Genomic DNA, 57671 nt, shown 5'->3' on the forward strand with positions numbered 1-57671 from the left:
GTTGGGAAATGTCGCGAACTCATCCCCCTTTTTTGCCTGCCGCCGCGTTTGTGGCCTTTGCCCCTCACCCCCCCCTCTCCCCGCAGGCGGGGAGAGGGGGGCGCAAGCGGTGGCCGTCTCGGCCTTCTCCCCGCCTGCGGGGAGAAGGTGCCCCGAAGGGGCGGATGAGGGGCGAAGGCGGCAAACGCGACGTCACCTGTTGGCGGGCTTGTGTTTGGATCCTCGGGTCAAGCCCGAGGATGACGGAGTGTGGAGAAAGCGCCTGGTATCCTCCGCTACTGTCTTCACCGCACAAGGTCTGAGGAGGATACCCTTGTGTCCCCTAAAGGTCGTCATCCTCGGGCTTGACCCGAGGATCCAGACACAAGCCAGGGCCGCGGGCTCATCTCCCCCTTGCGGGGGAGACTTCGGAGCGTTGGCCGAAGGCCAGAAATCGATCCAGCGAATCGATTTCAGCGAACGGAGGCCTGAGCGCGACGCCGCGCGAAGGCTGTGAGAGGAATTGGCCCGCTCAGAGCCAAACCTTGAGATTTCGCAAGAGGGGGGCTCGGTGATTTCGGTGCCAACGGAACCGTGCCCCTCTCCGGGAAAATCTGAAGTTTAGGCGGCTTGCGCGGACCTCAAGCCTTCGATTTTCCGTCCTCCCCCGCAAGGGGGGAGGGGTAGCGCGCCATCCGCGTTGAATTTGTGGTGCCACCGAGCACACCCGCAAAACCATTTGCGCTTTTCCCCCCGCGCGGTACATCCAAGACACGCAACGCGCAGAAGCCGCCGGAGACCCCATGACCGCCTCGAACCCACCCGGTGCTGCCGCATCCGATCATTCCTATCCGAAGCGCTGGACGGCGCTTGCCGTGATGATGCTGGCGAATTTCATGAATCTGCTCGATGTCACCATCGTCAATGTGGCGCTGCCCAGCCTGCAGTCGGGGCTCGGGGCGACGTCGAGCGAGATCGAATGGGTGGTGGCCGGTTATGTGCTGGTCTTTGCGCTCGGGCTTTTGCCCTTCGGCCGACTGGGGGATGTGCGCGGCAAGAAGCGGGTGTTTCTGGTGGGCGTCGGCGCCTTTACCTTTGCCTCGCTGCTCTGTGGGCTTGCACCCGGCATCGACAGCCTGATCGCCGCGCGGCTGCTGCAGGGGGCGGGGGCCGCCGTGATGACGCCGCAGGTGCTGGCAATCGCCCAGATGATGTTTCCGCCGAAGGAGCGGGCCTCCGCCTTTTCGCTGTTTGGCCTGAGCGCCGGTCTCGCTTCTGTGTCCGGGCCGCTGCTCGGCGGCTGGCTGATCAGCATGGATCTCTTCGGCCTCGGCTGGCGGCCGATCTTTCTGATCAACATTCCGGTCGGGCTGATCACCATCCTCCTCGGCGCCCGCCTCATTCCGTCGCTGCCGGTACGCCCGGGCCTGAAGAACGATTTCGGCGGCATCCTGCTCGCAGGTCTTGCGATCTTCTGCATAATCTTCCCGCTGATCGAGGGACGCGGCTTTGGCTGGCCGACCTGGTGTTTCGCCATGCTGGCGCTCGCGGTGCCGCTGGCGATCGCCTTTGCGCTCTGGGAGCGTCGCCAGCACCGGACGAAGGGACCGGAACTCTTGCCGCTTAATCTGATGCGCAACCGCAACTACGTCATCGGCACGCTGATGACGGCGACCTTCTTCTCGACCATGCCGGGCTTCTTCCTGACCTTTGCGATGTTCCTGCAGCAGGGTTTTGGCTTCACGCCGCTGCAATCGGGCCTGACCACGGTGCCGTTTTCATCCGGCATCTTCGTTGCCTCGCTGATCTCGGGGCGGCTCGGCAACATCACGCCGCGTCTGCGCGTGATCGGCGGCGTGATGATGGTGATCGTCGGCATGGCGGCGCTGCGCTATCAGATCGTGGCTTTCGGCGAGGTGGCCGACCGGGTGGCATTGCTGCCCTGGCTTCTCTTGAGCGGGCTCGGCATGGGGATCGCGATCGCGCCGATGTTCCAGCTGGTGCTGGCCGGCGTGCCGCCGCATGATGCGGGTTCAGGCTCCGGCGCGCTGCAGGCGATCCAGCAGGTAGGCAGTGCGCTGGGCATCGCCATCGTCAGCCAGATCTTCTTTGCCGATCTGGCGGGGAGCGTGGCGGCAGGCGTCGCCAATCATGCTGCCTATATCCACGCGCTGGCGACGGGGCTGTTCTACAATTTTGCCGGCTATGCGCTGGTGCTGATCGCCGTCTTCATGATGCGCGGGCAGGCGGGCCCGGCGGTCCAGGAAAGGCCCCTGCCGATCGAGTGACCGGCAAGGGAATTCTGGACCTCAGGGGATCAGCAGCGTGCCGGCACCGGTCTCGGTGAAGAGTTCGAGCAGGACCGAATGGGCGGTCTTGCCGTTGAGGATGACGACGCCCTGCACGCCGGCCTGGATCGCCTCGATGCAGGTCTCGACCTTCGGGATCATGCCGCCGGATATCGTGCCGTCCTTGATCAGCGCATGGGCTTCGGCGACCGACAGCTCCTTGATCAGGTTGCCGTTTTTGTCGAGCACGCCCGGCACATCGGTGAGGAAGAGCAGACGCGAGGCGTTGAGCGCGCCGGCAATCGCGCCGGCAAAGGTGTCGGCATTGATATTGTAGGTGGCGCCGTCGCGGCCGGGTGCGACCGGGGCGATGACCGGGATCATTTCCGAGCGGGCGAGCAGGTCGAGCAGCGTGCGGTCGACTTCGACCACTTCGCCGACAAAGCCGAGATCGAGCACGCGCTCGATATTGCTGTCGGGATCGCGGACCTTCTTCTGCGCCTTTTCGGCAAAGACCATGTTGCCGTCTTTGCCGCAGAGCCCGATCGCCCATTCGCCGGTCTGGTTGATCAGCGCGACGATTTCCTTGTTGATCGAGCCGGCGAGCACCATTTCGACGATCTCGACCGTCTTCTGGTCGGTGACGCGCAGGCCGTTTTCGAAGCGCGATTCGATGCCCATCTTGGCAAGCATGGCGCCGATCTGCGGGCCGCCGCCATGCACGACGATCGGGTTGACGCCCGACTGCTTCAAAAGCGCGATATCGGCGGCAAAGGCCTTGCCGAGTTCGGGATTACCCATGGCGTGGCCGCCATATTTGACCACGATGGTCTTGTTCTCATAGCGCTGCATGAAGGGCAGGGCCTGGACGAGAAGGCGGGCCTGGATTTCGCTTTCGGGAGCCGACATGGGGAAAACCTCGTTTGGAATGGCGGCCTTTTAACGCATGTGTCGCCGCTATGGAATAATCGTCGCGGAATATAAGCGGCCTGTGACATGCATCTTCATCCTGTCGCATTGCAGAAACAGATTGCCGCCCTAAATCAGCTGCGACTGGAGGATGGGGGTATCATGGTACGCGACGACATCGGCGAGCTGCTGGCCCGTGTGGCCCTTCGCGACCGCTCGGCGTTTTCGCTCCTCTATCAGAAGCTCTCGCCGAAACTTTTTGCCATCTGCCTTCGTATGTTGAAGGACAGGGGTGATGCCGAAGAGGCCCTGCAGGACGTGTTCGTCCGGATCTGGGACAAGGCCGGCAGCTATTCGGGCGATGGCATGAACGCCTATGGTTGGCTGTGCGCCATCACGCGCTATCGCTGTATCGACCGCTTGCGGGCGAAGCGGCCCGAGAGCGAGGATCTGGAGGCGGCGGAAGAGCTTGCCGATCTTGGTCCGGACCCCGAACAGACGGCGATGTTGCGCTCCGAAGGCGCACGCATTGACACATGCATGGAGGCATTGGATCCTGACCGGGCGCGCGCCGTTCGACAGGCCTATGTCGAGGGACTGTCCTATCAGGAACTGGCCGAGACATTCGCGGTTCCGTTGAACACGATGCGCACATGGCTGCGACGCAGCCTTTTGAAACTGAGAGAATGCATGGATGAGCACGCCCGACCAGAGCAAGGGTGACAGATCGCGGGACGAGGTCCTCGCCGGGGAATATGTCCTCGGCGTTCTCGGCATGCCCGAGCGCGCCGAGGTCGAAGCGCGCCTGCGCCATGACCGGCAGTTTGCAGAGGTCGTGCGCCGCTGGGAGGCCAACCTCGTCCAGTTCAACGATGACTACGCCGAGGTGTCGCCGCCGGATCAGCTGTTCGGCAAAATCGAGCAGCGGCTGTTTCCGGTGGCCGCGGAGGGCGCTGCGCCCCGCGGGCTGTGGAACGCGCTCTGGCTCTGGCGGGGGCTGACCTTCGCCTCGCTTGGCGGTCTGGCGCTTGTGGCCGGCCTGCAATGGGCACCCGCCTTGCGGCCGCAGCCGCCAGCGACGCGCCTCACCGCCGAGCTGTCTGGCGAGCAGAGCCAGATCGCGCTGCTTGCGAGCTACGACCAGCGCTCGGGCCAGCTGGCGGTGACGCCGGTCGCGGCCGGCGGTGCCGAGCAGAAATCGCTGGAGCTGTGGCTGGTCGAGGGTGAGCAGCCGCCGGTCTCCCTCGGTGTCTTGCCGCAGACGGGGCAGGGTGAAATCGCGGTGCCGGAAGAGCTGCGCGGCCGCCTGGCAGAAGGCGTGGTGCTCGCCGTCAGCCTTGAGCCGTTTGGCGGCTCGCCGACCGGCAAGGCGACCGGACCGGTGCTGGCCGTCGGCCCTGTTCATCCCTGATCGGCTGAAAGTTTCTTTTCAGATCAAAGAGATAAAAGAGCGGCGAGAATTTTCTCGCCGTTTCTGAAACTTGTTTTCGAATCCTTCCGTCCTTGGTGGTGTCCCCGATAGAGGGATCCCACTCAGGCGTCCGGCGGCCCGAACCGTCAGGACGCGTTCAAGAACACCAAGGACAGAGGAAACCGAAAATGTTCAAGATCGCCCTTCGCCCGCTCGCAATCACCGCCGCCCTGCTCGCCGGCACCGTTGCCGCTTACGCCGCCAATCCGTTGGTTGGTGGTGCAGAGATGCCCGAGACCAAGAACATCGTTGAAAACGCCGTCAACTCCAAGGATCACACGACCCTGGTCGCTGCCGTGAAGGCCGCAGGCCTGGTCGAGACCCTCTCGGGTGCCGGCCCGTTTACCGTCTTTGCCCCGACGAACGAAGCCTTTGCGAAGCTGCCGGCCGGCACCGTCGACAACCTGCTGAAGCCTGAGAACAAGGACCAGCTCACCAAGGTCCTGACCTGCCACGTGGTCGGCAAGGCCGTGATGTCGGATGCGCTCGTCAAGATGATCGCCGATGACGGCGGCGAGCATGATGTGCCGACGGTCGGCGGTTGCGTGCTGAAGGCCAAGGCAGCCGACGGCAAGGTGACGCTGACTGACGAGAATGGCGGCGTCTCGACCGTGACGATTGCCGACGTCAAGCAGTCGAACGGCGTCATCCACGTCGTCGACGCGGTGATCCTGCCGAAGATGTAAGAAGGATGGGCCTCAGAGCCCATCTGACTAAGGCAGGTGCCTGAGCGTCAAAGGCCCTGTTTGACGGCCTCGGTGATTGCGCCCCGCAATTGCTCGAGGCCGTCTGCTTTTTCAGACGAGGTTGCGAGCACTTCCGGGAAAGCGGCCGGGTGTTTCTTGATCTTGTCGAGCGTCTCGGCGATCAGCCTGGGCACGCCGGCGGCCTTGATCTTGTCGGTCTTGGTCAGCACGATCTGGTAGGAGACGGCGGCCTTGTCGAGCAGTGACAAGACCTCGTCGTCGTTCTTCTTGATGCCGTGGCGGCTGTCGATCAGAACATAGACGCGCTTCAGTGTCGCGCGGCCCCTCAAGTAATCGAAGACCAGCTTGGTCCAGGCATCGACCTGTTCCTTCGGCGCCTTGGCATAGCCGTAACCGGGCATGTCGACCAGCGCCATCGGTGGCAGGTCGCCCTCCTGGCCGGAGAAGCCGTCGGGCACGAAATAGTTGAGTTCCTGGGTGCGGCCCGGTGTGTTGGAGGTGCGGGCAAGCCCGGCCTGGCCGACCAGCGCATTGATGAGCGACGACTTGCCGACATTCGAACGACCGGCAAAGGCAACTTCCAGCGGGCCTTCCGGCGGCAGGAACTCCATCGACGGCACGCCGCGGATGAAGATCCACGGACGGACGAACAGGGGATAGTCACTTCTCTGATTGGGATCGCGCATGGCTCTGGCCTCTCGTGAACCGGTCAATTCAGGGTTTTGCGCGGCAAAGTCAAGCCGCAGCCCCGCCTGTGCGGTTGCTGGCCGGGCGCGCGTGGCTGACGAGATAGGTGAAGAGGGCGGCCATGACGATGGCGCCACCTAATATCGTGCGACCCGAAGGGATCTCGTTGTGCAGAATGACCATCCAGACAGGGGCGAGGATCATTTCGGCCGTGCCGAGCAGGGCGGCGAGGGCCGACGGGATCAGGCGTGCGCCCGTGACATAGAGCGCCATGCCGAGGCCGAGATTGAGGGCGCCGAAGCAGAACAGCAGCGCGAGATCCTGTCCGCCGACGGCAAAGGCGCCGGCCTGCGTGGCGGCAATGGCCGAGGCGATGAAGGAGCCGCCACAGGCCGCCGGCGTCATGCGGATGCCGGGATAGCGGCGCGTGATGACGGTCATGCAGGCGAAGATTGCCGGGATGCTGGCCGCGAGCGTCAGCCCGAGCACCGAGCCGCCTTCGCCGATCGAGGCCGAGACCATGATGCCGACACCGAGGATGACGGCGAAGATGGCGCCCCAGGTGACCGGCGTGATCGGCTCGCCGAGCACGATGCGGGCGAGAAGGGCGGCAAAAAGCGGGATCGACGCCATGAACAGCACGACGTTTGCAACCGCCGTCATCGACACCGCCAGCACGAAGAAGGTCGAGACGAGGGCAAAGCCGACGGCGATGGAAAGGCCCGGCCAGCCGAGCGCTTTGAAGAGACGCAGCGTGCCACGCGGCCCGTCGCGCAGCAGCATGAAGACTGCGAGGAAGAGGCCCGCGAAGAGACATCGCCAGAAGACGATGGTCCAGCCGTCGGCGACGCCGATGAAACGCTGGATCGCGCCGCCATAGCTCCAGGCGATTGCGGAGCCCAAGACCAGCGCGATGCCGGCCCAGGAACGGGGTGAAGGGAGGGAGGCGGCCTGGGTCATGGTGTTTCGATGCACTGCAGCAAGGGGCGACAAAGAGAAAGCCCCGGCGAGGCCGGGGCTTTGCAGGATCATTTCGTTCCGGCGGGTTTTCGCCGGAAGGCCTTGCCGATGTTCTTGAACAGTTCGATGTCGACGCCGTGGCGCTTCATGATGATCGACTGCTGCAAGACCGAGAGCGTGTTGTTCCAGGCCCAGTAGATCACCAGACCAGCCGGGAAGGTGCCGAGCATGAAGGTGAAGATGACCGGCATCCAGTTGAACAGCATCGCCTGGGTCGGGTCCGGCGGCGTCGGGTTCATGCGCATCTGCACCCACATGGTGATGCCCATGATGATCGGCCAGACGCCGAGATGCAGGAAGGTCGGGGCGGCGAAGGGCAGCAGGCCGAACAGGTTGACGAAGCTCGTCGGATCCGGCGCCGAAAGGTCCTGGATCCAGCCGAAGAACGGCGCATGGCGCATTTCGATGGTGACGTAGATCACCTTGTAGAGGGCGAAGAAGACCGGGATCTGCAGGAGCACCGGCCAACAACCGGCGACCGGGTTGATCTTCTCTTCCTTGTAGAGCGCCATCATCGCCTGCTGCAGGCCCATGCGGTCGTCGGCGAACTTCGTCTTCAGCTCTTCGAGCTTCGGCTGCACGCGCTTCATGTTGGCCATGGAGGCATACTGCTTGCTGGCGAGCGGGAAGAACAGGACCTTGACGACGATCGTGGTGAGCAGGATGGCCACACCGAAATTGCCGACCAGATGATAGAAATAGTCCATCAGCTTGAACATCGGCTTGGTGAAGAAATAGAACCAGCCCCAGTCGATCATCAGGTCGAACTTCGGGATGTTGAGGTTGGCCTCATAGGCATCGATGACCGGAACCTGCTTGGCGCCGGCAAAGACCAGCGTCTTCAGCGAGGTGTTCTGGCCGGCCGGGATGCTGACCGCATCAGCCTTGAAATCGGCCTGGAAGCGCGGCTGGCCATCGGTGAAATGCGAGAAGCGCGACTCGAACGGCAGGGTCTGGGCCGGAATGATCGAGGACGCCCAGTACTTGTCGGTGATGCCGAGCCAGCCACCGGTCGCCTTCGGGTTGGTCAGCGATTCCTTTTCGATGGCGGCGTATTTTTCCTGAACCAGGCTGCCTTCGGTCCCGAGCACCCCGAGGAAACCTTCATGCAGCACGAAGATCGCGGGCGTCGCCGGCTTGTTGTAGCGGGTGATGCGGCCATAGGGGGCGATGCTGGCGGATGCCGTGCCGGCGTTGGCGATCGTATCCTCGACGGTGAACATGTAATGCTCGTCGACGGAGATCTTGCGGGTGAAGGTGAGGCCCGCATCATTGGTATAGGTGAGCGTCACCGGGGTCGCTTCGGTCAGCTTGGCACCTTCCGGCGCGGTCCAGACGGTGTTGGGACCGGGAACCTGGCCGGCATTCTCACCGGCGATGAAGCCCAGTTCGGTGAAATAGGCGTCCTTGGTCTCGGCCGGGTTGAACAGCGTGACGATCGGGCTCGTCTTGTCGACGGTCTCGCGGTACTGCTTGAGCTTCAGGTCGTCGAAGCGAGCGCCAGTCAAGTTGATCGAGCCCTGAAGATCCTGCGTATCGATGGCAACGCGGGCGGTTTTGGCAACAGCAGCTTCACGGCTCACCGCGGCATTGGCAGCCGCCGCACCGGCCGGGAGCGCGCCGTTGACGGCCGTGCCGGCAGCGGGGTTCGTCGTCGCGGCGGCGGGATCAGCTGCCTTGGCGGCTTCCTGCTGCGCGATCTGGGCCTCCTGAGCTTTGCGCTGGGCCTCGATGCGCGGGTTCATGTAGAAGAACTGCCAGGCAAGTACGATCAGCACCGATAAGGCAATCGCGACGAAATAATTGCGGTTGTTCTTCATCATTCTTTCCTGGGACCGGTCTTGTGCGACCGCGTGTTGTTCGTCTGGCGGTTTTCAATACGATGGATCAGCTGTTGCGACAGCTGACTGAAGGGTGCACCGAGCACCTCGCGCCGGCCGACAATGACATAGTCGTGTCCCGGCTTCATTGCAAACGCCGCATTCAGTCGCACGGCTTCTTTCAGCCTGCGCCGCATGCGATTGCGTTCCACTGCATTGCCATGTTTCTTGGTGACCGTGTAGCCCACCCGGGCCGGCGCGTCGTCTTGACGGTCGAGGACCTCGAGGAGGAACAGCCGACCCTTGCGCGCTTCGCCGCGTCTGACGGCGAGGAACTGGGGCCGGCTTTTCAGCCGGCCGACAGATGTCTTTGTGTCCGTGGACGTCATAAGCCCGTCAATCTCGTCGGGCACTTCAGGCCTTAAGCCGAAAGCTTCGCACGACCGCGCGAGCGGCGAGCGTTGAGGACCTGACGGCCGCCCTTGGTGGCCATGCGTGCACGGAAACCGTGGCGGCGCTTGCGAACAAGCTTGGAAGGCTGGAAAGTACGCTTTGACATTTATTTAATACCGCGGTGTGCGGCCCTTCTTGGGATTTGCATTGCTGCAAAAGCGTTGGTTTTATCGCACGGGAAAACGCCGCCGGGGCGCCTTTTCCGAACGTGCGCGGCTTATACGGGCGCAGGTCCGAAGAGTCAATCGCGCGACGGCGGATTTGAACGACCCTTATCTCCGGGGGTAAAGCGCGGAACTGCACGCATCAAAGGTCATGCGCACTCCCTAAAAAAGGGGAGGAACGAGCTGTTAAACTGTCCTGTCTAACCTATCCGAATATTCGGGAGTATGCGCGTTGGGCGCATTCGCAGTGGAGTGCAGGTCGTGAAAGTCAGCGGCAAAGTCTATTCGTTGGTGGGAATTCTGGGAGCGGCGGCGATCGTCATCGGCGCCATGGGCGTCTTCGTGACGGTGCAATATGGCGCCAAATCGGCGGCCCTTCTAGAAATCTCGCAACGCGCCTATCTCGGTGAGCGTCTGAACCGCATGGTGACGGCCGTAGTCATGGAAGCGCGCGGCATTTACGCGGCGCCCAACACGGAAAAGGCCAAGCCCTTCGCGGAGGGTATCCTGAAGAACCTCGACAAGATGGATGCGGCACTCGCCGAATGGAAGCCGCTCGTGCCCGAGGCGCAGAAGGCGACCTTCGACGGAATGACGGCCAAGGCTGCCGACTTCCGTAAGTTCCGCGCTGAAACGGCGCGTCTCGGCATCGAAGCCGACCCCAAGGAGGCAAACGCACAGGGCAATACCGACGCCAACCGCGCCAACCGCAAGGCCTTCCAGGCCGATATCGATGCCGTAGTCGAGGCGGATCTGGCCGAACTGACGGCGATGACGGACAGCCTCGCCTCCTTCCGCAGCACCATGCTGACCTTGATTTCCGGGGTCACCCTGCTGGCGGTCGCCATTGGTGCCGGCCTCGGCATCCATATCGGCGTCAACCATTTGAGCCGTCCGATCCGTCGGGTGACGGGCGCGATGAACGCCATTGCCGGCGGCAATTACACCACTGAAATTCCCTATAGCGGCCGTCCGGACGAAATCGGCGAGATGGCTGCGGCAGTCGAAGTGTTCAAGGAGAACGGTTTGTCTGTGCAGCGTCTGAACGCTCAGGAAAGCGCCATGCGCGCCAAGAGCGACGATCTGCAAACCAGCATGGCGGCCGTCGTCGCCTCGGCGGCTGCAGGCGATTTCTCCCGCCGTATCGAGAAGGATTACGAGGACGCCAACCTCAACCGCTTCGCCTCGAACATCAACGAGCTTCTCGGTTCGGTCGAGACCGGTGTTTCGGAAACCAACCGCGTCATCGGCAGCCTGGCCTCCAACGACCTGTCGCAGGAAATGAATGGCACCTTCCGCGGCGTCTTTGCGGAGCTGCAGGAAAACGTCAACAAGTCGTTCCAGCGCTTGCGCCAGACCATGTCGGACATTCGCGGCCGCACCGACTCGATCAATGACAACACGGTGCAGCTCACCTCTGCGACCAACGATCTCTCGAAGCGCACCGAGCAGCAGGCAGCAGCACTTGAGGAAACCTCCGCAGCCCTCGACGAGATCACGGTCGTGGTCCGTCAGTCGAGCGAGCGCGCCCAGGAGGCGAGCCACATGGTGACCGAAGCCAAGCACAGTGCCGCCCAGTCGGCGACCGTGGTTGGTGAAGCGGTCAATGCCATGGGCCGCATCGAACAGGCTTCACGCGAAATTTCGCAGATCATCAATGTCATCGACGAAATCGCCTTCCAGACGAACCTCCTGGCGCTGAATGCCGGCGTGGAAGCGGCGCGTGCGGGTGAAGCCGGCAAGGGTTTTGCGGTCGTGGCCCAGGAGGTGCGCGAGCTTGCGCAGCGCTCGGCCAATGCGGCGAAGGACATCAAGACGCTGATCACCAAGTCGGGCGAGGAAGTGGCTGGCGGCGTGAAGCTGGTGCAGCGCACCGGCGAGGCTCTGTCGGAAATCGAAAGCCGCGTGTTGAAGATCAACGACCACATCCACTCGATCGCGGCTGCTGCCAAGGAGCAGTCGACGGGTCTGGCCGAGGTCAATACCGCAATCAACCAGATGGACCAGGTCACCCAGCAGAATGCGGCCATGGTCGAGGAAACCTCGGCCTCGACACACAAGTTGTCGGCCGAAGCCGGCGGCCTGGCCCAGATCATTGGGCAGTTCAAGCTCGGCGACGATATGCGCGGCATGCGCGCGGCGCCCGCGCCGGCTGCAGCCCAGCATCGTCCGGTGGCATCACCGGCACGGCAGTTGGCCGGCAACGTCGCTCGCGCGTTTGGTGGCTCCGGCCGGGCAACTGCGGCCGCCGCAGCCCCCAAGGGCGACAGCTGGGAAGAGTTCTGATCCTCCAAAAGAATCTGAGAAAAATCGACGGCCGCGGCATCCAATGCCGCGGCCGTTTCGTTTTCATGACCAAAGATTAACGTCTGCGGCGATCTTCCGCGTGGTCTTGTCTATCGCGCTCAACTAAGATGTTCGCACGCCCCGATCCGAAATCGACCTTTGGGACAACAGGAACGTGACTTGATGTTTGACCGGCAGGACAGCGATCTGCAGTCCGACCTCTCCGGTGGCTATCGCATGCCGAGCCGGATCAGGGGGCTGTCCGGCAAGCTGTTGTGGCTGACCATCGCCTTCGTGATGCTGGCCGAAATCCTGATCTTCGCGCCGTCTGTCGCCACCATGCGCCAGCGCTGGCTGCAGGACCGCCTGAACACGGCAGCCGCTGCGGGCGTCGTCATAGACGGGCTGCAGCCGCTGGAATTGCCGCGCGGCGTCCAGGAGGACACGCTGGCAACGACGGGCACGAAGGCGATCGTGCTGCGCAAGGACGGCACGTCGCGCCTGCTCGCCGTGACCGAGATGCCGACGGAAGTCGACGCGGCGTATGATCTTGCGGATTATTCCGAGCTCGAATCGATCCGAGACGCTTTTTACACGCTGTTCTTCGGCGGCGACCGGCTGCTGCGGGTCTATGGCCCGATTGCCGACGCGAGCGACACCACCATCGAGATCGTCATGGAGGAGAGACCGCTGCGCCGCGCCATGCTCGGTTATGCGCACAACATCCTCATCGTCTCGCTTATGATTTCGGTGATCACCGCTGTCCTGATGTTCCTTGCCATCAACCGGATCATGATCATGCCGGTGCGGCGGCTTGCCCGCAGTATGCAGGCCTTCGCGGAAAATCCGGAGGATCCGGCGCGAATTCTCAATCCATCGGAGGGTCACGATGAGATTGCCGTTGCCGGTCGCCACCTGACCCGCATGCAGGATCAGTTGCAAAAGACCCTGCGCCAGCAAAAGACGCTGGTCGATCTCGGCCTCGCGGTCTCCAAGATCAACCACGACATGCGCAACATCCTGGCCTCCGCCCAGCTGATGTCGGACCGGCTGGTCGATGTCGAGGATCCGCTGGTGAAAAGCTTCGCCCCGAAGCTACTGCGTGCGATCGACCGGGCCGTCGGCTATACGAGCGAAGTCCTGTCCTATGGCCAGACGTCCGAAGCCGAGCCGCAGCGGCGGCGTTTCCGTCTCGTGGAACTCTGCCAGGAGGTGCGGGAACTTCTGCAGCTGAACCAGGAACTGGCCATCGAATTCGTCGAGATGATCGCGCCGGATATCGAGATCGATGGCGACAGCGAACAGCTTTTCCGGGTCATTCACAACATCTGCCGCAATGCCGTGCAGGCCCTGGCGAGCCACGCACCGGACGATCCGGACTATCCGCGCCGCATCACCGTTTCGGCGCAGCGCACCGGCTCGGTTGTGGCGATCACCATCGACGATACCGGGCCCGGAATGCCGCCCAAGGCCCGCGAAAATCTCTTTGCCGCCTTCCGTGGCTCCGCCCGCTCGGGCGGCACGGGGCTGGGGCTTGCGATCGCCCGCGAACTGGTGCTCGCCCATGGCGGCACGATCGCGCTTGTGGAAAAGCCAGGGCCGGGCACCCTGTTCCGCATCGAAATTCCCGACAGGCCAGTGGATCTCAACGACTGGCGTGTCCGCGCCTGAACGCCGTTTGAAAGGCTGCCTGAGGCGACGTGACGGCAAAATGACTCTTTTTTGAAAAACGACGCTTGCATTCCAAAGCGTCACGCTTTAGAGGATCGCCAACGCCGACGAACAGTCGGCTGGCAAGCACCCGTAGCTCAGCTGGATAGAGCACCAGACTACGAATCTGGGGGTCAGGAGTTCGAATCTCTTCGGGTGCGCCATTCTTTTCCGAGACAATAGAAGTTTATTGACGCGGTCCGTAAACCGCGCAGCGTGCGGTTATGTCGTTGTTATCCAGTCTTCCGGCAGCGTCTCCGTGAGCGCCTGCCGGATGATGATGGCGAGATGAGCGCTGATGGCGTGGTCCCCGGTTTTCGACTGCAGCAGGCTGAGGCCGAGTGACGGGAGTAGGGGCAGGCCGTGGGCGGTCGGCTCCAGAACACGCACGGCAGGGGGCAAGGCGAAGGGCGTGCGCAGCGCGATGCCGAGCCCGGCGGCCGTCGCGGCCCACAATCCGCCGAGGCTCGGGCTGACGAAGGCGATCCGCCAGGCGATGCCCTGCCGATCGAGCTGGGCGCAGGCGAGCGACCGCAGCAGGCAGGGCGCCTCCATGGCCGCGAGCGGCAGCGCTTCGCCCGCGCCGGCCTTCCAGGCCTGTTCCTCGCTCGCGGCACCGAGCCAGCAGAGCGGCAAAGACGCGATCCGCTCTGCCGGAGCCGCACTGTCATCGTCCCAGAGCAGCGCCAGGTCGAGATGGCCGGACGCGATCTTGTCCCGGAGTTCGCTGTTGCGCGCGATCCGGCCTTCGATGCGCACGCGCGGATGGGCGCGGGCGAAACGGCCGAGCACCTGCGGCAACACCGTCTCCCCGAAATCCTCCTGGATGCCGAGACGGATCCAGCCTTCGAGGTCTGGACTGCGCACGGCGCTGATGGCTTCGTCGTTGAGGTTCAGCAGCCGGCGGGCATAGGACAGCATCAGATCGCCGCTGTCGGTCAACGCCAGCCCGCGCCCGGACCGGCGTACCAGCTCTGCGCCCACCTGGTCCTCGAGCTTCTTCAGCTGCGCACTGACCGCCGACGTGGAGCGGCCGAGCCGATCGGCCGCCTTGGCAAAAGACCCCGCATCGATGCCGGTCACGAAGCTGCGCAAGGCGTCCATGTCGAGATTGGTGAGGCGCATGTTTGGGTCCTGAATTTCAGGACGGTTAATCCTGAAAAATCTGATTATCAGGATGATGATGCCGCTGCATACTGTTCCTGTCAATCAGACTTGGTGGAGCAGCACGATGCCCTTTAGCCGAATATCCCTGCCGTCAGGTGAGCCAGTCGACCATCGCGCAGCCGTGGCCGACCCGCTGGACGGCGCGCTCGTTGCGTGTTTCGAGGTTGCGGCGGATGATCGGTTCCGTGCGATCCACCAGCACAAGTCGGGTGAACTGATCGTCGACAGGACCTACCGCGGCGGCCCGTGCTCGGATGACACAATCGTCCTCCCCGTCACGACCGGCGAGCCGCGATCGGCCGAGACCAAGGCCCGCATTGATCGCAGGCTTGTTGAAAATTGTGCGGAATCGACATGTGTCGTGCCGCAGGATGTGCTGAGCGCTGTCGTCGGTTCGACCTTCGAGGACCGGTCATTCGGCTCCGGCATCCATACGGCCGCACCGGCCGGGGAGGTCCGCTGATGGGCAATCCCTTCGAGATGCAGCAAGGCTGCCCGCCAACGATGGTGGTTCACCGCGCCGGGGACGGCATCACCGCCGCGACGGCTGGCGTCTCCAGCGGGCCTTTTCTGGTGCAGATGCTGTTGTCGAGCCGCACGGACGGCGAGATGACGGCCATGCGGGGCTTTATGCCGCCGGGCGTCGTCACCCATTGGCACAGCCATCCGCGCGGTCAGCTTCTCTTCGTGCTCGACGGTGTCGGCCTCGTCCAGAAAGAGGGCGATCCGCCCCTAGAGGTTCGCGCCGGCGATGCCGTCTGGTTCGCGCCGGACGAGCGCCATTGGCACGGTGCCGCCGCAATGAGCCCCTTCAGCTATCTCAGCGTCCAGCCGGTGAAGGATGGTTCGGCCGTCCAATGGTTCGGACCCGTCGAACACGAGGATGATCCGTGATGATTGCCATGCAGTACAGCTTCACCTTGCCCGCCGACTACGACATGTCGATCATCGATCGACGCATTCGCGACAAGGGCCCCCTGCTCGACGGCTTTCCCCGTCTGCGCTTCAAGGCCTATCTCTTGGCGCGGAAAGAGGATGCCGGTTTCACGAGTGCCGAAAACCTCTATGCGCCCTTTTACCTCTGGGATGAGCCCGAGGGCATCGACAGCTTTCTCTCCGGCCCCGGTTTTGCCACCCTGACCCGCGACTTCGGTTGGCCATCGGTGCAGACGTGGCTGATCTGGCAGGCCGATCTGGGCGAGGGGCTCGGAAATGCCCGCTATGCCACGCGCGTGGTGCGCCCGATCGCACCCTTCTCCGATCTCGCCGAACAGCGCGCCGAAGCTGTCGCCGCGATGGGCGCAGCGCGACGGCAGGGGGCGCTGGCCGCGATCGCCGCATTCGATCCGACAAAATGGCTGCTGGTCGAGTTTTCGCTTTGGCCGGAACTTCCGGTCACGACGGATGCCATGCAGGTCTACACCGTGGGTCACGTCTCGCTTGCCGGTGGCATCGCCGAACGGGACCCGGCCTCGCCGCGATCGGTGAATCGATAAAATGCGACAAAACCCGCTCAGGCTCTGTTCACCGCGCTCGCTTACCTGTCTCTAATTCATGCCTGTTACAACATTCTCCACAAACAGCGGTACGCCGCAGGATTTTGGGGAAGCACATGGCATTGGCAACCTGGACGGACCAGCAGGTCATCAATCAGCTGAATTCTGGCTCCAAGTGGTCCGGCTCGGTCATCACCTACTCCTTCCCCACGGTTGTCTCCGCCATGGCCACCTATTCGGGCGAGGGATCCGGCTTCTCTGCCTTCAACGCCACACAGCAGGCGCGCGCCGAACTGGCCCTGACGCTCTGGGACGATGTCATCGCTTCGTCGATCCAGAAGGTCACAGCCGGGACGTCGACGTCGTCGTCCAATATCGAATTCGGCAACTCGACCACCGGCGTCAGTTATGCCCATGCCTATTTCCCCTCGGTCGGTAGTGTCTGGATGAACAGCAGCTACAATTCGGGTCAGGGGACAAACGACCTGATGACGCCGAAGATCGGCGCGCATGGCTTCCTGACCTTCGTGCACGAGATCGGCCACGCGCTGGGTCTCGAGCACATGGGCGAGTATAACGGCAGCGCCGACACGCCGTCCTCCTACCAGGATTCGACCGTCTACTCGGTCATGTCCTATTTCGGCCCGTCCTGGGGTTCAGGCTCGTCGAATGGCGAGGGCCTTGTCGCCTGGGCCGATTGGGTCGGCGCAGATGGTAAGCTTTATTCGCCGCAGACGCCGATGATGAACGACATCATGGCGATGCAGGCCATGTACGGCGCCGACACGACGACCCGCGCCGGCGACACCGTCTATGGCTTCCAGTCCAACATCACCGGCACGACGGCGGCGATCTACGACTTCACCCAGAACCTCAACCCGATCATCTGCATCTGGGATGCCGGCGGCACCGATACGCTGAACCTTTCGGGCTGGAACACCGCGAGCACCGTCGATCTCGCTCCAGGCTCCTTCTCGTCGGCCAACAGCATGACGATGAACATCTCGATCGCGCGTGGCGCCTGGATCGAAAACGCCGTGACCGGCAATGGCAACGACACGGTCGCCGGCAACGAGCGTGCCAATGTCATTACGACCAATGGCGGCAACGACACGATATCGGCGCTCGGCGGTAACGACACGGTCGCGGCGGGGACCGGCAATGACCGCATCGACGGCGGCGACGGTTATGATACTGTCGTCTTCGGCGACAGCTGGGCGAACATCACCTGGACCTACAATGTTGCGCTCGCCACCTTCACCTTCATGGGAACCCTGATCGGCACCGACACCATCACGGCGGTCGAAAGCTTCATCGATTCCTTGAATGTCGAGCGCACGCTCGCCTCGCTGCTGGATCCGAGCTACCTTCCGGCCGTCGCCTCCGTGGCTGCAGACAGTCCGCAGGTGACCGAGGGGACCGACACCACGACTGCGGTCACCTTCACGATCACGCTGAGCAAGGCTGCGACCGCGCAGGAGACGCTGACCTGGACGGCGGCCGGCATCGGCAGCAATGCCGCCAGTGCCGCCGATTTCAACGGTGATCGCACCGGCACAGTGACCTTCGCGGCAGGGGAAACTTCGGCGACGGTCACCGTCTATCTCAATGGCGACAGCGATTTTGAATTGGGCGAGACCTTCGCCCTGACGCTCTCCGGCGCGTCCTCGGGCCTGACCCTCGGCACAGCGTCGGCCACTGTCACCATTGCCAATGATGATGTCCAGACGTCACCATTGCTCCTGAGCGGGACCGCGCGCTCCGAGGTTCTGACAGGCACGGACTTCATCGATCAGATTTCCGGCGGTGGTGGTAACGACACCCTGCGGGGCGGCGCATCGGACGACTTCCTGATCGGCGCCAGCGGGAACGACATCCTCGACGGCGGCACCGGTGCCGACAACATGAACGGTGGCGCTGGCAACGATATCTACTACGTCGACGATCTTGGCGATCTTATCATCGAGGCGGCAAGGGGTGGCACCGACACGGTGCGCACGACGCTCGACGCCTATGTGTTGTCGAGCTGGCTGGAGAATCTCGAATATCTCGGCACTGGCGACTTCGTCGGCACGGGCAATGAACTTGCTAACCGCATCACCGGTGCTTCCGGCAACGACACCTTGTCTGGCGGTCTCGGCAACGACACGTTGATTGGTGGCCTGGGAGACGACATCCTGGACGGCGGCACCGGCAATGATGCGATGAGCGGCGGCGCAGGCAACGACACCTATTACGTCGACAGCGCCCGCGACGTGGTGACGGAGCTGGCGAACCAGGGCATCGACACCGTGATGACCAGCCTGACGAGCTATCGCCTGGGCAATTACATCGAGAACCTCACCTATACAGGCAGCGCCGCGTTCAAGGGCTACGGCAACAGCCTCGACAATGTGATTATCGGGGGAAGTGGTGCCAATACGCTTGACGGTGGCGCCGGCAACGACACCCTGTACGGCCAAGGCGGCAACGATACCCTGCTGGGCAATACGGGCAACGACACCTTGTATGGCGGTGAAGGCAACGATCGCCTCGATGGCGGCATTGGCGACGACTGGCTTTATGGCGGTCTCGGCAATGACACGCTGACCGGCGGCGCCGGTGCCGACATGTTCGTCTTTGCCGAGATGGGCGCTGGAAATGCCGACCGCATCACCGACTTCACCTCCGGGACAGACAAGATCCTGCTCGACAGCATGGTCTTTACCGACCTCGGCTCGGTCGGCCCTCTGCTCGAGGCGGCCTTCGGCTCGGGTTCCACGGCGACCACCGCCGACCAGCGTATCCTGCATGACCAGTCGACCGGGGCTCTCTACTATGACGCCGATGGCAGCGGCAGCGGCGAGGCAACCATCTTCGCTTATGTGAAGGTCGGCCAGATCCTGACACATGACGATTTCGCGCTCGTCGCCTGATCTTCCTCAATCGAAATTCTAGCGGGCGATGCTGATAAGCGCCGCCCGTCATGCTTTTTCGACTTCCCCGACAAAAGGACTTGGTGAACACGAAAGCGTGTTCTAACTGTCGACTTTATCGTTACAGGCCCGGATTCGGCCCTGCCATGCGCGTCTTGCGGTCAGTCCGCGAGCGTCACCGGCGGACGGTTGTGCGGAGCCGATGTCGTGAATGTGAGACAGTGACATGAGATGGAAGCGTACGATCCAGCTTCTCGACGTGCATGCCGAAGGTGAAATCGGCAAGGTCGCGATCGGAGGTGTCCCGAAGATCCCCGGTGATACGGTGGCCGACCAGCTGGCCTGGCTGAACAGCGACCCCAAGGGGGAAGAACTCCGGCGTATGCTGGTGTTGGAGCCGCGCGGCGCGCCCATCGGCTCGGTCAACCTGCTGCTGCCGCCCAAACACCCGGACGCTGATGCCGCCTTCGTCATCCTGCAGCCGGATCAGGCGCATGCCAGTTCCGGGTCCAACTCCATCTGCGTAACGACAGCGCTGCTCGAAAGCGGCATGGTCGAGATGCGTGAACCTGAAACCATCGTCATGCTGGAAACGGCGGCCGGCCTGGTCAAGGCCACGGCGACGTGCAGGGACGGTCGCTGCGAACGCGTCAAGCTGACCATGGTGCCGTCCTTCGTGCATGAGCTGGATGTTCGTCTCCACACCGATAACTGGGGTCCGATCACCTTCGACCTCGCCTATGGCGGCATCTTCTATGCGCTGGTCGATGTGGCCCAGGTGGGGCTGACCATTGACAAGGCCAATGCGCGGGCGCTGGTGGAGGCGGGCATGATCCTGAAGCAGGAGATCAACCGCAGCATCCCCGTAGTGCATCCCGAAATTCCCGCCATCTCCGGTGTCGCCTATGTCATGTTCCGCGATGTTGATCCCGATGGCGCGATCCGGACCTGCACCACCATGTGGCCGGGACGCGTTGATCGATCCCCCTGCGGCACCGGCAATTCCGCCAATCTCGCGACGCTCCATGCGCGCGGGAAGGTGAAGGTCGGCGATCAGATGCTGTCGCGCTCGATCATCGGTTCGGAATTCGAGGTGGGTTTGTCAGCCTTGTCCGAGGTGGCCGGCCGCCCGGCCGTCATTCCCACGATCAGCGGCCGCGGATTCACCTTCGGCCTGCATCAGGTGGCGCTCGATCCCTTCGATCCCTTCGAACGCGGCTTCGCCCTGACCGACGTCTGGGGTCCATCCTCGGGCTCGATCGGGTAACGGCGGCGCAACCGGAGAGGCACCGTGTTGCATCTCCAGCATTTGAATTAAATTCGCGGGATCGTGCTAGGCGAATTGTAAGGGTCTTGATCGCAGCCATCTTGCTATCGTGTGGGGCGATGGAGATAAGTACACTCTTGAAATCGTGATTCAGAAGATCGACAAGTACAATTACAGATGAAATCGAATTTAGCGGCAGGCTCCATGGTTCAAAATGTTGCAGGCATGCCAACAACACTCCGGGGTTGTAGGGTATTCTCCGGCCTGAGCCTTGAAGAGGATCGGGAGTGGCTGCTGCGTTGCCATTCACGCACGCTTTCGGCCGGCGAAAGTCTGGTTGATTTCGAAGACATGTCCAAAGACGTCTTCATTGTGCAGACGGGTGAGATCCGCGCTGTCTTGCGCTTCTCCGTCGGCAAGGAAGCGATCCTGGGCAGCTTCAAGCGCGGAGACATCCTCGGAGAGCAGGCAGCGGTCGACGACCTCGCGCGCTCGGCGAGCCTGATGGCGGTGAGCGACGCCTCGGTGACGGTTATTCCCTATGCCGTGTTTCACGACATTCTGCAGCAGCGCCCCGATGTCGCTCTGGGATTGCTGCAACATCTGTCGCGCCGCATCCGCGGCATGAACGACCGACTGTCGGAAATGTCCTTCCTCGACACCAAGCATCGGCTGTACAACACGCTGTTGCGGCTTTCGCGCGTCCGCAATGACGGCAGCCGCGAGCGCATCATCTCGCCGCCGCTGGTTCATGCGGAGCTGGCCGAGCATATCGGTGCGAGCCGCGAGACGGTCTCGCGCGAAATGTCGAGACTGGCGCGGGAGGATCTCGTCGAGCGCACGAGCCGGGCCATCGTGTTGAAGAACCCGCTGGAACTGTCACGGCGGCTGTCGCGCGCGCTCGAGGGCTAATCCGGGCGCTGTCGGCACCGGTCAGGGGTATATGACGCCCTTGCGCAGGACGACGTTTGCATAGAGCCGCGGCTCGCCCGTCTGCACGACGGTATGCGCGGCTTTCACCCGATTGTAGAAATCGGCGCCGATCAGCTTGGTCACCGGCACTTTCGGCTCGTGTTTTGCGCAGCAGTCGATGATTTCCTGATGCACGGGATCGACCTGGTCCGGCTTGCCGCCGACGACGGAGCGGAAGATCGCCTCCGGCACGAAATCGTCGATCGGCATGACGCTGAGGACCGCATTCAGCACCGGCACGAGATGATGGCCGTCGAGCCGCACGAGGCGGCGGGCATGTTCGAGCGCCGGATAGTTGCCGTCGACGATGGCGATTTCGTCGCCATGGCCCATGGCACGCAGGGTGGCGAGAAGCTCGGGGCTCAGGAGGGGGTCAATTCCCTTCAGCATGGTGGGTGTCCTTGAACAATACGGTTTGGTCGATGAGGTAGCGGTCGAAGATCGGCAGGCTGGCGCCGCCGATGGCGCGGGCCTGGGCCCCGACTTCGCCTTCGATGATCTCGGGCACGACGACGCCCTGCAGGTCCAGCCGGTTCATGGCGTCGATCGTCGCCTGGACGACACGTTTGCGCACCCAGTCCGGAAAGCCACCATCGATGATAGCGGCGGCAAAGTCGATGATCGAGGCGGCGGCGATGACGGCCTGGGCAAGCGCTGCGGCGGTATCCTGGATCCAGATCTCCAGCGGCTCGCCGAAATCGATCCATTGATCGGCGGCATACCACAGCGGCTGCGGATCGATGCCGCGTTCGCGCAACAGGTTTTCGAGCACGAAGATCGAGGCGATGTCGAGCAGCTGCCGGGTTTCGCCGTGTTTGTCGCGCACGGGAAGCGGACCGATGGCGCCGGCAGTGCCGGTTCGCCCGACGAAGAGCGCGGCATTGACGACGATGCCGCCGCCGATGAACGAGCCGATGTAGAAATAGACGAAGTCCGGATAGCGCTGTCCGGCGCCGAAGACGAGCTCGGCCCCGCAGGCGCTGGTCGCATCGTTGCGCAGATAGACCGGATGGCCCATGCGCGCCTGAACGGCGGCCTGGAGGTCGACCTTGCGCCAGATTTCCATGGCGCCGGGCGGCGCGCCCACCTCTTCAGCCCAGTTCCACAATTCGAACGGCGCGGCGATGCCGATGCCGGCGATGCGGCTGCGCTGCGCTTCCTCCATGCCGGCCTCGAGTTCCTCGATGCCGTCGCAGATGAAGGGCAGGAGGTTTTCCGGATGCGGATAAGGGTAGGTCTGGTGCTTCTGCTGGCGGATCTGGCCGGCGAAATCCATCAGCACCAGATCGGCACTGCGTCGGCCGATCTTCACGCCGAAGGAAAAGACGGCCTCCGGATTGATGTACATCGGCACGGAGGGCTGGCCGACGCGGCCGCGGATCGGCTCGCCCCGGATCAAAAGTTCGTCGCTTTCGAGGGCTCGCATGATGACCGACACCGTCTGCGGCGAAAGCCCGGTCAGCCGGGCGATGTCGGCTTTCGAGCAGCCGGGATGCTGGCGCACCAGCGACAGCACGAGGCGTTCGTTGTAGGCGCGCACGCGCACCTGGTTCGAGCCGCCGCCGGCACTCGATTTCAGGCCCTGATCGAGCGCTTGTATGTAAGAATCCTGTGACACGAAGGTCGCTCCTCCCGACCGCTCCCTTTTACGGCAGCTCTGCGAGAATGTCACAGCGATTTAATAATTCAACTGGATTTATTTATTGACAGCCCAAAACTTCTGTAGTTTTTAATGGGTCGTGGAGGAGTGGGGCCGAGAGGCTCCCGAGCGGATTGCGAAGGCGCGATCCGTGCCGACACGTTGCGGCCGGAGGAGCTGGCCCACCAACTTTCGGGAGGATACCTAATGAAAAAATCTCTGCTTACCGCTGCCTTGTCGACGCTTGCGCTGGGCGTCGTCTTCGCGGCTCCGGCTTCGGCTGCCGACGTTTCGGCCTGCCTCATCACCAAGACCGACACCAACCCCTTCTTCGTCAAGATGAAGGAAGGCGCGACCGCCAAGGCCGCCGAACTCGGCGTCAACCTGAAGGCCTATGCCGGCAAGGTCGATGGCGACCATGACAGCCAGGTTGCAGCGATCGAGTCCTGCATTGCCGACGGCGCCAAGGGCATTCTGATTGCAGCGTCTGACACCAAGGCCATCGTCGACCAGGTCAAGAAGGCCCAGGAAGCCGGCCTGCTCGTGATCGCGCTCGACACGCCGCTCGATCCGGCGACGGCTGCCGACGCCACCTTCGCCACCGACAACCTGCTCGCCGGCAAGCTGATCGGTCAGTGGGCTGCAGCCACCCTCGGCGACAAGGCCAAGGACGCCAAGATCGGCTTCCTCGACCTCGTTCCGTCGCAGCCGACCGTCGACGTTCTGCGCGACCAGGGCTTCATGATCGGCTTCGGCATCGACCCGAAGGACCCGAACAAGATTGGCGACGAAGATGATGCCCGCATCGTCGGCCACGATGTCACCAACGGCAACGAAGAAGGCGGCCGCAAGGCCATGGAAAACCTTCTCCAGAAGGATCCTGACATCAACGTCATCCACACGATCAACGAGCCCGCCGCTGTCGGCGCCTACCAGGCTCTGAAGGCTGTCGGCAAGGAGAACGACGTCCTGATCGTTTCGGTCGACGGCGGTTGCCCGGGCGTCAAGGCCGTCGCCGACGGTCAGATCGGCGCCACCTCGCAGCAGTATCCGCTGCTGATGGCGTCGCTCGGCGTGGAAGCGATCAAGAAGTTTGCCGACACCGGCGAAAAGCCGAAGCCGACCGAAGGCAAGGACTTCTTCGACACGGGCGTTGCGCTCGTCACCGACAAGCCGGCAGCCGGCGTCGAGTCGATTAGCGTCAAGGAAGGCACGGACAAGTGCTGGGGTTGATCCCCAAACTTTGAAGGCGGACCAACCAATGAACGGGGCGGCCCCAGGCCGAACCCCGTGAGTATCGGGGCGGCTCATGGCCGCCCCGTGTTAAATACCGGGCCCGAAGTCCGGCACAAGAACCACATCGGGAGGGAAGTTCTATGGCGGAAGCCCAGGAATTCGAGAAGGTGCTGACCCAGAGTGAGACGAGCGTGGCGTCCTTCGAGGACCGCTCCACTCTGCGCAAGATCCAGCACTTCCTACACTCAACGCCGGCGGCTGTGCCTTTGATCGTTCTGGTGATGTCGATCATCATCTTCGGTCTGACGATCGGCGGCAAATTCTTCTCCAGCTACACGCTGACCCTCATCCTCCAGCAGATCGCCGTCGTCGGCATCCTGGGGGCGGCCCAGACGCTGGTCATCCTGACCGCCGGCATTGATCTGTCGATTGGCGTGGTCATGGTCATCTCCGCCGTGGTGATGGGCAATTGCGCCATCCACTACGGTATCCCCTCCGGAATTTCGGTCATCATCGGCCTGGCCGTCGGCGGATTGTGCGGCCTGCTGAACGGCGTGCTCGTTGCCAAGGTCAAGCTGCCGCCCTTCATCGTCACGCTGGGCACATGGTACATCGTGATGGCCACCAACTTCATCTATTCGGCCAACGAGACGCTGCGCGACGCGGATGTCGAGGCAATCGCGCCGTTTCTTCAGGTCTTCGGCGAGAGCTTCAAGGTCGGCAAGGCGGTGTTCACGCTCGGCGTCGTCTTCATGCTGATCCTGGTCATCGGCCTTTGGTACGCTCTCAACCACACCGCCTGGGGCAGGCACCTCTATGCGGTCGGCGACGATCCCGAGGCAGCCGAACTCGCCGGTATTCGCACCGACCGCGTGCTGCTCGGCACCTACGCGCTCGCCGGTGTCATCGCAGGGCTTGCCGCATGGGTCTCCATCGGCCGTAACGGTTCGATTTCGCCTTCTGCCGCAGTGACCGACTATAATCTCCAGGCCATCACGGCGGCCGTGGTCGGCGGCATTTCGCTCTTCGGCGGACGCGGCTCGATCTTGGGCACCCTCTTCGGGGCCTTGATCGTCGGCGTGGTCTCCATGGGCCTCAACATGCTCGGCGCCGATCCGCAATGGAAGGTGCTGCTCACGGGCGTGCTGATCATCGCCGCCGTCGCAATTGACCAGTGGATCAGAAAGGTAGCAGGCTGATGACCCAGGAACCCATTCTCACCGCCCGCGGTCTGGTCAAGCGTTACGGCCGCGTCACCGCCCTCGACAATGCCGATTTCGACCTCTATCCGGGCGAAATCCTCGCCGTCATCGGCGACAACGGCGCCGGCAAGTCCTCGCTGATCAAGGCGATCTCGGGCGCGGTCACGCCGGATGAAGGCGAGATCAAGCTCGAAGGCAAGACGATCAATTTCCGCTCGCCTATCGAGGCGCGCCGGGCCGGCATCGAGACCGTGTACCAGAACCTCGCTCTGTCGCCGGCCCTCTCGATCGCCGACAATATGTTCCTCGGCCGCGAAATCCGCAAACCCGGTATCATGGGTTCGGTCTTCCGTACGCTCGACCGGCCGGCCATGGAGAAGTTCGCCCGCGACAAGCTCTCCGAGCTCGGCCTGATGACCATCCAGAACATCAATCAGGCGGTGGAGACGCTGTCCGGTGGCCAGCGTCAGGGTGTGGCGGTCGCCCGTGCGGCAGCCTTCGGCTCCAAGGTGATCATTCTCGACGAGCCGACGGCGGCGCTCGGGGTGAAGGAGAGCCGCAAGGTTCTCGAACTGATCCTCGACGTCCGCTCGCGCGGCATGCCGATCGTGCTGATCAGCCACAACATGCCGCATGTCTTCGAAGTGGCCGATCGCATCCACGTCCATCGCCTCGGCAAGCGGCTCTGCGTCATCAATCCGAAGGACTACACCATGTCGGATGCCGTCGCTTTCATGACGGGCGCCCGGCCGGCACCGGATGCCGGTCTCGCGGCATGAGCATGACGGTCGAGCAGCTGGCAGATGAGATCATCAAGCGGGCTGAAGGCAGCGCCCGCTTCCTCGTTGGCATTGCCGGGCCTCCGGGCGGCGGCAAGTCGACGTTGGCCGAAGCGCTCTTCGCGCACCTGAAAGCGATAGGTGAGGCGCCCGCCGTGTTGCCGATGGACGGGTTTCATCTCGACAACCGGCTGCTCATCGAGCGGGGGCTCCTGTCGCGCAAGGGCGCACCTGAAACCTTTGATGTGCGCGGGCTGCGTGACATCCTGATGGCGGTGCGCTCCGGCGGCGAAGTGCTGGTGCCGGTCTTCGACCGCGACCGCGAACTCGCCATCTGTGCCGCCCGCTGCATCGCAGCCGAAGACCGCATCATTCTCGTCGAGGGCAATTACGTCCTGCTCGACCGCGAGCCCTGGCGGCCGATTGCCTCGTCCTTCGACCTGACGGTGATGGTGGCGCCGGAGGAGGACGAACTGGAGCGCCGGCTCGTGGCGCGATGGGTCCATTACGGACTGTCCCAGGACGAGATCCGCGCAAAGGTCGAGGACAATGATTTACCCAACGGACGTCTCGTTCTGAGCGCCAGCCATCCGGCAGACATTACGCTGCGATTTGGCTAAGTTGCTGGTCCCATTCGGGACTTCGTTTCACCGTTAATTCTTAAGTTCTAATTAAATGCGCAATCGGTAAAATTGTACCGGTTTGCTTCAGCCAATCTCAGCCTCCCCCTGATACAACTCCTCCATGAAAGATTAACGCGTGCAACGTCTTCCCGACCGACAGGGAGACGGGCAGTCCCAAGGACCGGCGCCGGAGAGGAGTGGTGGCATGACCATACTGATCGTTGAAGACAACCCGACCAATGCGATGATTATCAAGCATCTCGCAAAGAAGGTGACGCACGAGGATATGGTCGTCGCCCCCGATGGGACAGCAGCGCTCGCCCTCTGTCACGCGGAAGCCTTCTCTATGCTGATCGTCGACCATCTACTGCCGGGCATGTCGGGTCTGCAGTTCATCAAGGCGGTGCGCCTGATGGATCGCTACCGCGAAGTGCCGGCGGTCATGGTGACGGCTGAGACCGATCCTCGCCTGCGCGAGGAGGCTCGTGCCGCGGGTGTGACCGACTTCCTGCACAAGCCGGTCGAAGCCATGGCCTTCCGTAAGCTGATCGCCGATCACCTCGGCGCCGCTGCGATCGTCCCAGACCTGCCGAAGTCGGCCTGAACCCTCAACTCGACCTGGAGAAATCCCATGAAAGGTATGCTGCTTGCGCTCCTGATGGGCGCCGTCTCATCGACATCCGCACTCGCGCTCGATGCACCCAAGGGACCCGTAGTCCTGACGGTGAAAGGCGCCATCACCAATACCAATGCGGGAGATACCGCCGAGTTCGACCTTGCCATGCTCGAAGCGCTGGCCGGCCGCAAGGCGACGATGGAGACGCCCTGGACGGATGGCAAGGTGACGTTTGAAGGACCGCTCCTCAGCGCACTGCTCGAGGCCGTCGGTTCGACGGGCACGCTCCTGTCCGTCAAGGCGCTGAACGATTACGCAGCCGAGGTCCCGGCCGAAGACGCCAAGATCGCGACAATGCTGGCGACCCGCATGGACGGCAGGCCGATGTCCGTGCGTGACAAGGGGCCGCTGATGGTCGTCTATCCCTTTGACCAGGATCCAGGTCTCTACAACGAGAAATACTTCTCGCGCTCCGTTTGGCAGATCAAGGAAATCGAGGTCAGCAAGTGAACAACCGCGAAGCGACACTCCGAAAGGCAGCGGGAGGAGGCAGCGTTGCCTTCATCCTGCAGCTGATTTCGGCTGTCCTTCTCCTGGTGCTTCTCATCCTCTTCGTGGACATCGCCCGCCAATACCGGATCATGGAAGACGGTGTGCGTGAAAATTCCATGTGGTCTGTCTATCAGCTGGACCGGGAGGCTCGGCAGCTTGATTACAGCCTGTCGATCCTGCGTCGCGGCGAGCCATCCCCCCAGGGCTTCCAGGAACTCGGCCTGCGCTACGATATTCTCTATTCGCGCATCGCCATTCTTGATCAGGCAAAATTCGGCAGTTACTTTGCACAGGACTTGAAGGTCCGTGGCTATATCGGCGAGATTGAGACGACAATAACGAATATCCAGCCGATTTTCGACGGGATCATGGCTGGCGCCTATCCGTCTGCGGAACAACTGGACAAGTTGGAGGTCATCGTCTCCAGCCTTGGCCGCATAACCGAGCAGTTCCTGCTCTTTACCAATTCTCGTGTCAGCTCCGAACGTGCGGAAAGCCGACAGATCATCCTGGGCCTCGAACGCACTTCGGGCATCATGCTCGTCCTGCTGATGGTTTCCGTGGTCTTCCTGGTCGTGACCCTGAACCGGCAGCTGAAATCGGTACGCGAAACCAGTCGCGAACTTCAGGCCATGGCATCCGAACTGACGGAAGCCTATGAAGCTGCCGATGCCGGCAACCGGGCAAAATCGCAGTTCATGGCGACCATGGGCCATGAAATCCGTACCCCGCTCAATGCCATCCTCGGCATGTCGGAACTGCTCGAACTCTCTGAACTGCCGGATGATGCGCTGTCGAGCGTGAAGACGATCCGCTCCTCTGGCGAGGCGCTGCTTGAGATCATCAACGAAATTCTCGACTTCTCAAAGATCGAACACGGCAAGCTGGAACTTGAGGAGCGCGCTTTCGATATCTGCGGTCTTGCCGAGAGCACGGTCAGCATTATCCGCGGTCGCGCCGACGATCAGGACAATACGATCATCCTCGATCTGCCGGAATCCCTGCAGGCACTGTTCGTCAAGACCGACCCGACGCGCCTGCGTCAGGTTCTGCTCAATCTTCTGTCGAATGCGGTGAAGTTCACCAGCCAGGGGACGGTTACCCTGCGCCTGCGCGAGTTCTACCGCGAAGGCAAGCTGATGATCCGCTTCGAGGTAGAAGACACCGGCATCGGCATCGACGAGGCTGGCCTCGACAAGCTGTTCAAGCCCTTCTCGCAGGTCGATGCCTCGATCAGCCGTCGTTACGGCGGAACGGGTCTTGGCCTTACCATCTGCAAGCAGATCGTCGAAAAGCTCGGCGGCGAACTCGGCATGAGCAGCACGGTCGGCGTCGGCTCGATCTTCTGGTTCGAACTGTCCGTGGTGCCCGTCGGCCGAGAAGAAGCGGAAAAGGTTGCTGCCAAGACTGCGGCCGAAGAGACGCTGCCGCGCTACCGGATCCTTCTCGTCGAGGATAACAAGGTCAACCAGATCGTCGCGACGCGTTTCCTCGCCCGGTTGGGGCAGCATGTCGAGATCGCCAATGATGGCGCCGAGGCTGTCGCGATCACCCGCGGACAGGTCTTCGACCTGATCCTGATGGATATGCAGATGCCGGTCATGGACGGGATCGAGGCCACGCGCCGGATTATCGCCGAAGGTGGCCCCTGCGCCTCGACGCCAATCATCGCCATGACCGCGAACGCTTCCGACGATGACCGCCGGCGCTGCATGGATGCCGGTATGCAGGGCTTTGAATCAAAGCCCGTCACTCTGGAAAGATTGAAACAGATGATCGCCTATGCCACCACGCCTGATCGGGGCGCGTCGCAAGCACAGCATTCCGCCCCCAAACCGGCGCTCGAGCGCTTTGAGCTGCCGGAGCCGGACATGAGCGCCATGCCGCTGCAGACGCTGCCCGGCCTCGGCATCGAGGGACTGGACGAGGCGCGTCACGCCGAACTGGTGGATGCGCTCGGTGAAGACGTTTTCCAGGAACTGGTCGAATCCTTCTTCAACGATGCGGAAGAACTGCTGGCAGAACTGGATGAGGCGCTGCGCAAGCAGGACCCGGAAAAGCGCGATCGGGTGCTCCACACGATCAAGGGCGCAGCCTCGAATGTCGGACTGAACGATCTGGCGGTGAAGGCCAATGCCCTGCGGCATCAGGCGCCGGAACCGACCGATACCGACATGCTGGGCGAAGAAATTCAGGCCCTCAAATTCAAACTCGTTGCATAGAAGCACGGAGGCGTTCATGCGTATCTTGTTGGTTGACGACAACAGCACCAATCTGAAGCTTTTGACGAAGCTGGTCGGCAAGCTCGACAATTGTGAAGCTGTGCCCTTTGCCAGTCCCGATGCCGTGCTCTCGGCCCTGCCGGAACTCGATTTCGACATCGCGATCATCGATTACCAGATGCCGGTCTACAACGGTGTCGAGCTCTTCACCGAGATCGTCCGCTTCGACAAATATGCCGAAGTACCGGTGATTTTCGTGACCGCCGACAAGGACATGACCACGCGTATGGCGGCGCTCAATGCCGGTGCCATCGACTTTTTGACCAAGCCGGTCAATCCCGTCGAGTTTCAGGCCCGCGTACAGAACATCGTCAGCCTTGCCCGCGCCCGGCGCCAACTGGCCGACCAGGCGGAATGGCTGCGCCGTGAGGTGGAGCGTGCGGTCGGCGAACTGCGCGAGCGCGAGCAGGAGATCATCCATCGCCTGACGCTGGCCGCCGGTTACAAGGATCCGGAAACAGCGCGTCACACGCTGCGCGTCGCCTCCTATTCCGAAGCGATCGCCATCGAGCTCGGCCTGTCGCCGCAGCTTTGCCACGACATCCGGCTGGCTGCCCCGATGCACGACATCGGCAAGGTGGCGATGCCAGATACGGTGCTCCTGAAGCAGGGACGCCTGACCGAAGCCGAGTATCGACAGATGCAGTCCCATGCCGAAATCGGCAGCGACATTCTCGGGCGCTCGCATTCCTCGCTGTTGCAGCTGGCCTCCGAGATTGCCGCCAGCCATCACGAGCGCTGGGACGGGCAGGGCTACCCCAACCGTCTGGCCGGCACCGCCATCCCGATCTCCGGCCGCATCGTCTGCATCGCCGACAACTTCGACGCACTGACGACGGAACGGCCCTACAAGCCGGCCTGGAGTTTCGCCCGCACGGTCGAACATATCCTCGGCCGCGCCGGCACCCAGTTCGATCCCGACTGTGTCGCCGCTTTCGAGCGGGCGCTGCCGCGCATCCAGGCGATCATGGAGCAGGATCGTCGCGAGCAGGCGGAGGAAGCGGAGCGTGCCATGGCGCAATCCGCCGACCGCTTTCCCGGTGAACGGGTCGCCTGAGAAGCTTTGATCCGGCCGGATGGACATGCTAAGGGCGGCGAGTTTTCGTCAAGCCGGAGGCATGGCCCATGCAATCCCTCACCATCCGTCGCCCCGATGACTGGCACCTGCATCTGCGCGACGGCGCCATGCTCGAAGGCGTGATCGGCGACACCAGCCGACATTTCGCCCGCGCCATCATCATGCCGAACCTCGTGCCGCCGGTCGTCACCACGGCGGATGCCCGGGCCTATCGCGAGCGCATCGTCAGGGCGACTCCGGCCAGCGATCGTTTCGAGCCGCTGATGACGCTCTACCTCACCGAACACACCAGCCCCGACGATGTCGAGGAAGGCAAGCGCTCCGGCCTGATCACCGCGGTGAAGCTCTATCCGGCGGGTGCGACGACCAATTCCCATGGCGGCGTGCGCGACATGGACAAGGCCATGCCGGTTCTCGAGCGCATGGCGAAGATCGGCCTGCCGCTTTGCGTACATGGCGAGGTGACGACGCCGGAAGTCGACATCTTCGACCGTGAGAAGGTGTTCATCGACACGGTGCTCGATCCTCTGCGCAAGCGTTTGCCGGAGTTGAAGGTGGCGATGGAGCACGTGACGACCTCCGACGGAATTGATTATATCCGCTCTGCCGAGAAGAACCTCGCCGGCTCGATCACGACGCATCACCTGATTATCAACCGCAATGCCATCCTCGTCGGCGGCATCCGACCGCATTACTACTGCCTGCCGGTCGCCAAGCGAGAAAGCCACCGGCTGGCGCTGCGCCAGGCCGCAACCTCCGGCGATGTCAGGTTCTTTCTTGGTACGGACAGCGCACCCCATGTGGACCCGCTGAAAGAATGCAGCTGTGGCTGTGCAGGCATCTATACATCGATCAATACGATGAGTTGTCTTGCCCATGTCTTCGAACAGGAGGATGCGCTGGACAAGCTCGAGGCTTTCGCCTCGCTGAATGGGCCCGCCTGGTACGGCCTTCCTGCCAACGAAGAAACCATCACGCTGGTGAAGCGGGAAGAACCGCTGAACTTCCCGCTGAAGATTGAAACCGGAGCCGGTCCCGTGACCGTGTTCGACCCGATGTTCCCACTGCATTGGGATGTTGCCTGACATACGGCCCCACCGGGCAGTCCCATCCAGGCCTCCTTTTTCAACTGGACCCCGCGAACCCAACCTCGGCCGGCCTCTCTCAAACGAGCGGCCGGCCGCTCGCGTTCGAGCACGATTGCGCCCGCCCTGCGGTGGCAAAGGGCCGGCGACACACATGGGGCGCCGAAAGACTGCGGCAACGAGCTTTGCGCTGACGGTCAAAGTGTCCGCAATTAAGACATTGTTTACATGAGCGGATCTGGCGTGCGAGAGCGGCCCGCCTCTCCATGGGAGTGGCTTTGCGGCCTCAAGGCAGTGGAAGATTCTGGCTGTCTGAAAGTATTAATTCCTAAAAATTTATTAAAACAAAGATTTTAACGGAGATCGTTAAAATTTACCATGGTTTAAATTCCGTTAAATTCAAGATGACACAGAATATAACGATGAGTATGTATCTCACCACAGACGAATTGGTCGTCTTGAACATTTCGTGGGGAGTTAGTAATGCGTTCTTCCAAGTCATTCCGGGATGTGTACGTCAGCACCTCCAAGTCGATAGTTAACAAGGGGGCAGCCGTTCTTTTGACTGCTCTCTTCGCGTCCACCGCCGTTGGCCTGCAGCCGGTGCTCTTCAATGCGACCGCCTTTGCAGCGGCCTCCAAGCCGGGCGGCAGCAACAGGGGCGGTCAGGGCGGCGAAAGCGGCCAGGGCGGCCAGGGCGGCCAGGGCGATCAGGGCGGCCGTGGTAGCCAGGGTGGTTCGTCGGGCGGCAATCCGTCGGATAGTGGCGGACGTGGCAGCCAGTCGGACAACGACAGCCGCGGCGGCCGTGGCGACAATGACAGCCGCGGTGACAACGACAGCCGTGGCAACCAGTCCGGCAACAACGATCAGTCTGGTCGTGGGAACCAGGACAATGGTCCGAAGCAGGACGACAAGTCCGACAACGGTGATCGTGGTGCCCCTGCGGACCGTGGCAACTCGTCCAACAACGACGACCGCGGCTCGTCTGACAACAATGATCGCGGCCCGTCCGATCATGGCGATCAGGACAATGGCCCGAAGGGCCAGGATGGTCCCAAGCAGGACGATAGCTCATCCAACAACGGCGACCGTGGTGCCCCAGAGGACCGCGGCAACAAGCCGGAAGATCGCGGACAAACCCCGGATCGCGGCGGCCCCTCGGACGAAGTCAAGGACCAGGATGAGACCCCGCGTCACAGCGACGAGTATCATCCGCGCGGTGACCGCGGTGAGCCCCAGGGCAACCACGGCTCTGAAAACGGTCCGAAGAAGGACGATAACAAGGGGCCTGGCAAGGACCGTCCCGGCGAGGGCGACGGCAAGGGCCATGGTAAGGGCCATGGTAAGGGTGACGGCAAGGGTCACGGCAAGGGCGAGGGTAAAGGCCACGGCAAGGGCCACGGCAAGGGTCACGGCAAAGGTCATCATGGCCACGGCCATGGTCACCACGGCGGCAAGCCCTGCCCGGATGACGGCGGCCCGATTGACGGCGGCCCGACCGACCCGACACCAAGCGCTCCGACCAAGTCGACCCTGAAGTCCTCGAGCCGCGATTGCGACGGTCCGACCTGGTACCTCAAGGCCTTCCAGCCGACCTGCGAGCTGAAGATCGTCAAAGGCTGATAATACTAAACAGAAGAAGGGGCTCGCAGCGATGCGAGCCCCTTTTGTTGTCGGGTCGTAGAAATGGCGGGCGTTTCAGCTCGCTGCGCTTCGGTTCCCCGCGTTACGACGTCATCGTTGCCAGTTGCGGCCAGAGGCCGAGAACCCCGACGATAATCAGGTAAATGGCGACGACATAGTTCAAGAGGCGCGGCATGATCAGGATCAGGATGCCGGCAATGAGGGCGACGAGCGGCTGGATGACCAGATAGTTTTCCATAAGTCGATACCTTGGTGTGAGGGACGCGCTCGGATAAAATCGCGAAAGGCGCGATTGTTCCATCCGGCGGCGCCGGGCGGGGGCAGGGGAAGAGTCGGTGGTCCTACTCCGGCGTCTGGTCAGCCGCTCCTCTTGCTGCTATGGCGCTTCTGACCGCATTTGACAGGAGAGCGCCATGATCCAGACCCCCTTCACCGACCCCGCCGTCATGGCCGACCTTGTGGCGAAGATGCTCTGGGAGATCAAGGCGGTGCATTTCAATGCGGCCGAGCCTTACAAGCTTTCCTCGGGCATGAAGAGCCCCGTCTATATCGACTGCCGCAAGCTCCTCTCTTATCCGCGCGTGCGCTCCGCCGTCATGGATTTTGCCGCAGCGACCCTGATGCGTTATGCGGGCTTCGAGCAGTTCGACTGCATTGCTGGCGGCGAGACGGCGGGAATTCCCTTCGCGGCGCTGCTCGCCGATCGCCTCGGTCTGCCGATGATCTATGTGCGCAAGGCCCCCAAGGGCCATGGCCGTAACGCCCAGATCGAAGGCCATATGCCCGAAGGTGCGCGGGTGCTCGTCATCGAGGATCTGACGACCGCCGGCGGCAGCATGTTCAAGTTCATCGATGCGGTGAGAGCCGCCGGGGGCGTGGTCGACCATGGCATCGCGCTGTTCTTCTACGGTATCTTCCCGGAGGCTCTGCAGCGCTTCGAAGACGGCAAGGTCAAGCTGCATTACATCGCCACCTGGCGCAACGTGCTGGCCGTCGCCCGCGAGCAGAAGCTGTTCGACGAGAAGACGCTGTCGGAAGTCGAGGCCTTCCTCGATGCGCCGCTCGCGTGGTCGGGCCGCAATGGCGGGGTTTCGACGCTCGCTTGAGCAAATGGTCACCATGCCCTCTGGCATCTTGGGCAGACTTGGTTTAAATCGATTGAAACGAATGCCTGGGAGGTCGAGATGATCCTGTGTTGCGGCGAAGCGCTGATCGACATGTTGCCACGCGAAACCACGCTCGGCGAGCGGGCATTCTCGCCCTACGCCGGCGGCGCGATCTTCAACACGGCGATTGCGCTCGGGCGTCTCGGCATCGACACCGGCTTTTTCACCGGCCTCTCCGACGACATGCTGGGCGACATCCTGCGCGATACGCTGAAATCCTCGGGCGTCGATTACAGCTATTGCGCCACGCTCTCGCGCCCCTGCACGATCGCGTTGGTCAAGCTGACCAACGGTCAGGCATCCTATGCCTTCTATGACGAAAACACCGCCGGCCGGATGATCACGGAAGCCGATCTGCCCACGCTCGACGACCGCTGCGAGGCTCTGCATTTCGGCGCGATCAGCCTGATCCCGGAACCCTGCGGCTCGACTTACGAGGCGCTGATGACGCGCGAGCACAAGACGCGCGTGATCTCGCTCGACCCCAACATCCGCCCCGGCTTCATCAAGGACAAGGCGGCCCACCAGGCCCGCATCGCCCGCATGGCCGATATGTCCGACATCCTGAAATTCTCCGACGAAGACCTCGACTGGTTCGACCTGCCCGGCACCCAGGACGAACGCGCCGCCTACTGGCTGACGCGCGGCGCCAAGCTCGTGGTGCTGACCAAGGGCGCGGAAGGGGCAACGGCCTATACCGCGAATTTCAAGGTCTCGGTGCCCTCCAACAAGGTCGAGGTGGTGGACACCGTTGGCGCTGGCGACACATTTGATGCGGGCATTCTGGCCTCGCTGAAGCGTCAGGGATTGCTGACCAAGGACAAGGTCGCGACGTTATCGGAAGAGGCAGTGCGCGAGGCGCTGACGGTGGGTGCGAAGGCTGCAGCCGTCACCGTATCGCGGGCAGGGGCCAACCCGCCGACGGCGGCTGAGATCGGGTTCTGAGGGTGGGAACTGGCGGCAGCCACGTTCGTGTCGACGAACCTACCTGCCATTTGCCTCATCCCGGTCGAACTTGAATTCGGCCGGTAGCCGTCCCCGGAAGCCTCGCAGGCGCTGAAGAAGATCTTCGGGCGTGGGCTTGCGCGCGACGTCGAGTTCGCGCCAGGTCGCAGCGCGAATTTCGATGTCATCGCTTCCTTCAAGTTCATAGCTTCGACCACGCTGGCGGCAAGACGAACCGCAAGGCTAATGCCCCATTTTGCGATCTGCATGGAACACTTCGAGGATATACTTAGAGTGAAACGTATATCGACGGAGGTTGGATCAAGCAATCTGCCTGATTCCAGGCGCGCCTCACCCTATCCTCCGCTCCGCAAGCGCCGAGACCAGCCCTGCCGTCGAGCTGTCATGTCCTGTCGCCGCGACCTTGCCCTGCACCACCGGCAAAAGCCCCGTCGCCAGTTCCTTGCCGAGCTCCACGCCCCACTGGTCGAAGGAATTGATGCGGAAGATCACGCCTTCGACGAAGACACGGTGTTCGTAAAGCGCGATCAGGCGGCCGAGCGTGTAAGGCGTGAGCTGGTCGTAGACGAAGGTGATCGACGGGCGGTTGCCGGAGAAGACGCGGTGGGGCGCGAGGAAATCGGCCTCCTCGTCGGAAACACCCTTGGCGGTCAGCTGGCTCTTGGCTTCGGCGAGCGTGCGGCCCTTCATCAGGGCTTCCGACTGGGCGAGGCAATTGGCGATCAGGAGTTCGTGCTGGTGGCGCAGTTCCGGCTCGAAGCCGTTGGCGGCGATCATGAACTCGGCCGGGATCACGCTCGTGCCCTGATGGATGAGCTGGTAGAAGGCGTGTTGGCCATTGGTGCCGGGCTCGCCCCAGACGACGGGGCCGGAGGCACCTTGGACCGGCTTGCCGTCGATGGTGACGCTCTTGCCGTTTGATTCCATGTCGAGTTGCTGCAGATAGGCCGGGAAGCGCGACAGGCGCTGGTCATAGGGCAAAATGGCGCGCGTCGGGTAGTTCAGCACCTTGCGGTGATAGACGCCGAGCGCTCCGAGCAGCATCGGCAGGTTGTCGCGGAAGGGCGCGGCGCGGAAATGCTCGTCCATGGCGTGCGCCCCATCGAGGAACTGGCCGAAGTGATCAGGCCCGATGGCAATCATCAGCGGCAGGCCGATCGCCGACCAGATCGAGTAGCGGCCGCCGACCCAGTCCCAGAAACCGAAGACGCGGGATGGATCGATGCCGAAGGCGGCGACCTTATCGAGCGCGGTCGAGACGGCGCAGAAGTGGTGGCCGACGGCCGCTTCGCCGAGAGCATCCGCCACGAAGGCGCGCGCGGTCTGGGCGTTGGTCATCGTCTCGATGGTGGTGAAAGTCTTCGACGCGACGATGAAGAGGGTGGTTTCGGCCTCGAGCGATTTCAGCGTATCGGCGATATGGGCGCCGTCGATATTGGAGACGAAATGGAGGCGCGGGCCGTCATGGAAGGGGGCGAGCGCCAGCGTCGCCATGACCGGGCCGAGGTCAGAACCGCCGATGCCGATATTGACCACGTCGGTGATCGCCTTGCCGGTTGCGCCCTTCAAATCGCCGGACCGGATGCCGTCGGCGAACTTGCCCATCGCCTCGAGCACGCCGTTGACGTCAGGCATGACGTCGCGGCCGTCGACCAGCACGGGGCGATTGGAGCGGTTGCGCAGGGCCGTGTGGAGGACGGCGCGGCCTTCGGTGAAATTGATCGGGGCGCCGGAGAACATTTCGTCGCGCTTGTCGGCGACACCAGCCGTCGTGACCAGTTCCTCCAGGAGGTCGAGCACTTCGCCGTTCACGGCGCATTTGGAATAATCCATCAGCAGGTCGCCGAGCGTGGCGCTGAACTGCGAGAAGCGCTGCGGATCGGCGGCAAAGGCGGCGCGCAGGTCTTCGGCATGGGTGGCGGCAACGGCGCTCGTCAGCTTGTCGATGATGGCTTGCATCGGAATGTCCCTGTTTCGGCGATGGTTGCCCGGGACATTAGTCGCACCACAAGGCGCTATCAAGACAGGGGGCGCCTGACAGCTCCCCCTATTTCAATCGATTTATTTTTGATCGCGAAGTTCCCGACGCAGGATCTTGCCGACATTGGTCTTCGGCAGCTCGGTTCTGAACTCGATATAGCGCGGCCGCTTGTAATTGGTGAGGTTGGCGGCGCAATGGGCCTTCAGTTCGTCGATCGTCAGGGCCTCATCCTTCTTGACGACGAAAAGTTTCACCGCTTCGCCCGAATGTCCATCCGGTACGCCGACGGCGGCGCATTCGAGCACACCCGGATGCATGACAGCCACTTCCTCGATCTCGTTCGGATAGACGTTGAAGCCCGAGACCAGGATCATGTCCTTCTTGCGGTCGACGATCTTCACATAACCGCGCTCGTCCATCAGGCCCATGTCGCCGGAGCGGAAGAAGCCGTCAGCGCTCATCACCTTCGCCGTTTCTTCCGGGCGCTGCCAGTAGCCGGCCATGACCTGCGGGCCACGGATGCAGATCTCTCCGACTTCCCCGATCGGCAGCGTCTTGCCGTCTTCGTCGCGGATTTCGATATCGGTGGAGGGAAGCGGCAGGCCGATCATGCCGGAGAATTCGCGCGCGTCGAGCCGGTTGACGGTCGCAACGGGGGAGGTTTCCGACAGGCCGTAACCTTCGGTGATCGGACGCCCGGTCATCTGGAGCCAGCGTTCGGCAACAGGTCGCTGAATGGCCATGCCGCCGCCCAGAACCAGCATCAGCGAGGAGAAGTCGATCTTCTTGAAGTCCGGATTGTTCATCATCGCATTGAACAGCGTGTTGAGGCCCGGAAAGACATGCGACTTGTAGCTCTGCAACTCCTTGATGAAGGCCGGAATGTCGCGCGGATTGGCAATCAGCAGGTTATGGCCGCCGAGGGCGATGCCCATCAGCGAATTCACGGTGAGCGCAAAGATATGGTAGAGCGGCAGTGCACAGACAAAGTTGAGAACGTCGGGACGGGATTGCCCGGCAAAGGCTGCTTCCAGCCAGAGTGCGATCTGCTGCTTGTTGGCCAGGAGATTGGCATGCGTCAGCGCCGCACCCTTGGAAACGCCGGTTGTGCCGCCGGTATATTGCAGGAAGGCGATGTCGCCGGGCGAAACCGCGACCGGCTTCAGTGTCTGCCGGGCACCTTCGGCCAGCATGGCCTTGAAGCTGGTATGGCCGGGAATGGTCCAGGCCGGCACGAGCTTCTTCACCTTGCGCACGACGAAATTGACGATGTGACCCTTGAGGCCCAGCATGTCGCCCATGGTGCAGACGACGACATGTTTGACATCCGTGCGGTCGACGACCTGCTGGACGGTATGGGCGAAGTTTTCCAGCACCATGATCGCCTTGGCGCCCGAATCCTTCAACTGGTGTTCGAGTTCGCGCGGCGTGTAGAGCGGATTGACGTTCACCACGGTGAGGCCGGCGCGCAGGATGCCGTAAACGGTGACGGGGTTCTGCAGGATGTTCGGCGTCATGACGGCGACGCGGTCGCCTTTGGAGAGCCCCTTGGACTGCAGCCAGGCGCCAACCTTGCGCGACTGGTCTTCCAGTTCCCGGAAGGTCATGGAGCGGCCCATGCTGGTGAAGGCCTGGCGTTCGCTGAATTTCGCGCAGCTCGCTTCAAACAGGGCACCCAGCGATGGATGGGCGTGCGGGGCGATTTCCGCCGGCACCGAGGCGGGATAGGATTGGACCCAGATCTTTTCGGCGGCGCGGCCGCTGAGGCGGCTCATAGTTTCCGTCATGTTGTCCTCCCGAACCATTCTTCTCGTCTGCACCCCAGGTCGGGCTCCTCCCCTTATCCTGGAACCTCATGCTAGCGCAAAGGTCGTGCAAGTCTCGAAAAATTATATAACCTTGACGTAAACGTCAATACACCGGGTTCGCTCGCTTGATGGCGATAGGGACAGCGCATTGGTATGGGGCTTCGCCTCATTCTGCAGGTCGAGAAGCCGTGTCGGGCAGCCGCGCGGCGTCGGGTAAACGGGAACCATTCGACAGGCCTTGCCGTTGTCCAGGTACGAGAAACGATCCAAGGAGGATGTATCATGGACCAGGTCAACAATGCCGTTTCGGGCAAAGACCCTTACGCCAAGGATACGGCGACCCTGATTGCCAGTGATAAGGTCGAAGGCACGGCAGTTTATGGCGCCGACGGCGACCGCATCGGTTCCATCCAGCGTGTTCTACTCGAAAAGCGTGGCGGCCGCGTCGCCTATGCAGTGCTCAGCTTCGGCGGTTTCTGGGGCATTGGGGATGAATATTACCCGCTGCCGTGGGAAACCCTGACCTATGACGAGCAGCTCGATGGTTATCGCATCGCCCTGACGAAGGAACAGGTTGAAGGGGCACCGAAGTATCGCGACGACAGCGAAGACTGGTATCGCAACAACGGTCGTTCGGTCTACGACTACTACGGCGTCCCGCCGTACTGGATCTGACCGATCCGTTCGCAACATCTGACGGAAGAGCCTCGCTTGCGGGGCTCTTTTCGTGTGCGGGGGGGTGAGAGGGATAGGACGGCAGCGTAATCGCGCTGCAGCAGGAGAGACGTCAATCAGCCCGCCCGAGCCCGTACTAAAGTTTACGGCACTCGCGCCCGAGCCTCTCCTGACATGAAACCGCAGGAAGGAAAAGCCCGTTTCTCCGGTCGGGACTTTACGCACCACTGTCTCGGCGGATTTGGACGTTTGCTGGCGCAAACGGAGTGGATTGCCCGACCTTCAGCGACTAACGTGGCGTCATCCCGCCGAATGGCACCCTGTCCTCCGATGGTCCGCGCATGAAAGATTCTTCCCGCAAGGCTCCGACCGAACCCGGCATTCGCGAGTTCCTCCAAATCTGTGCGGCTTTCTATCCCGATGATGCCGTCGATGCCTCGATCGGACAGCAACGCGCCTGGTATGACGCGCTCTGCGCCCGTTTCGACCGGCCGCTGCCCTTGGGCATGGTGACAGAGGACCGCACGGTGGAGGGTCACATTCCGGTCCGCTGGTACCGCCCGGCGAAGATCCGAACCCGAACTGTGCTCTATTACATCCATGGTGGCGGCTTCGTGGTCGGCTCGCTCGACAGTCATCACGCCATCTGTGCCGAACTGGCGGAGGATGCGGGCGCGGAACTGGTGTCGGTGGATTATCGGCTGGCGCCGGAACATGTCTGGCCGGCGGCCCATGACGACGCTTTTGCGGTGTTGACCTCTTTGCTCGCCGACGGTCGCAAGGTGGTGTTGATCGGGGATAGCGCCGGCGGCAATCTGGCGGCAGGCCTGGCGCTTCGCGCACGCGACGAAGGGCCGAGTGGCATTGTCGGCCAGGCGCTGATCTATCCGGCGCTGGGCGGCGATCTGGTCTCCGGCTCCTATGACGAGATGGCACAGGCGCCGGGGCTGACGACGTCGGACGTCGCCTATTACCGGCAAGTGCTGCAGGCGCCGGCTGACAGCTCCGTTGCGCATCCGCTGCTTAGCATTTCCCTTACCGGTTTGCCGCCGACCTTCATCACCGTCGCCCATTTCGATCCGCTGCGCGATGACGGCCGTGCCTATGCGGCGCGGCTTGCCGAAGCCGGGATCGAAGTGTGGTTCCGCGAGGAGCCGCAGATGGTGCATGCCTGGCTGCGCGCCCGCCACATGAGCGAGGGCGCGGGCAAGGGTTTCGAGGCGCTTTGCGCGGCGGTTACCCGTTTTGCAGCGCAGGGCTGAGAGCGCAGTGCAGTCTACATCAGATCGCGCGGAATGGCCTTTTGCGGGAAGGTCTTTTCGAACACCTTGATGTCACCTTCGTAAGCCACGACCGACGCACTGATCAGCCAATCCGTCTTGGTGCAGGCGATATGCGATGTCGAGACGGTGCGCACGAACCAGCCGGGGCGCAGCATGTCGCAGGTCCACACCGAGGTCCCGGTCATTGACTGGGGATCGCCCGGCGAGATCGACCAGACTTCGTCGCGCACCTGGCGGGTCGATAGGCCCGTGCCGGGATGCTCGAACAGGCCGGTATCCTCATAGATCGTGTAGGAGGTGCGGTTGGCCTGGAGGTCGCGCAGCACCTGGCGGCGGGTCTCCGACGGCGCATGTTCAATATAGGTCGGCAACGGATTGGGATTGTCCGGCTGCTTCATCTCGAAGGTGTCGTGCGCGCCGAGCTTCGGCAGAGCGAGGCCGAGCGTGGCGATGTCGAGCGTCAGTTCCGCATCGGTCGGCGCCGGGAGAACCATCGGCCAGTAGGCGGACGAGAGCGACAGCCGGATGCGGTGACCGGGACGGAAGCGGTAGCCGCAGGCGTCGAGGATCAAGCGGATCGGTGTCGGTTCGCCCGGTGTCATCGGTTGCGGTTCGGCATTGCCGTTGCGGTGGGTGAGGTTCAGCACGCCGAAGGCGACGCGGGTGGCGGAGCCGTCGGGATGCACGTCGACGATCCGGGCGATGAGATTGGCGACCGGGGCATCGCTCGACAGCATCACGGAGAGTTCCGGGCGGCCGAAGATATCGAGCGTGTGGGTGAGGGGCGCAGTCTGGAAGGTCAACGATCCCGCATCGTCTATGCGCTGGTCGCCGGCGAGTTCGGCGTCCGGCTTCAACGTGAACCATTCGCCGGCGGCAGTGCCGGTGTCGAGAGGGGATTTCAGCGAGACCGGATGAGCCGAAGCATTTGGGATCGGATGGCCTTCCGTCAGCGAGCCGAAGGCCTCGACGTAAAAATTCAGCATCTCCGGTGCCTGCCAGCGGTCTTTCGAAATCCAGAAGCCCGGATCGACATCCCGGCGTGGGGCGGGTTTCACGGCGTCGAGGATATAGGCGCGCACTTGCGACACGGCCACGGTCCCGTTTTGCTCGCCGCGCAGCCAGCGGTTCCAGAAGGCGATGGCCTCGCCGTGAAAATCGGCGCGTGGCTTCGGCCAGGCGAAATGTGGGTATTTGTGGATCCACGGACCGATCAGCGCCTTGGACCGGTCGGGCATGCCCTCGACGGCAAGAAGCGGCGTGTTGCGATAGCCGTCGGCCCAGCCGGCGATGACGAGCGAGGGGATCGCGACGGCAGAGAAATCCTCGCCGATCGAGCCGTGTTTCCAAAAGGCGTCGCGGCGCTGGTGGGGGAGCCATTCCTCCAGGAAGAAGGGCTCGTTTTCCAGCCGTTCCATCCACATCTCACGCCAGCGGTCGCCGACGATTTCAGGATCGGGCGAGCGCGACTGGTAGGCGAGCATGGTGGCGGCCCAGGAGAGCTGGGCCGACAGGTGGCAGCCGTTCTTGTAATGAATGTCGTCGTTGTAGCGGTCGGTGGTCGAGGCGATCGAGATGACGGCTTTCAGCGCCGGTGGGCGCAGCGCTGCGACCTGCAGGCAGTTGAAGCCGCCCCAGGAGATCCCCATCATGCCGACAGAGCCATTCGACCAGGGCTGCGCGGCGATCCAGGCGATCAGTTCGCAGGCATTGGCGAGTTCGAGTTCGGTATACTCGCCGTCAATGACACCGTCGGATTCGCCCGAGCCGCGGATATCGACGCGTACGCCGGCAATGCCGGCGGCGGCGAAAACCGGATAGGTGGATTCGTCACGTGGGCTCGTTCCGTCCCGCTTGCGATAGGGCAGGAATTCGAAGACGGCGGGCACCGGATCGGTCTCGGCCCCCTCGGGCATCCAGATGCGTGCGGCAAGCCGCGTGCCGTCGGCAAGGGTGATCCACTGGTTTTCGATGGTGGTGAATGGGCGGGATGTCATGCTGTGCCTTCGGGTGATGAATTCGAGTTGGTGGTTTTCCCCTCCCCAACCCCTCCCCACAAGGGGGAGGGGCTTTGGCCCCGCGCGCTGCCTTGAAGGTGGATCGAGCGGTTTCCCCAGCGTCTCTCCCCCCTGTGGGGGAGATGGCCGGCAGGCCAGAGGGGGTTCTTACTGCTACGTCGTCAGTGCCCCGCGCTCTCCATGCGGCGGGTGGCGAGCGCCCGCTCCAGCCAGCCGAGTTCCATCTCGGGCACGGACTTGAGCAAGAGGTCGGTATAGTCATCGAAGGGCGGCGACAGCACTTCCGATTTGGGCCCGAAGCGCACCAGGCGACCGCGATGCATGACGGCGACGCTGTCGGCAATGGCGCGGACGATCGCGATGTCGTGGGTGATGAACATGTAGGACACCTGGGTTTCCGCCTGCAGCCGCATCAAGAGCGACAGGATGCCCTCCGCCACCAGCGGATCGAGCGCAGAGGTCGGCTCGTCGCAGAGGATCAGTTCCGGCTCCGCCGCCAGCGCTCGGGCAATTGCCACGCGCTGTTTCTGCCCGCCGGACAGCTCGGCCGGATAGCGATCGATGAAACCGGAGGCCATTTCGATCTGCTCCAGCAACTCCTTGACGCGCGCCGTTTTCGCCGCCCCATGCAGGCCGCGATAGAAGGTGAGCGGCCGGCCGATGATGTCGCGCACCGTCTGGCGGGGGTTCATTGCCGTGTCGGCCATCTGATAGATCAGCTGGATGCGGCGGAGGTCATCGCGGCTGCGCTGCTTGAGGGCCGGCGTCAGCGGTTTACCGTCGAAGGTGACGGTGCCCGACATCGGCGGCAGGAGGCCGGTGATGACGCGGGCGAGGGTCGACTTGCCCGAGCCTGACTCGCCGACGACGGCGAGCGTCTGGCCCTTCGGCAGATGCAGCGACACGTCGTGCAGCACCTTGAAGCCGTTGGAATAGCCAGCCGTCACATTTTCGATTTTGAGCTGCCGATCGCTCTGGTCGGTGGCCTCCTCCTTGCGCGCCTGGCGGACATTGACGAGCGCGCGGGTATACTCTTGGGCCGGCGCTTCGATGATTTGCTGCGTCGTGCCATACTCGACGGTCTTGCCCTGGCGCAGCACCATGATGTCATCCGAGATCTGCGCGACCACGGCGAGGTCATGGGTGATGTAGAGAGCGGCGGTGTGGGTCGTCTCGATCGCGTGTTTGATCGCGGCCAGCACGTCGATCTGGGTGGTGACGTCGAGCGCGGTCGTCGGCTCGTCGAAGACGATCAGTTCCGGGTTGGAGCAGAGCGCCATGGCGGTCATCGCGCGTTGCAACTGGCCGCCGGAGACCTGGTGCGGGTAGCGCTCGCCGAAGGTTTCCGGGTTCGGCAGGCCGAGCACACCGAACAGATAGGTGGCGCGGGCGCGGGCCTCCTCGACCGTCATCAGCTTGTGCGCGACGGTCGCCTCGATGACCTGGTCGCCCAGCCGGTGGGCGGGGTTGAAGGCTGCGGCAGCCGATTGCGCGACATAGCAGACGCGGTCGCCGCGCAGCTTGCGAATGCCGGACTTGCCGAGCTTCAGAATGTTCTCACCGTTCAACAGCACTTCGCCGCCGGTGATGCGGGCACTGCCGCGACCGTAAGCGAGCGCCGACAGACCGATGGTTGACTTGCCGGCGCCGGATTCGCCGATGAGGCCGAGGACCCGGCCCTTGGGCAGGCTGAAGGAGACGCCCTCGACGATGGTGATGTCCTTCGGCGGTTCGCCCGGCGGATAGGCTGTGGCTTCGATCTTCAGATCGCGGACGGTGAGGAGTTCAGACATCGCCACGGCCTCCCTTCAGGCTGGATGTGCGCCCGAGCAGCCAATCGACCACCAGGTTGACGCAGACGGCGAGCGCGGCAATGGCCGAGCCTGGCACGAGGGCTGCCGAAATGCCGAAGATGATCCCGTCCTTGTTGTCCTTGACCATGCCGCCCCAATCGGCTGCCGGCGGCTGGATGCCGAGGCCGAGGAAGGAGAGGGTGGAGAGGAAGAGGATCGAGAAGGCGAAGCGCAGGCCGAATTCAGCGAGCAGTGGGGAGAGCGTGTTGGGCAGGATCTCGCGGAAGATGATCCACATCGTGCCTTCGCCGCGCAGCTTGGCGGCCTCGACGAATTCCATGACGGCGACGTCGAGGGCGACGGCCCGGCCGAGGCGATAGACGCGGGTGGAATCGAGGATCGCCATGACCATGATCAGCACTAAGAGGTTCTGCGGCAGCACCGCGAGCACCACGAGCGCGAAGATCAGCGTCGGGATCGACATCATCAGGTCGTTGAAGCGCGACAGTGTCTGGTCGATGACGCCGCGCGAGACGGCGGCCGTGAAGCTGAGGAAGATGCCCAGCGAAAACGAGATGACTGTCGCGGCCAGCGCCACCGTGAGCGTGGTGCGCGTGCCATAGATCATGCGCGACAGCAGGTCACGGCCGAGATTGTCGGTGCCGAGCGGGAAGGCCCCGCCCATGGGCTCCCAGACGGCGCCCACCACCTCACGTTCGCCATGCGGCGCGATCAAGGGGGCAAAGAGCGCGCAGAAGATGGCGAGCGTGATGCCGAAGATGCCGACCCAGGCGCTGATGGGGATCTGTCTCAATCTCATCTCGGATGCCTCAGTCTCGGATTGGCGACGATGGCGATGATGTCGGCCAGCATGTTGAGGAAGATGTAGACTGCCGCGAAGATCAGGCCGCAGGCCTGGACAACGGGCATGTCGCGCACGGTGACGGCATCGACCATGTACTGGCCCATGCCGGGATAGACGAAGACCACTTCGACCACGACGACGCCGACGACGAGATAGGCGAGGTTGAGGGCGACGACGTTGACGATCGGGGCAATCGCGTTCGGTGCGGCATGTTTGACGATGGCCCGGAGCGCGGAGAGGCCCTTCAGTTCGGCGGTTTCCATATAGGCCGACGACATGACCGAGAGAATTGCGGCGCGGGTCATGCGCATCATGTGGGCAAGCACCACGAGCACGAGTGTCGCCGTCGGCAGCGCCATGGCCTTCAGCCGTTCGGCGATGGTCATGCCGTCATGTACGGTCGAGGGGAAGGTCGCGATGTTGAAGTTGATCGCGAAGACCAGGATCAGCAAATAGCCGATGAAGAATTCCGGCAGCGAGATCGCCGCAAGCGAGATCACGTTGATGATGCGATCGGGCATGCGGTTGCGAAAATGCACGGCGAGCATGCCGAGGCCGACCGCGAGCGGCACGGAAATCGCGGCGGCGAGTGCTGCCAGCGACAGGGAATTGCCGAGCCGCTTTCCGATCTGTTCGGTGACGGAGTTCCGGCTCGCCCAGGAGGTGCCGAAATCGCCCTGGATTGCGCCGCCGAGCCATTCGAAATAACGGGTGACGATGGGCCGGTCGAGGCCGAGATCGGCGCGGATATTGGCGACCGCCTGCGGCGTGGCCGACTGGCCGAGATAGGTGGTGGCAAAGTCGCCGGGAAGGGCCTCGACGCCGCCATAGATGAGCACCGAAACCGCGAGCAGCAGGACGAGGCTCAGCACCAGACGCTGCGCCACCAGGACGGCCAGCGGGAACCGCTGGTAGAGAGAAAGGGCCGGTATGTCACCGGTATCGGTCGATTGGGTCATGCGTTTTGAGCCGCCATCCAGAAAAACGGGTATGGCCCGCGAACCTCATGTCCGCGGGCCGATGACCGGAGCAGTACGTCAGACGACTGCTCGTTTCGGGCAATCAGGCTTCCAGCCAGACGCGGGTCGCGACATAGCCGTTCGACATGTCGTTGCCGATGTCGTGAACATAGCCCTTCACGCTCTTCTGCGCCGCGTTCACGAAGTCGTTGAACATCGGCAGGATCAGGCCGCCCTCGTCGCGCACCATCATCGCCATCTCGCGATACATGTCCTTGCGCTTGCCTTCATCGAGTTCGGCGCGCGCCTGAAGCAGGATCTTGTCGAAGTCGGGACGCAAGAAACGGGTGTCGTTCCAGTCGGCGGTCGAAAGGTAAGCCGTGGAATACATCTGGTCCTGGGTCGGGCGACCGCCCCAATAGGACGTGGAGAAGGGCTGGACATTCCAGACATTCGACCAGTAGCCGTCACCCGGCTCGCGCTTCACTTCGATCTCGATACCGGCCTTCTGGGCGCTGCCCTGGTAGAGAACGGCGGCGTCGACAGCCCCCGGGAAGGCGACTTCCGACGTGCGCAGCAGGACCGGACCGGAGTGACCCGACTTCTTGTAGTGGAAGGCGGCCTTGTCCGGATCGTAGGTGCGCTGCTCGATGCCCTCGGGGAAGAGCGCATAGGTGCTGTTGATCGGGAAGTCGTTGCCGACCTTGCCGTAACCGCCGAGCACGGTCTCGACCATGGCTTCGCGGTCCATGGCATATTTCAGCGCAAGGCGAAGATCGTTGTTGTCGAACGGCGCGGTGTTGCAATGCATGATGAAGACATAGTGGCCGCGACCGGAGGTCGAGAGGATCTCGACATTCGGCGAGCGCTTCAGCATGCCGACGGTCTTCGGATCGACGCGGTTGATGTAGTGGACCTGACCGGAGGCGAGCGCCGCGATACGGGCGGTCGCATCGTTCATGCCGATGATCTCGATCGTGTCGACATAGCCGCGGTCCGAACGCCAGTCATTGGGGTTCTTTTCAAGCGTTGCGCGCACGCCGGCTTCGAAGCTGGTCAGCTTGTAGGGGCCGGTGCCGATCGAGGCGAGCGGGTCGTCGTAACCGCCGTTCGGCTGGATGACGAGGTGGTAGTCGGTGAGAAGCAGCGGCAGGTCGGCATTGCCTTCGGTCAAGACGAGAACGAGCTTGTCGCCATCCTTCTTGATCTCCTTGATCGACTTCATCACGCCGAGCGCGCCGGATTCGGACTTCTCGTCGGTGTGGCGCTTCAGGGTGGCGACGACGTCGTCGATGGTCAGTTCCTTGCCGTTATGGAACTGCACGCCCTTGCGGATGGTGAAGGTCCAGGTCGCGGCATCGGCGGACGGTTCCCAGCTTTCGGCGAGCGCCGGGACCGCTGCACCCGTCAGCGGATCGCTTTCGACCAGCATGTCGCCCCAGCAGCGGCCGACGCAGAACATGAACTGCGACAGGAATTTCGCCGGGTCCTTGCTGTCGGTGGCCGAGCCGCCTTCGAGGCCGAGCTTCAGGTTGCCGCCGCGCTTCGGCTCCTGCGCCGAGGCGCTGGTGGCGTAGAGCGAGCTGGCGGCCGTGAGCGTCAGGCCGGCGGCCATGGCGCGGCCCATGAACTCGCGTCGGCTGAGTGCGGCTCGGCTCAGGCTCGAAAGAAATTTATCGTTGCTCATCGTCTGTTCCCTTGTTCTGGTTGGTTATGCGTCCGGCATTTTTCCGTGACGGTGGCGATCGTACGGTTGCGCAATCGGGCCGACCGCCAGGGCCCTCACGCGGCTGCTTGAAACTATCTTCCTTTCCATACCGGCTGGCGCTTCTCGGCGAAGGCGCGTGCGCCCTCTAACTGGTCTTCGCTGCCGTAAAGCACGTCTACCGTCCGGTATTGCCGTTTGGTGATCTTGTTCATCGTCGTCTGGAAATCCCGCCCCTCCGCATCGCGCACGATCTCCTTGATTGCGGCATAGACCAGTGGGGGGCCGCTTTCGAGTAGGCGTGCCAGCGCCCAGGCGCGGTCCATCAGCGTGTCTGCCGGCAGGATCTCGTTGACGAAGCCCCAGCGATGCGCCTCCTCGGCGTTCAGCCAGCGCCCGGTCAGGAGCATGTCCATGGCGATGTGATAGGGAATGCGCTTCGGCAGCTTGATCGAGGCGGCGTCGGCAACCGTGCCCGAGCGGATTTCCGGCAGCGCGAAGGTGGCATGGTCGGCGGCGAGAATGAGATCGGCTGATAGCGCAATCTCCAGACCGCCGCCGCAACAGATGCCGTTGATTGCGGCGATCACGGGTTTGTTGAGATCGCGCAGTTCCTGCAGCCCGCCGAAGCCGCCGACGCCGTAGTCTCCGTCGACCGCATCACCCTCGGCTGCCGCCTTCAGGTCCCAGCCTGGGCAGAAGAATTTCGTGCCGGCACCGGTGATGATGGCAACCCGCAGGCTGGCGTCGTCGCGGAAGTTTGCGAAGATTTCGCCCATGATCCGGCTGGTGGCGAGATCAACGGCATTGGCCTTGGGACGATCAATCGTCACCTCCAGGATGCCGTTTTCGCGGCGGGTGCGGATAGGGTCGGTCACGCGTTCAACTCCTTGTCCGGATGAAGGCATCGACGGCGATGACGCCTTCACCTTCCGGCAGCACCAGAACCGGATTAAGGTCCAGTTCTTCCAGTCTCGTTGCGTTGTCTGCGACATAATCTGCGACAGAGGCGACGAGTTGTACCAATGCATTGATATCGCCTGCCGGCCCGCCGCGATAGCCTTTGATGAGAGCGGAGACCTTCAGGCTTGCAATTGCCGCGCGAATGTCGGCATCGGTGGTAGGCAGAAGCAAAATCGTGCTGTCGTTGATCAGATCGACGAGCACGCCGCCAGCGCCAAGCGTCATCACCGGTCCGACGAAGGGGTCGCGAAACGCGCCGACGATCAGCTCTGCCACGGGTTTTTGGGCCATTTTTTCAACGAGAAAACGCTCGGTGATGGCTGCCATGGCCGTCGCCGCCGCGAGGACTTCGGAGGCGCTTCTGATGTTGAGGCGCACCGCGCCGACATCACTCTTGTGCGCGATGCCAATGCCCTTGACGGCCACCGGATAGCCGAGCCGATCTGCCACGGAAACCGCCTGCTCCGGATTGCGGGCGATCAGACCATAGGGGACCGTAACGCCATAGGCGGCGAGCAAGGGTTTCGCGCGGTCTTCGAAGAGAGACGTGACATCCGTCTCGACGACAGGGGAGCACGAGAGGCAGGCCGGGGCCGGCCTGCTCCAGGCGACGTGTATAGAATGCGCGATATCGATCGCGGCCAGCGCCTCATCAATGCCGCAGAAGGGCACGACGCCCTCGGTAACCAGACGCGTCGCGACGGCTTCCGGCATGGTCTCGCCAAGGGTGGCCACCACGCCGGTGGCAGCACCGGTCCGACGCTTTGCGTCGATGACCGCCTCAATGGTCGTCGTCCAGTCGCTGACATCGCAGCGGTCGGCCCGAGGAAAATCGAGGACGATGAGATTGATGCCGTAGTCACCGCCCATGACGGCCGAAAACGCCTCGGCCTGCCGTGCCCGATTGCCCCATACAAAGGTGTGGTAGTCGAGCGGATTGGAGAGCGTCACCATGGTGCCAAGCGTTTCGCGCAGCGCCGGCAGTTGTTCCGCTGGGAGATCGGGAAATTCGACCGACCTGCCAACGCCGGCATCCGCCATCAGCGAGGCCTCTCCCCCGGAACAGCTCATCGAGGATACGGTGTCGGCGGCAAGCGGCCCGCAGACATGCAGGAGCTTCAATGTCTCCAGCATCTCGGGCAGCGAATGGACCCGCCCGATGCCGAGACGCTTGAGCAGTGCTGAGGAGACGCGATCATTGCCGGCAAGCGAGGCTGTGTGGGAGAGCGCCGCGCGCTGGGCGGCGATGGATTTGCCGACCTTCAGCGCGACGACCGGCTTGCCGAGCGCACGAGCACGGCTTGCGAGCGTTTGCAAGGCCTCTAGATCGTCGAAGCTTTCGACATGAAGGGCAACCGCAGTCACCCGCTGGTCCTCCAGGGCGGCGGTCGCGAGCGCCGACAGGCCCGTCTGGGCCTGATTGCCTGCGGTCATCAAATAGGCAATCGGCAGACCTCGGGCCTGCATCGTGATGTTGAGCGCGATGTTGGATGACTGGGTGAGGATGGCTACACCCCGGTCGACATGGACCATGCCGTGCTGGTCGGGCCAGAGCAGGGCATCGTCCAGCATGTTGATGAAGCCGTAGCAATTGGGGCCGAGCATGGCCATGTCGCCGGCGGCTGCCACCAGTTCCGCCTGAAGCGCCGGACCATCGGCCAGTTCGGTCACGGCTTCGGCAAAACCCGAGGCATAGCAAATGGCACCGCCGGCACCACGCTGGGAGAGCTCGCGCAGGATCTCTACCGTGAGCACGCGATTGACGCCGATGAAGGCGGCATCCGGTGCGCCTGGAAGATCGGCGACCGACCGATAGCACCGATGGCCGTGTACCGTCTCGCGCGTGGGGTGCACCGGCCAGATTTTGCCGCGATAGCCCGCCCTGTCGCACTGTTCCACCACCCGTGCCGCTTCCTTGCCGCCAAAGACGGCGATGGTTTCAGGACGGATCAGGCGGGCGAGCGGCGAGCGGGCTTCAGTCGTCATCCAAGCCCCCTGCCGAGCCACCGGCCGGTGAGGAAATCGCCGAGACGTATCGCCTGGAGCGGCGCGAGCAGACCCTGGACTTCAGGAAGCAGCGATGTCGTCAGGGCGGCTTGCTCCCCTGGCCACAGGCCCTGATACGGGTCCTGTGGCCTTCCGGGGGAGGAGACGGATGGAGCGGTGATCGGGTGAGAGGGTCCGTGCGCCATGATCACGCTCCAAACGGCCGCAGCAGGTCGCGGCTGATGATGTGGCGCTGGATTTCCGAGGTGCCGTCCCAGATCCGCTCCACGCGTGCGTCGCGCCAGAAGCGCGCCAGCGGCAGGTCGTCCATCAGGCCCATGCCGCCATGGATCTGGATTGCCTCGTCGGTGACGCGGGAGAGCATTTCCGAGGCGTATAGCTTGGCCGACGCGATCTCGCGATTGGCCGGAAGGCCCTGGTCAAGACGCCAGGCGGCGGCAAGCGTCAGATAGTCCGCCGCATCGATCTCGGTGATCATGTCGGCGAGCTTGAAGGAAACACCCTGGTTGGCGCCGATTGGCTTGCCGAACTGGTGCCGCTCGGCGGCGTAGGGAACCGCAAGGTCGAAGACCCGCCGGGCGCGGCCGACGCAGCTCGCAGCGACGGTCAGGCGTGTGCCGTAGAGCCAGGCATTGGCGAGTTCGAATCCCTTGTGCAGCTCGCCGAGGATCTGGGCCGAGGGTAGGCGACAATCGTCGAAATCGAGGATGCAGTTCTTGTAGCCGCGATGGGACACGGAGGAATAGCCGTCACGGATGGTGAATCCGGGCGTGCCGCGATCGACGAGGAAGCAGGTGATCAGCTTCTTCACGCCCTTCGGCGTTTCCTCTTCACCGGTGGCGACGAAGACGATGACGAAATCGGCGATATTGGCATGGCTGATGAAATGTTTGGTGCCGTTGATCACCCAGTCGTCGCCGTCGGGGCGGGCCGTGCAGCTCATGCCGCGCAGGTCCGAGCCGGCGCCGGGCTCGGTCATGGCGAGCGCGTCGAACTTGTCGCCGCGCGTGGCCGGCAGCAGATAGCGTTCGCGCTGGTCGTCGTTGCAGCCCATCAGAATGCCGGAGGGCCGGCCGAAAAACACGGTGAGCGCCATGGAGGCCCGGCCGAGTTCGCGTTCCACCAGCGTGAAGGTCTGGTGGTCGAGCCCGCCACCGCCGACCTCTTCGGGCATGTTGCAGGCGAAGAAGCCGAGCTGCTTCACCTTGGCCGCGATGTCCCAGCCCATCTCAGGCGGGACGAAACCTTGTCTCTCGACCTGGTCCTCAAGAGGATAGAGTTCGCTCTCCACGAAGCCGCGGACCGTTTCCACGATCATCTGCTGCTCTGCGGTGAGGGCGAAATCCATGCCTTATCCTCCTGCCTTCGGTCCTGGCTGCTGCATGTGGCTACCTCTTCTGTCCCACATGCCGACCGGCGCCACCGGGCACCGGCAGCGAAGCGTGACCGGCGATCAGAGGTTCGAGTTTGGCGAGGATCTCCGGAAGTGGCGGCACGGTTTTGCCTTCCGCCGTGGACACATGCAGCATCAGGTGTTCGCAGGTCGCCACGACGGCATTGTCGGCAGCGCGCCGCAGCCAGAAGAAGCTGTGCAGCTTCTTCCCATCCGACGGCAGCAGTTGCAGCTCGACATAGAGCGCATCACCCAGCTTGCACTCGTCGAGCAGCCGCACATGATTTTCGACGGTATAATAGCTGTGACCGGCCGAGACGTAATCCATGTCGACGCCGATCAGCCGCAGCAGCGCGTCCGAACTGTCGGCAAAGCACTGGCTGTAGCGGTATTCGGTCATGTGGCCGTTGTAGTCGACCCAGGAGGGATGCACACGGAAGTCCGCAAGCTTGATTGGCTTCGTGACATCAGCGGCAGCGGGCGCCGGTGCGGCCGACCAGAGATGCTGCTCGAACTCGGACAAAAGCTTGCCCGCACCCCAGCCACGACCGGCATCGCCGGCCTTCAAGGCCTGCATGATGCCCACGAGGTTCTGGTCGCGGATGCGCTCGAGATCGCGGATGCCGCGCGCGCCCGACTGGGCGTCTGACTGGCCGGCGATCTTGTCGACGAGTTCGTCGTTGAGATCGACCACGTCGGTGAGCTTGGTCCAGGGCCAGGCGAGGCAGGGGCCGAACTGGGCGAGGAAATGCCGCATGCCGGCTTCGCCGCCGGCGATGCGATAGGTCTCGAACAGGCCCATCTGCGCCCAGCGCATGCCGAAGGAATAGCGAATCACGTCATCGAGGGTCTCGGTGTCGCAGATGTCGTCGTTGATCAGCCAGAGCGCCTCGCGCCACAGCGCTTCCAGCAACCGGTCGCCGACGAAACCTTCGATCTCCTTGTTGAGGATGACGCCCTTCATGCCGATCGGTGCGAGTTTCGCCTTGGCATCTTCCAGGACGGCGCGGCTGGTCTTTTCACCGCCGACGAGTTCGGCGAGCGGCAGGAGATAGACCGGGTTATAGGGATGCGCGACGAACATGCGCTCGGGATGTTTCATGTCGCGCTGCAGATCGGTCGGCAGGATTCCGGAAGTCGAGGAGCCGATCAGGGCTTGCGGGTCGGCTGCCGCATCGATCTGGGTGATGACGCCGCGCTTGAGATCGACGCGCTCCGGCACGCTTTCCTGGATCCAGTCGGCGCCGGCGACTGCTTCCTCGAGCGAGGCCGCGTAGGTGAGTTTCCCTTTGGGGGGCAGCGGCGCCATGGTCAACATTTCATAGGCGCGTTCGGCATTGGCCATGACCTCACCGATGATGCGCTCGGCCTCCGGATGCGGATCGAAGATCGTCGTGTCGATGCCGGCCAGCACGAAACGCGCCGCCCAGGCTCCGCCGATCACACCGCCGCCGATACAGGCCGCCTTCTGGATTTTGCTCATCACGTTCTCGTCCGCATGTCTGTTTGTTCTGTGACCCTCCCCCGAAACTATCAGGGACGGGCGGGGCATCAGCGCTTGGTGAGCTTCAACTTCTTGCGCACCTCGTCCGGCCCGATGATCCGGGCGCCCATGCCCTCGATCACGGTCACGGCCTTTTCGACGAGCTGGGCATTGGTGGCGAGCAGGCCCTTGCCGGCATAGAGATTGTCTTCGAGCCCGACGCGCACATTGCCGCCGGCAAGCACTGATGCCGCCGGATAGGCCATGGCATTGCGGCCGATCGAGAAGGCCGAGAAGGTCCAGTTGGCCGGCACGTTGTTGACCATCGCCATGAAGGTGTTGAGGTCGTCGGGTGCACCCCAGGGAATGCCCATGCAGAGCTGGATGAGAACAGGATCCTCGATCAGGCCTTCCTCGACCAGCTGCTTGGCGAACCACAGATGGCCAGTGTCGAAGGCTTCGATCTCGGGGCGCACGCCGAGATCCGTCATCAGCTTTGCCATGGCCCGCAGCATCGACGGCGTGTTGGTCATGACGTAATCGCCGAGCGAGAAATTCATCGTGCCGCAATCGAGTGTGCAGATTTCCGGCAGGCATTCGGCGACATGGGACACGCGTTCGGTGGCGCCGGCCATGTCGGTGCCCACGGGGTTGAGCGGCAGCGGCTGTTCGACATTGCCGAAAATCAGGTCCCCGCCCATGCCGGCGGTCAGGTTCAGGACGACGTCGACATCGGCCGAGCGGATGCGGTCGGTCACTTCCTTGTAGAGATCGTTGCGGCGGCTGGCGGCACCCGTTTCCGGATCGCGGACATGGCAATGCACGACGGCGGCACCGGCCTTGGCGGCATCGATGGCGGACTCGGCGATCTGCTTGGGAGTGATCGGCACATGCGGCGATTTCGAGGTGGTGTCTCCGGCGCCGGTGACGGCGCAAGTGATGAAGACATCCCGGTTCATGGTCAAAGGCACGGATTATTCTCCCTCGTTCGTTGGACCTATTACGAGACAGAATGCCGCAGCATGCTTTGCAGAATTGGACAACTTCTATACACTATCGGCAATATCGCGAGATCCGTGCCGCATGTCCGATTCCAGTTCCACCACCACGCTCGACCTCCTCGTCGTACCCGACACCAATCTGATTCTGGTCGCCTCGGTCATTGAGCCCTTGCGCCTGGCAAATAGGGTGAGCGGGCTGGAGCTGTATTGCTGGCGGATCCTCAGTCCCGACGGACGGGCAATCGAGACCAAGAGCCATATCCCGATCCCGGTGGACGGTGCCTTCCAACCCGGCAGCGAGGAAGATCCACTCTTCGTCCTGTCGAGCCACAACTGGAAGCGCCATGCCACGTCGGATTTAAAGCGCCTGCTGGCGAAGTCGGCCCGGCATCGCAGCCTCGTGGCCGGCATCGAATCCGGTGCCTGGCTGCTGGCCGACAGCGCGCTCCTCGACAATTTTTCCGCCACGCTGCACTGGGAAGATTATGACGATTTCGCTGCCGCCTATCCGCAGGTGAAGACGGTGCGCGAGCGCTTCGTCATTGACGGCAAGCGCATCACCACCGGCGGCTCGCTTCCGACGCTCGATCTGATGCTGGAACTGATCCGCCGCCGTCACGGCTATTCGCTGGCGCTCGAAGTGTCACGGCAGTTCATCTACGAGCAGGGCGGCGTAAGCCCTGGGGCCACCGCCATGCCCTCCACCGGCAGCATCCGGCTTGCCGATCCCCGCGTCAGCCAGGCGATGCGGGTGATGGAGGAGCATCTGGAACAGCCGCTGCCGCTGGTCCGGCTGGCGCGCCGCATCGGCATCAGCGAAAGACGGCTGCAGACCCTGTTCATCGAGGCGATCGGCGCCCCGCCACATATCCATTACCTGGCGCTGCGGCTGAACGCCGCCCGCCGCAAGGTGATCGAAACCCGCACCCCCTTCGCCGACATCGCCGCCGCCACCGGCTTCAACTCGGCGTCCGCCTTTTCGCGTAGCTATAGGGCCCATTTTCGCGAGAGCCCGTCGGATACGCGGCGGAGGTTGAAGGGGTATGGGGCGGGGGCGTGAGGGGGTAATAGTTCAGAAAGAAACCGATTTTTTTTGGTGAGAGACTAGTACTTGCCATCGTGAAAAGTCGCCCAGACTTAGTCCGTGCGACTTTCCTGTTCCATCAGTCTGTGGCGCATTAGTGGGCTCAGTTGCGGCGACCCGGCTTAGGCTGACCCGCCCCTCCAGTATGCCCGCCCGCGCCCCCACCTGTCTGCGGCGTGGGTTTGCCGGGCTGAGTTCCACGGTACATAGACTGCAAAGCTGGCATATCACTCTCTCCCTTGCAATGATGGGGGGGGGGGGCTGCAATTTCAGGATGTATTGGGGTGATTTACGCGTCAATGCGCGAAGCTGGCGACGTTGTCGATCTGGTATATGGATGTTGGGGTCCGATAGGCCGGACTAAAGCTTCGCTGGTGCTTCGCCGCAGAAATTGAGCGGTAATCACAGGTCTAGCACACGGTAATCACCCGTGTCTTAGGAATATGGTGTCAACTATCTGTCGGGAATCTA

General features: G+C 62.9%; 50 protein-coding genes and 1 tRNA gene. 28 read left to right on the forward strand and 23 right to left on the reverse strand.

Features of this window, described 5'->3' with window-relative positions:
- The first annotated feature begins 782 nt into the window (after window positions 1-782).
- Window positions 783-2267: a DHA2 family efflux MFS transporter permease subunit gene (locus FJQ55_RS01955; protein ID WP_140826047.1), complete on the forward strand. Its 1485-nt coding sequence runs from the start codon at window positions 783-785 to the stop codon at window positions 2265-2267.
- Between the two features lie 21 nt (window positions 2268-2288).
- Here the strand turns inward: FJQ55_RS01955 and argB are convergent, their stop codons facing one another.
- Complete coding sequence (argB, locus tag FJQ55_RS01960) at window positions 2289-3176, reverse strand: acetylglutamate kinase (RefSeq protein WP_140826048.1); 888 nt, start codon at window positions 3174-3176, stop codon at window positions 2289-2291.
- A gap of 162 nt (window positions 3177-3338) precedes the next feature.
- On the opposite strand from argB, the gene FJQ55_RS01965 reads away from it, so the two are divergent.
- The 3 genes from FJQ55_RS01965 (at window position 3339) to FJQ55_RS01975 (ending at window position 5333) form a co-directional block, all read left to right on the forward strand.
- Window positions 3339-3899, forward strand: coding sequence for a sigma-70 family RNA polymerase sigma factor (locus tag FJQ55_RS01965; RefSeq protein WP_140826049.1), 561 nt, complete (start codon window positions 3339-3341; stop codon window positions 3897-3899).
- Window positions 3871-4587, forward strand: a complete 717-nt coding sequence (locus FJQ55_RS01970; protein WP_140826050.1) for an anti-sigma factor — start codon at window positions 3871-3873, stop codon at window positions 4585-4587. Before FJQ55_RS01965 ends, FJQ55_RS01970 begins: the two co-directional genes overlap by 29 nt.
- A gap of 188 nt (window positions 4588-4775) precedes the next feature.
- Window positions 4776-5333, forward strand: coding sequence for a fasciclin domain-containing protein (locus FJQ55_RS01975; protein WP_140826051.1), 558 nt, complete (start codon window positions 4776-4778; stop codon window positions 5331-5333).
- 47 nt (window positions 5334-5380) lie between these two features.
- Here the strand turns inward: FJQ55_RS01975 and yihA are convergent, their stop codons facing one another.
- The 5 genes from yihA to rpmH all read right to left on the reverse strand — a co-directional run bounded on the left by yihA (window position 5381) and on the right by rpmH (window position 9440).
- Window positions 5381-6040 carry a ribosome biogenesis GTP-binding protein YihA/YsxC gene (gene yihA / locus FJQ55_RS01980; protein ID WP_140826052.1) on the reverse strand — a complete coding sequence of 220 codons (660 nt, stop codon included), beginning with the start codon at window positions 6038-6040 and terminating at the stop codon, window positions 5381-5383.
- Window positions 6041-6089: 49 nt separating this feature from the next.
- Window positions 6090-7001, reverse strand: coding sequence for a DMT family transporter (locus tag FJQ55_RS01985; protein ID WP_140826053.1), 912 nt, complete (start codon window positions 6999-7001; stop codon window positions 6090-6092).
- A gap of 68 nt (window positions 7002-7069) precedes the next feature.
- Window positions 7070-8881: a membrane protein insertase YidC gene (gene yidC, locus FJQ55_RS01990; RefSeq protein WP_140826054.1), complete on the reverse strand. Its 1812-nt coding sequence runs from the start codon at window positions 8879-8881 to the stop codon at window positions 7070-7072.
- Window positions 8881-9282 carry a ribonuclease P protein component gene (gene rnpA, locus FJQ55_RS01995; protein ID WP_167507715.1) on the reverse strand — a complete coding sequence of 134 codons (402 nt, stop codon included), beginning with the start codon at window positions 9280-9282 and terminating at the stop codon, window positions 8881-8883. Before rnpA ends, yidC begins: the two co-directional genes overlap by 1 nt.
- A 20-nt stretch (window positions 9283-9302) precedes the next feature.
- Complete coding sequence (gene rpmH, locus FJQ55_RS02000; protein ID WP_062611277.1) at window positions 9303-9440, reverse strand: 50S ribosomal protein L34; 138 nt, start codon at window positions 9438-9440, stop codon at window positions 9303-9305.
- A 319-nt stretch (window positions 9441-9759) separates the two neighbouring features.
- Between rpmH and FJQ55_RS02005 the strand changes: the two genes are divergently transcribed.
- The 3 genes from FJQ55_RS02005 (at window position 9760) to FJQ55_RS02015 (ending at window position 13658) form a co-directional block, all read left to right on the forward strand.
- Window positions 9760-11784: a methyl-accepting chemotaxis protein gene (locus tag FJQ55_RS02005; protein WP_140826056.1), complete on the forward strand. Its 2025-nt coding sequence runs from the start codon at window positions 9760-9762 to the stop codon at window positions 11782-11784.
- A 237-nt stretch (window positions 11785-12021) separates the two neighbouring features.
- Window positions 12022-13455 carry a sensor histidine kinase gene (locus FJQ55_RS02010; RefSeq protein WP_246085113.1) on the forward strand — a complete coding sequence of 478 codons (1434 nt, stop codon included), beginning with the start codon at window positions 12022-12024 and terminating at the stop codon, window positions 13453-13455.
- A 126-nt stretch (window positions 13456-13581) separates the two neighbouring features.
- Window positions 13582-13658: transfer RNA gene (locus tag FJQ55_RS02015), tRNA-Arg, on the forward strand.
- 58 nt (window positions 13659-13716) lie between these two features.
- Here FJQ55_RS02015 and FJQ55_RS02020 read toward each other — a convergent pair.
- Entirely contained in the window at window positions 13717-14619 is a 903-nt protein-coding gene (locus tag FJQ55_RS02020) for a LysR substrate-binding domain-containing protein (protein ID WP_140826058.1), read from the reverse strand.
- A gap of 106 nt (window positions 14620-14725) precedes the next feature.
- Here FJQ55_RS02020 and FJQ55_RS02025 point away from each other — a divergent pair, with 106 nt between their 5' ends.
- The 6 genes from FJQ55_RS02025 (at window position 14726) to FJQ55_RS02050 (ending at window position 21251) form a co-directional block, all read left to right on the forward strand.
- On the forward strand, window positions 14726-15124 hold the full coding sequence (locus tag FJQ55_RS02025; RefSeq protein WP_140826059.1) for a tautomerase family protein: 399 nt from the start codon (window positions 14726-14728) through the stop codon (window positions 15122-15124).
- Window positions 15124-15555: a cupin domain-containing protein gene (locus tag FJQ55_RS02030; protein ID WP_140826060.1), complete on the forward strand. Its 432-nt coding sequence runs from the start codon at window positions 15124-15126 to the stop codon at window positions 15553-15555. Before FJQ55_RS02025 ends, FJQ55_RS02030 begins: the two co-directional genes overlap by 1 nt.
- The gene (locus FJQ55_RS02035; protein WP_140826061.1) at window positions 15555-16157 is read left to right on the forward strand and encodes a DUF4865 family protein; all 603 of its coding nucleotides are present in this window, start codon (window positions 15555-15557) and stop codon (window positions 16155-16157) included. The genes FJQ55_RS02030 and FJQ55_RS02035 overlap by 1 nt, the downstream gene beginning before the upstream one ends.
- Before the next feature lie 116 nt (window positions 16158-16273).
- Complete coding sequence (locus FJQ55_RS23830) at window positions 16274-19072, forward strand: M10 family metallopeptidase (protein WP_161596933.1); 2799 nt, start codon at window positions 16274-16276, stop codon at window positions 19070-19072.
- 226 nt (window positions 19073-19298) lie between these two features.
- Complete coding sequence (locus FJQ55_RS02045) at window positions 19299-20339, forward strand: 4-hydroxyproline epimerase (RefSeq protein WP_140826063.1); 1041 nt, start codon at window positions 19299-19301, stop codon at window positions 20337-20339.
- 225 nt (window positions 20340-20564) lie between these two features.
- A complete protein-coding gene (locus tag FJQ55_RS02050) occupies window positions 20565-21251 on the forward strand; it encodes a Crp/Fnr family transcriptional regulator (RefSeq protein WP_281285471.1) in 687 nt (228 codons plus the stop codon).
- Window positions 21252-21272: 21 nt separating this feature from the next.
- Here the strand turns inward: FJQ55_RS02050 and FJQ55_RS02055 are convergent, their stop codons facing one another.
- Window positions 21273-21701: an RbsD/FucU family protein gene (locus FJQ55_RS02055; protein ID WP_140826065.1), complete on the reverse strand. Its 429-nt coding sequence runs from the start codon at window positions 21699-21701 to the stop codon at window positions 21273-21275.
- The gene (locus FJQ55_RS02060) at window positions 21685-22929 is read right to left on the reverse strand and encodes an ROK family transcriptional regulator (protein WP_140826066.1); all 1245 of its coding nucleotides are present in this window, start codon (window positions 22927-22929) and stop codon (window positions 21685-21687) included. Before FJQ55_RS02060 ends, FJQ55_RS02055 begins: the two co-directional genes overlap by 17 nt.
- 228 nt (window positions 22930-23157) lie before the next feature.
- Between FJQ55_RS02060 and FJQ55_RS02065 the strand changes: the two genes are divergently transcribed.
- The 10 genes from FJQ55_RS02065 to FJQ55_RS02110 all read left to right on the forward strand — a co-directional run bounded on the left by FJQ55_RS02065 (window position 23158) and on the right by FJQ55_RS02110 (window position 34029).
- A complete protein-coding gene (locus tag FJQ55_RS02065; protein ID WP_140826067.1) occupies window positions 23158-24183 on the forward strand; it encodes a sugar ABC transporter substrate-binding protein in 1026 nt (341 codons plus the stop codon).
- 143 nt (window positions 24184-24326) lie between these two features.
- Window positions 24327-25385, forward strand: a complete 1059-nt coding sequence (locus FJQ55_RS02070; RefSeq protein WP_140826068.1) for an ABC transporter permease — start codon at window positions 24327-24329, stop codon at window positions 25383-25385.
- The gene (locus tag FJQ55_RS02075) at window positions 25385-26167 is read left to right on the forward strand and encodes an ATP-binding cassette domain-containing protein (RefSeq protein ID WP_140826069.1); all 783 of its coding nucleotides are present in this window, start codon (window positions 25385-25387) and stop codon (window positions 26165-26167) included. The genes FJQ55_RS02070 and FJQ55_RS02075 overlap by 1 nt, the downstream gene beginning before the upstream one ends.
- Window positions 26164-26787, forward strand: a complete 624-nt coding sequence (locus FJQ55_RS02080; RefSeq protein ID WP_140826070.1) for a nucleoside triphosphate hydrolase — start codon at window positions 26164-26166, stop codon at window positions 26785-26787. Before FJQ55_RS02075 ends, FJQ55_RS02080 begins: the two co-directional genes overlap by 4 nt.
- Window positions 26788-26995: 208 nt before the next feature.
- The gene (locus FJQ55_RS02085; protein ID WP_140826071.1) at window positions 26996-27394 is read left to right on the forward strand and encodes a response regulator; all 399 of its coding nucleotides are present in this window, start codon (window positions 26996-26998) and stop codon (window positions 27392-27394) included.
- Between the two features lie 27 nt (window positions 27395-27421).
- The gene (locus FJQ55_RS02090; RefSeq protein WP_140826072.1) at window positions 27422-27916 is read left to right on the forward strand and encodes a putative pterin-binding protein; all 495 of its coding nucleotides are present in this window, start codon (window positions 27422-27424) and stop codon (window positions 27914-27916) included.
- Entirely contained in the window at window positions 27913-30180 is a 2268-nt protein-coding gene (locus FJQ55_RS02095) for an ATP-binding protein (RefSeq protein WP_140826073.1), read from the forward strand. Before FJQ55_RS02090 ends, FJQ55_RS02095 begins: the two co-directional genes overlap by 4 nt.
- Before the next feature lie 16 nt (window positions 30181-30196).
- The gene (locus FJQ55_RS02100) at window positions 30197-31297 is read left to right on the forward strand and encodes an HD domain-containing phosphohydrolase (protein ID WP_140826074.1); all 1101 of its coding nucleotides are present in this window, start codon (window positions 30197-30199) and stop codon (window positions 31295-31297) included.
- A gap of 68 nt (window positions 31298-31365) precedes the next feature.
- The gene (gene pyrC, locus FJQ55_RS02105) at window positions 31366-32403 is read left to right on the forward strand and encodes a dihydroorotase (RefSeq protein WP_140826075.1); all 1038 of its coding nucleotides are present in this window, start codon (window positions 31366-31368) and stop codon (window positions 32401-32403) included.
- Between the two features lie 483 nt (window positions 32404-32886).
- Window positions 32887-34029 carry a hypothetical protein gene (locus tag FJQ55_RS02110; protein ID WP_140826076.1) on the forward strand — a complete coding sequence of 381 codons (1143 nt, stop codon included), beginning with the start codon at window positions 32887-32889 and terminating at the stop codon, window positions 34027-34029.
- A 103-nt stretch (window positions 34030-34132) separates the two neighbouring features.
- On the opposite strand, the gene FJQ55_RS02115 is transcribed toward FJQ55_RS02110, so the two are convergent.
- Window positions 34133-34288, reverse strand: coding sequence for a DUF3096 domain-containing protein (locus tag FJQ55_RS02115; protein ID WP_140826077.1), 156 nt, complete (start codon window positions 34286-34288; stop codon window positions 34133-34135).
- A gap of 175 nt (window positions 34289-34463) precedes the next feature.
- Here FJQ55_RS02115 and FJQ55_RS02120 point away from each other — a divergent pair, with 175 nt between their 5' ends.
- The gene (locus FJQ55_RS02120) at window positions 34464-35156 is read left to right on the forward strand and encodes an orotate phosphoribosyltransferase (RefSeq protein ID WP_140826078.1); all 693 of its coding nucleotides are present in this window, start codon (window positions 34464-34466) and stop codon (window positions 35154-35156) included.
- A gap of 78 nt (window positions 35157-35234) precedes the next feature.
- Window positions 35235-36161: a carbohydrate kinase family protein gene (locus FJQ55_RS02125; RefSeq protein WP_140826079.1), complete on the forward strand. Its 927-nt coding sequence runs from the start codon at window positions 35235-35237 to the stop codon at window positions 36159-36161.
- 351 nt (window positions 36162-36512) lie between these two features.
- Here FJQ55_RS02125 and pgi read toward each other — a convergent pair whose 3' ends face one another.
- Together pgi and FJQ55_RS02140 are read right to left on the reverse strand one after the other, a co-directional pair.
- Window positions 36513-38141 (reverse strand): glucose-6-phosphate isomerase, encoded by a 1629-nt coding sequence (gene pgi, locus FJQ55_RS02135; protein WP_140826080.1) that lies wholly within the window; start codon window positions 38139-38141, stop codon window positions 36513-36515.
- A 102-nt stretch (window positions 38142-38243) separates the two neighbouring features.
- Window positions 38244-39950 (reverse strand): long-chain fatty acid--CoA ligase, encoded by a 1707-nt coding sequence (locus FJQ55_RS02140; protein WP_140826081.1) that lies wholly within the window; start codon window positions 39948-39950, stop codon window positions 38244-38246.
- A 303-nt stretch (window positions 39951-40253) separates the two neighbouring features.
- Between FJQ55_RS02140 and FJQ55_RS02145 the strand changes: the two genes are divergently transcribed.
- Entirely contained in the window at window positions 40254-40646 is a 393-nt protein-coding gene (locus tag FJQ55_RS02145) for a PRC-barrel domain-containing protein (protein WP_140826082.1), read from the forward strand.
- Between the two features lie 341 nt (window positions 40647-40987).
- A complete protein-coding gene (locus tag FJQ55_RS02150) occupies window positions 40988-41908 on the forward strand; it encodes an alpha/beta hydrolase (protein ID WP_140826083.1) in 921 nt (306 codons plus the stop codon).
- A 14-nt stretch (window positions 41909-41922) separates the two neighbouring features.
- Here FJQ55_RS02150 and FJQ55_RS02155 read toward each other — a convergent pair whose 3' ends face one another.
- From FJQ55_RS02155 to bcoG, 11 genes are all read right to left on the reverse strand, one after another.
- Window positions 41923-43926 carry a CocE/NonD family hydrolase gene (locus tag FJQ55_RS02155; RefSeq protein WP_140826084.1) on the reverse strand — a complete coding sequence of 668 codons (2004 nt, stop codon included), beginning with the start codon at window positions 43924-43926 and terminating at the stop codon, window positions 41923-41925.
- A 182-nt stretch (window positions 43927-44108) separates the two neighbouring features.
- Complete coding sequence (locus FJQ55_RS02160) at window positions 44109-45740, reverse strand: ABC transporter ATP-binding protein (protein WP_140826085.1); 1632 nt, start codon at window positions 45738-45740, stop codon at window positions 44109-44111.
- Window positions 45733-46560, reverse strand: a complete 828-nt coding sequence (locus FJQ55_RS02165; RefSeq protein ID WP_140826086.1) for an ABC transporter permease — start codon at window positions 46558-46560, stop codon at window positions 45733-45735. The genes FJQ55_RS02160 and FJQ55_RS02165 overlap by 8 nt, the downstream gene beginning before the upstream one ends.
- Complete coding sequence (locus FJQ55_RS02170; protein WP_140826087.1) at window positions 46557-47564, reverse strand: ABC transporter permease; 1008 nt, start codon at window positions 47562-47564, stop codon at window positions 46557-46559. Before FJQ55_RS02170 ends, FJQ55_RS02165 begins: the two co-directional genes overlap by 4 nt.
- Before the next feature lie 103 nt (window positions 47565-47667).
- Complete coding sequence (locus FJQ55_RS02175; protein WP_140826088.1) at window positions 47668-49251, reverse strand: ABC transporter substrate-binding protein; 1584 nt, start codon at window positions 49249-49251, stop codon at window positions 47668-47670.
- A 113-nt stretch (window positions 49252-49364) separates the two neighbouring features.
- A complete protein-coding gene (locus tag FJQ55_RS02180) occupies window positions 49365-50147 on the reverse strand; it encodes a carnitinyl-CoA dehydratase (RefSeq protein WP_140826089.1) in 783 nt (260 codons plus the stop codon).
- A gap of 4 nt (window positions 50148-50151) precedes the next feature.
- Complete coding sequence (locus FJQ55_RS02185) at window positions 50152-52218, reverse strand: acetate--CoA ligase family protein (protein WP_140826090.1); 2067 nt, start codon at window positions 52216-52218, stop codon at window positions 50152-50154.
- Complete coding sequence (locus tag FJQ55_RS02190; RefSeq protein WP_140826091.1) at window positions 52215-52424, reverse strand: hypothetical protein; 210 nt, start codon at window positions 52422-52424, stop codon at window positions 52215-52217. Before FJQ55_RS02190 ends, FJQ55_RS02185 begins: the two co-directional genes overlap by 4 nt.
- 2 nt (window positions 52425-52426) lie before the next feature.
- Window positions 52427-53587, reverse strand: coding sequence for an acyl-CoA dehydrogenase family protein (locus FJQ55_RS02195; protein WP_140826092.1), 1161 nt, complete (start codon window positions 53585-53587; stop codon window positions 52427-52429).
- A gap of 40 nt (window positions 53588-53627) precedes the next feature.
- Window positions 53628-55115 (reverse strand): carnitine 3-dehydrogenase, encoded by a 1488-nt coding sequence (locus tag FJQ55_RS02200; RefSeq protein WP_140826093.1) that lies wholly within the window; start codon window positions 55113-55115, stop codon window positions 53628-53630.
- Window positions 55116-55183: 68 nt separating this feature from the next.
- The gene (gene bcoG, locus FJQ55_RS02205) at window positions 55184-56086 is read right to left on the reverse strand and encodes a 3-dehydrocarnitine:acetyl-CoA trimethylamine transferase BcoG (protein ID WP_140826094.1); all 903 of its coding nucleotides are present in this window, start codon (window positions 56084-56086) and stop codon (window positions 55184-55186) included.
- Between the two features lie 112 nt (window positions 56087-56198).
- Here bcoG and FJQ55_RS02210 point away from each other — a divergent pair, with 112 nt between their 5' ends.
- Entirely contained in the window at window positions 56199-57176 is a 978-nt protein-coding gene (locus FJQ55_RS02210; protein WP_246085000.1) for a GlxA family transcriptional regulator, read from the forward strand.
- The last annotated feature ends 495 nt before the right edge of the window (window positions 57177-57671 follow it).

Source organism: Rhizobium glycinendophyticum (genome assembly GCF_006443685.1).
In the GTDB taxonomy this organism is placed as follows: domain Bacteria; phylum Pseudomonadota; class Alphaproteobacteria; order Rhizobiales; family Rhizobiaceae; genus Allorhizobium; species Allorhizobium glycinendophyticum.

Excerpts from the sequence above, each read along its gene's own strand:
- FJQ55_RS02065 (WP_140826067.1), top strand. The coding sequence starts at position 23,158 with ATGAAAAAATCTCTGCTTACCGCTGCCTTGTCGACGCTTGCGCTGGGC.
- FJQ55_RS02090 (WP_140826072.1), top strand. The coding sequence starts at position 27,422 with ATGAAAGGTATGCTGCTTGCGCTCCTGATGGGCGCCGTCTCATCGACA.
- FJQ55_RS02020 (WP_140826058.1), bottom strand. The coding sequence starts at position 14,619 with ATGCGCCTCACCAATCTCGACATGGACGCCTTGCGCAGCTTCGTGACC.
- FJQ55_RS02140 (WP_140826081.1), bottom strand. The coding sequence starts at position 39,950 with ATGACGGAAACTATGAGCCGCCTCAGCGGCCGCGCCGCCGAAAAGATC.
- FJQ55_RS02085 (WP_140826071.1), top strand. The coding sequence starts at position 26,996 with ATGACCATACTGATCGTTGAAGACAACCCGACCAATGCGATGATTATC.
- FJQ55_RS02120 (WP_140826078.1), top strand. The coding sequence starts at position 34,464 with ATGATCCAGACCCCCTTCACCGACCCCGCCGTCATGGCCGACCTTGTG.
- argB (WP_140826048.1), bottom strand. The coding sequence starts at position 3,176 with ATGTCGGCTCCCGAAAGCGAAATCCAGGCCCGCCTTCTCGTCCAGGCC.
- FJQ55_RS02150 (WP_140826083.1), top strand. The coding sequence starts at position 40,988 with ATGAAAGATTCTTCCCGCAAGGCTCCGACCGAACCCGGCATTCGCGAG.
- FJQ55_RS02145 (WP_140826082.1), top strand. The coding sequence starts at position 40,254 with ATGGACCAGGTCAACAATGCCGTTTCGGGCAAAGACCCTTACGCCAAG.
- FJQ55_RS02110 (WP_140826076.1), top strand. The coding sequence starts at position 32,887 with ATGCGTTCTTCCAAGTCATTCCGGGATGTGTACGTCAGCACCTCCAAG.
- FJQ55_RS02080 (WP_140826070.1), top strand. The coding sequence starts at position 26,164 with ATGAGCATGACGGTCGAGCAGCTGGCAGATGAGATCATCAAGCGGGCT.
- FJQ55_RS02115 (WP_140826077.1), bottom strand. The coding sequence starts at position 34,288 with ATGGAAAACTATCTGGTCATCCAGCCGCTCGTCGCCCTCATTGCCGGC.
- FJQ55_RS02055 (WP_140826065.1), bottom strand. The coding sequence starts at position 21,701 with ATGCTGAAGGGAATTGACCCCCTCCTGAGCCCCGAGCTTCTCGCCACC.
- pyrC (WP_140826075.1), top strand. The coding sequence starts at position 31,366 with ATGCAATCCCTCACCATCCGTCGCCCCGATGACTGGCACCTGCATCTG.
- yihA (WP_140826052.1), bottom strand. The coding sequence starts at position 6,040 with ATGCGCGATCCCAATCAGAGAAGTGACTATCCCCTGTTCGTCCGTCCG.
- FJQ55_RS01985 (WP_140826053.1), bottom strand. The coding sequence starts at position 7,001 with ATGACCCAGGCCGCCTCCCTCCCTTCACCCCGTTCCTGGGCCGGCATC.
- pgi (WP_140826080.1), bottom strand. The coding sequence starts at position 38,141 with ATGCAAGCCATCATCGACAAGCTGACGAGCGCCGTTGCCGCCACCCAT.
- FJQ55_RS02070 (WP_140826068.1), top strand. The coding sequence starts at position 24,327 with ATGGCGGAAGCCCAGGAATTCGAGAAGGTGCTGACCCAGAGTGAGACG.
- FJQ55_RS02050 (WP_281285471.1), top strand. The coding sequence starts at position 20,565 with ATGCCAACAACACTCCGGGGTTGTAGGGTATTCTCCGGCCTGAGCCTT.
- FJQ55_RS02175 (WP_140826088.1), bottom strand. The coding sequence starts at position 49,251 with ATGAGCAACGATAAATTTCTTTCGAGCCTGAGCCGAGCCGCACTCAGC.
- FJQ55_RS01975 (WP_140826051.1), top strand. The coding sequence starts at position 4,776 with ATGTTCAAGATCGCCCTTCGCCCGCTCGCAATCACCGCCGCCCTGCTC.
- FJQ55_RS02045 (WP_140826063.1), top strand. The coding sequence starts at position 19,299 with ATGAGATGGAAGCGTACGATCCAGCTTCTCGACGTGCATGCCGAAGGT.
- FJQ55_RS02075 (WP_140826069.1), top strand. The coding sequence starts at position 25,385 with ATGACCCAGGAACCCATTCTCACCGCCCGCGGTCTGGTCAAGCGTTAC.
- FJQ55_RS01965 (WP_140826049.1), top strand. The coding sequence starts at position 3,339 with ATGGTACGCGACGACATCGGCGAGCTGCTGGCCCGTGTGGCCCTTCGC.
- FJQ55_RS23830 (WP_161596933.1), top strand. The coding sequence starts at position 16,274 with ATGGCATTGGCAACCTGGACGGACCAGCAGGTCATCAATCAGCTGAAT.
- FJQ55_RS02160 (WP_140826085.1), bottom strand. The coding sequence starts at position 45,740 with ATGTCTGAACTCCTCACCGTCCGCGATCTGAAGATCGAAGCCACAGCC.
- FJQ55_RS02025 (WP_140826059.1), top strand. The coding sequence starts at position 14,726 with ATGCCCTTTAGCCGAATATCCCTGCCGTCAGGTGAGCCAGTCGACCAT.
- FJQ55_RS01970 (WP_140826050.1), top strand. The coding sequence starts at position 3,871 with ATGAGCACGCCCGACCAGAGCAAGGGTGACAGATCGCGGGACGAGGTC.
- rpmH (WP_062611277.1), bottom strand. The coding sequence starts at position 9,440 with ATGTCAAAGCGTACTTTCCAGCCTTCCAAGCTTGTTCGCAAGCGCCGC.
- FJQ55_RS02195 (WP_140826092.1), bottom strand. The coding sequence starts at position 53,587 with ATGGATTTCGCCCTCACCGCAGAGCAGCAGATGATCGTGGAAACGGTC.
- FJQ55_RS02190 (WP_140826091.1), bottom strand. The coding sequence starts at position 52,424 with ATGGCGCACGGACCCTCTCACCCGATCACCGCTCCATCCGTCTCCTCC.
- FJQ55_RS02035 (WP_140826061.1), top strand. The coding sequence starts at position 15,555 with ATGATTGCCATGCAGTACAGCTTCACCTTGCCCGCCGACTACGACATG.
- FJQ55_RS02010 (WP_246085113.1), top strand. The coding sequence starts at position 12,022 with ATGCCGAGCCGGATCAGGGGGCTGTCCGGCAAGCTGTTGTGGCTGACC.
- FJQ55_RS02030 (WP_140826060.1), top strand. The coding sequence starts at position 15,124 with ATGGGCAATCCCTTCGAGATGCAGCAAGGCTGCCCGCCAACGATGGTG.
- FJQ55_RS02155 (WP_140826084.1), bottom strand. The coding sequence starts at position 43,926 with ATGACATCCCGCCCATTCACCACCATCGAAAACCAGTGGATCACCCTT.
- FJQ55_RS02170 (WP_140826087.1), bottom strand. The coding sequence starts at position 47,564 with ATGACCCAATCGACCGATACCGGTGACATACCGGCCCTTTCTCTCTAC.
- FJQ55_RS02210 (WP_246085000.1), top strand. The coding sequence starts at position 56,199 with ATGTCCGATTCCAGTTCCACCACCACGCTCGACCTCCTCGTCGTACCC.
- FJQ55_RS02165 (WP_140826086.1), bottom strand. The coding sequence starts at position 46,560 with ATGAGATTGAGACAGATCCCCATCAGCGCCTGGGTCGGCATCTTCGGC.
- FJQ55_RS02125 (WP_140826079.1), top strand. The coding sequence starts at position 35,235 with ATGATCCTGTGTTGCGGCGAAGCGCTGATCGACATGTTGCCACGCGAA.
- yidC (WP_140826054.1), bottom strand. The coding sequence starts at position 8,881 with ATGAAGAACAACCGCAATTATTTCGTCGCGATTGCCTTATCGGTGCTG.
- FJQ55_RS01955 (WP_140826047.1), top strand. The coding sequence starts at position 783 with ATGACCGCCTCGAACCCACCCGGTGCTGCCGCATCCGATCATTCCTAT.
- FJQ55_RS02100 (WP_140826074.1), top strand. The coding sequence starts at position 30,197 with ATGCGTATCTTGTTGGTTGACGACAACAGCACCAATCTGAAGCTTTTG.
- FJQ55_RS02185 (WP_140826090.1), bottom strand. The coding sequence starts at position 52,218 with ATGACGACTGAAGCCCGCTCGCCGCTCGCCCGCCTGATCCGTCCTGAA.
- FJQ55_RS02200 (WP_140826093.1), bottom strand. The coding sequence starts at position 55,115 with ATGAGCAAAATCCAGAAGGCGGCCTGTATCGGCGGCGGTGTGATCGGC.